The 40,448-nt window shown below is 67.3% G+C and carries 35 protein-coding genes, 1 tRNA gene, 1 pseudogene and 1 riboswitch; of the genes and pseudogenes, 16 read left to right on the plus strand and 21 right to left on the minus strand.

Features of this window, described 5'->3' with window-relative positions; genetic code table 11:
* Positions 1-12 precede the first annotated feature (12 nt).
* The 5 genes and pseudogenes from EDF58_RS24105 to EDF58_RS24125 all read left to right on the plus strand — a co-directional run bounded on the left by EDF58_RS24105 (position 13) and on the right by EDF58_RS24125 (position 2,798).
* Positions 13-89, plus strand: a tRNA-Met gene (locus tag EDF58_RS24105).
* Positions 90-252: 163 nt separating this feature from the next.
* Positions 253-572: pseudogene (locus EDF58_RS26570) on the plus strand (IS3 family transposase); the annotation flags it as partial.
* Between the two features lie 274 nt (positions 573-846).
* Positions 847-1,785 carry a magnesium transporter CorA family protein gene (locus tag EDF58_RS24115; protein ID WP_132270161.1) on the plus strand — a complete coding sequence of 313 codons (939 nt, stop codon included), beginning with the start codon at positions 847-849 and terminating at the stop codon, positions 1,783-1,785.
* Between the two features lie 361 nt (positions 1,786-2,146).
* Positions 2,147-2,557: a cupin domain-containing protein gene (locus EDF58_RS24120; protein ID WP_132270162.1), complete on the plus strand. Its 411-nt coding sequence runs from the start codon at positions 2,147-2,149 to the stop codon at positions 2,555-2,557.
* 4 nt (positions 2,558-2,561) lie between these two features.
* The gene (locus tag EDF58_RS24125) at positions 2,562-2,798 is read left to right on the plus strand and encodes a tautomerase family protein (protein WP_132270164.1); all 237 of its coding nucleotides are present in this window, start codon (positions 2,562-2,564) and stop codon (positions 2,796-2,798) included.
* 56 nt (positions 2,799-2,854) lie between these two features.
* Here the strand turns inward: EDF58_RS24125 and EDF58_RS24130 are convergent, their stop codons facing one another.
* Positions 2,855-3,601: a siderophore-interacting protein gene (locus EDF58_RS24130; RefSeq protein WP_132270166.1), complete on the minus strand. Its 747-nt coding sequence runs from the start codon at positions 3,599-3,601 to the stop codon at positions 2,855-2,857.
* On the minus strand, positions 3,601-4,296 hold the full coding sequence (locus EDF58_RS24135) for a class I SAM-dependent methyltransferase (RefSeq protein WP_132270167.1): 696 nt from the start codon (positions 4,294-4,296) through the stop codon (positions 3,601-3,603). Before EDF58_RS24135 ends, EDF58_RS24130 begins: the two co-directional genes overlap by 1 nt.
* 149 nt (positions 4,297-4,445) lie before the next feature.
* On the opposite strand from EDF58_RS24135, the gene EDF58_RS24140 reads away from it, so the two are divergent.
* Complete coding sequence (locus EDF58_RS24140) at positions 4,446-5,249, plus strand: helix-turn-helix transcriptional regulator (RefSeq protein WP_207913148.1); 804 nt, start codon at positions 4,446-4,448, stop codon at positions 5,247-5,249.
* A gap of 37 nt (positions 5,250-5,286) precedes the next feature.
* Here the strand turns inward: EDF58_RS24140 and EDF58_RS24145 are convergent, their stop codons facing one another.
* The gene (locus EDF58_RS24145; protein ID WP_132270216.1) at positions 5,287-7,275 is read right to left on the minus strand and encodes a beta-N-acetylglucosaminidase domain-containing protein; all 1,989 of its coding nucleotides are present in this window, start codon (positions 7,273-7,275) and stop codon (positions 5,287-5,289) included.
* A 421-nt stretch (positions 7,276-7,696) separates the two neighbouring features.
* Between EDF58_RS24145 and EDF58_RS24150 the strand changes: the two genes are divergently transcribed.
* Entirely contained in the window at positions 7,697-8,059 is a 363-nt protein-coding gene (locus EDF58_RS24150; protein ID WP_132270171.1) for a PRC-barrel domain-containing protein, read from the plus strand.
* 36 nt (positions 8,060-8,095) lie between these two features.
* On the opposite strand, the gene EDF58_RS24155 is transcribed toward EDF58_RS24150, so the two are convergent.
* Complete coding sequence (locus EDF58_RS24155; RefSeq protein WP_132270172.1) at positions 8,096-8,716, minus strand: TetR/AcrR family transcriptional regulator; 621 nt, start codon at positions 8,714-8,716, stop codon at positions 8,096-8,098.
* Between the two features lie 97 nt (positions 8,717-8,813).
* Complete coding sequence (locus EDF58_RS24160; protein WP_132270174.1) at positions 8,814-11,036, minus strand: TonB-dependent receptor; 2,223 nt, start codon at positions 11,034-11,036, stop codon at positions 8,814-8,816.
* 256 nt (positions 11,037-11,292) lie between these two features.
* On the opposite strand from EDF58_RS24160, the gene EDF58_RS24165 reads away from it, so the two are divergent.
* Complete coding sequence (locus tag EDF58_RS24165; RefSeq protein ID WP_132270218.1) at positions 11,293-12,237, plus strand: 3',5'-cyclic-nucleotide phosphodiesterase; 945 nt, start codon at positions 11,293-11,295, stop codon at positions 12,235-12,237.
* Here EDF58_RS24165 and EDF58_RS24170 read toward each other — a convergent pair.
* From EDF58_RS24170 to EDF58_RS24180, 3 genes are all read right to left on the minus strand, one after another.
* Positions 12,203-13,786 (minus strand): peptidase, encoded by a 1,584-nt coding sequence (locus EDF58_RS24170; protein WP_347812912.1) that lies wholly within the window; start codon positions 13,784-13,786, stop codon positions 12,203-12,205. The genes EDF58_RS24165 and EDF58_RS24170 overlap by 35 nt on opposite strands.
* Before the next feature lie 4 nt (positions 13,787-13,790).
* Positions 13,791-15,848, minus strand: coding sequence for a TonB-dependent receptor (locus EDF58_RS24175; RefSeq protein WP_132270176.1), 2,058 nt, complete (start codon positions 15,846-15,848; stop codon positions 13,791-13,793).
* A gap of 198 nt (positions 15,849-16,046) precedes the next feature.
* Positions 16,047-16,291, minus strand: a riboswitch (cobalamin riboswitch).
* A gap of 146 nt (positions 16,292-16,437) precedes the next feature.
* The gene (locus EDF58_RS24180) at positions 16,438-18,528 is read right to left on the minus strand and encodes an AsmA family protein (protein WP_132270178.1); all 2,091 of its coding nucleotides are present in this window, start codon (positions 18,526-18,528) and stop codon (positions 16,438-16,440) included.
* A gap of 230 nt (positions 18,529-18,758) precedes the next feature.
* Between EDF58_RS24180 and poxB the strand changes: the two genes are divergently transcribed.
* Positions 18,759-20,495: a ubiquinone-dependent pyruvate dehydrogenase gene (gene poxB, locus EDF58_RS24185; RefSeq protein ID WP_132270180.1), complete on the plus strand. Its 1,737-nt coding sequence runs from the start codon at positions 18,759-18,761 to the stop codon at positions 20,493-20,495.
* 49 nt (positions 20,496-20,544) lie between these two features.
* Here the strand turns inward: poxB and EDF58_RS24190 are convergent, their stop codons facing one another.
* Positions 20,545-20,952 (minus strand): hypothetical protein, encoded by a 408-nt coding sequence (locus EDF58_RS24190; RefSeq protein ID WP_132270182.1) that lies wholly within the window; start codon positions 20,950-20,952, stop codon positions 20,545-20,547.
* Positions 20,953-21,274: 322 nt separating this feature from the next.
* Here EDF58_RS24190 and EDF58_RS24195 point away from each other — a divergent pair, with 322 nt between their 5' ends.
* Positions 21,275-21,871 carry a hypothetical protein gene (locus EDF58_RS24195; RefSeq protein ID WP_132270184.1) on the plus strand — a complete coding sequence of 199 codons (597 nt, stop codon included), beginning with the start codon at positions 21,275-21,277 and terminating at the stop codon, positions 21,869-21,871.
* On the opposite strand, the gene EDF58_RS24200 is transcribed toward EDF58_RS24195, so the two are convergent.
* From EDF58_RS24200 to EDF58_RS24220, 5 genes are all read right to left on the minus strand, one after another.
* Positions 21,847-22,455 (minus strand): chemotaxis protein CheB, encoded by a 609-nt coding sequence (locus EDF58_RS24200; protein ID WP_132270186.1) that lies wholly within the window; start codon positions 22,453-22,455, stop codon positions 21,847-21,849. The genes EDF58_RS24195 and EDF58_RS24200 overlap by 25 nt on opposite strands.
* Positions 22,452-23,294, minus strand: a complete 843-nt coding sequence (locus EDF58_RS24205) for a CheR family methyltransferase (protein ID WP_132270188.1) — start codon at positions 23,292-23,294, stop codon at positions 22,452-22,454. Before EDF58_RS24205 ends, EDF58_RS24200 begins: the two co-directional genes overlap by 4 nt.
* Before the next feature lie 22 nt (positions 23,295-23,316).
* Entirely contained in the window at positions 23,317-26,841 is a 3,525-nt protein-coding gene (locus EDF58_RS24210) for a response regulator (RefSeq protein ID WP_132270190.1), read from the minus strand.
* Between the two features lie 179 nt (positions 26,842-27,020).
* On the minus strand, positions 27,021-27,554 hold the full coding sequence (locus EDF58_RS24215; protein ID WP_132270191.1) for a YceD family protein: 534 nt from the start codon (positions 27,552-27,554) through the stop codon (positions 27,021-27,023).
* On the minus strand, positions 27,551-28,066 hold the full coding sequence (locus EDF58_RS24220) for a ubiquinol-cytochrome C chaperone family protein (protein WP_132270193.1): 516 nt from the start codon (positions 28,064-28,066) through the stop codon (positions 27,551-27,553). The genes EDF58_RS24215 and EDF58_RS24220 overlap by 4 nt, the downstream gene beginning before the upstream one ends.
* Positions 28,067-28,234: 168 nt before the next feature.
* Between EDF58_RS24220 and bamE the strand changes: the two genes are divergently transcribed.
* The 6 genes from bamE to EDF58_RS24250 all read left to right on the plus strand — a co-directional run bounded on the left by bamE (position 28,235) and on the right by EDF58_RS24250 (position 32,296).
* Positions 28,235-28,732 carry an outer membrane protein assembly factor BamE gene (gene bamE / locus EDF58_RS24225; RefSeq protein ID WP_243654483.1) on the plus strand — a complete coding sequence of 166 codons (498 nt, stop codon included), beginning with the start codon at positions 28,235-28,237 and terminating at the stop codon, positions 28,730-28,732.
* Positions 28,733-28,884: 152 nt separating this feature from the next.
* Positions 28,885-29,454 carry an ATP-dependent protease subunit HslV gene (hslV, locus tag EDF58_RS24230; protein ID WP_132270196.1) on the plus strand — a complete coding sequence of 190 codons (570 nt, stop codon included), beginning with the start codon at positions 28,885-28,887 and terminating at the stop codon, positions 29,452-29,454.
* 14 nt (positions 29,455-29,468) lie between these two features.
* Positions 29,469-30,767, plus strand: coding sequence for an ATP-dependent protease ATPase subunit HslU (gene hslU, locus EDF58_RS24235; RefSeq protein WP_132270198.1), 1,299 nt, complete (start codon positions 29,469-29,471; stop codon positions 30,765-30,767).
* Between the two features lie 99 nt (positions 30,768-30,866).
* A complete protein-coding gene (locus EDF58_RS24240) occupies positions 30,867-31,265 on the plus strand; it encodes a GFA family protein (protein WP_132270200.1) in 399 nt (132 codons plus the stop codon).
* Positions 31,262-31,966, plus strand: coding sequence for a phytanoyl-CoA dioxygenase family protein (locus EDF58_RS24245; RefSeq protein ID WP_243654484.1), 705 nt, complete (start codon positions 31,262-31,264; stop codon positions 31,964-31,966). Before EDF58_RS24240 ends, EDF58_RS24245 begins: the two co-directional genes overlap by 4 nt.
* Before the next feature lie 126 nt (positions 31,967-32,092).
* Positions 32,093-32,296, plus strand: a complete 204-nt coding sequence (locus EDF58_RS24250) for a DUF1737 domain-containing protein (RefSeq protein WP_132270202.1) — start codon at positions 32,093-32,095, stop codon at positions 32,294-32,296.
* A gap of 18 nt (positions 32,297-32,314) precedes the next feature.
* On the opposite strand, the gene EDF58_RS24255 is transcribed toward EDF58_RS24250, so the two are convergent.
* The 7 genes from EDF58_RS24255 to EDF58_RS24285 form a co-directional block, all read right to left on the minus strand.
* Positions 32,315-33,364, minus strand: a complete 1,050-nt coding sequence (locus EDF58_RS24255; protein WP_165921564.1) for a glycosyltransferase 61 family protein — start codon at positions 33,362-33,364, stop codon at positions 32,315-32,317.
* A 163-nt stretch (positions 33,365-33,527) separates the two neighbouring features.
* Positions 33,528-33,713, minus strand: coding sequence for a hypothetical protein (locus tag EDF58_RS24260; protein ID WP_165921565.1), 186 nt, complete (start codon positions 33,711-33,713; stop codon positions 33,528-33,530).
* Between the two features lie 86 nt (positions 33,714-33,799).
* Positions 33,800-35,620, minus strand: coding sequence for an ABC transporter ATP-binding protein/permease (locus tag EDF58_RS24265; RefSeq protein WP_132270208.1), 1,821 nt, complete (start codon positions 35,618-35,620; stop codon positions 33,800-33,802).
* A gap of 145 nt (positions 35,621-35,765) precedes the next feature.
* A complete protein-coding gene (locus EDF58_RS24270) occupies positions 35,766-36,725 on the minus strand; it encodes an aspartyl protease family protein (RefSeq protein WP_132270209.1) in 960 nt (319 codons plus the stop codon).
* A 50-nt stretch (positions 36,726-36,775) separates the two neighbouring features.
* Positions 36,776-37,693, minus strand: coding sequence for a beta-1,6-N-acetylglucosaminyltransferase (locus EDF58_RS24275; RefSeq protein ID WP_132270211.1), 918 nt, complete (start codon positions 37,691-37,693; stop codon positions 36,776-36,778).
* Between the two features lie 12 nt (positions 37,694-37,705).
* The gene (locus EDF58_RS24280; protein WP_132270213.1) at positions 37,706-39,157 is read right to left on the minus strand and encodes an oligosaccharide flippase family protein; all 1,452 of its coding nucleotides are present in this window, start codon (positions 39,155-39,157) and stop codon (positions 37,706-37,708) included.
* Positions 39,158-39,162: 5 nt separating this feature from the next.
* Positions 39,163-40,155: a glycosyltransferase gene (locus EDF58_RS24285; protein WP_132270215.1), complete on the minus strand. Its 993-nt coding sequence runs from the start codon at positions 40,153-40,155 to the stop codon at positions 39,163-39,165.
* Positions 40,156-40,448 lie beyond the last annotated feature (293 nt).

The raw sequence follows: 40,448 nt of genomic DNA on the forward strand, positions 1-40,448 counted from the left end.
CCTCAATGGTGACGCGGGGTGGAGCAGCCCGGTAGCTCGTCAGGCTCATAACCTGAAGGTCGCAGGTTCAAATCCTGCCCCCGCAACCATGAACAACCCCCCATATCCGCACACACGACAGCCCAGCCCAGGCATGCGCGCGCCTTGGCGCCGCACACGCGCCAGCAGAACCCGAGAGGGGGAGCACGCCGCAGGGATGTTCCCTCGCGCGTAAAACTGGCTTTACGCCGACGCGCCCGGCAACCGGACCTCGTCCTTCCGAACTGCATGCTCGACGACATCATCCTGACGGACTTGTTGAGAAAAGTCTGACGACGCCAAACCGGCGCCGCGCCTTTGTCCTGATTGGCGTCGATCCCAGGACCGTCCGGCGCAAACGTCCGCCAGACCATAGCGCTATCCGGGCCACCATCCGTGAAGTCGCCGGCAAGCGGCGACGCTTGGGCTGTCGCCGGATCGGCATCATGATCGAACGCTCGGGATTGATGATGAACCACAAGAAACTTTCCCGGCTGTACCGGGAAGAAGGTCTGTCGGTCCGCCGCCGTCGCGGTGGAAAACGGGCGCGTGGCGGTGGCACGCCGGCGCATCGCGCTCACTTCATGCAGCGGCTCAACCTCTGGCCCCTGACCGAACTTATCCAATTTCGCACAGACGGCCGGGATCAGGGCTTCGTTCCGAGCGGCTTGCGCAGAGACAGGGCTGCTCCGACCCTTGCAACCTTACATCCGATTTTCACGCCTCTCCTGCACCGCTGGATCGACTTCGGAGCCGCCACATGTCACATCGCCATGGAAGAGATCCGGACGACGGGACGGTGAAATCGATATCGGGGCGGAGAGCAAAGTGCTGAGATCATTTCCTGGCAGCGAAACGGAGGCCAGCGCCGCGTGGATCGATCTGATGTCGCCCGACCAGGCCGAAAAGGCCCGGATCGAGAAACGGTACGGCATACGTATCCCCGATCTGGACACGCTTCGGGAAATCGAGACTTCGAGCCGTCTGCGCGTCGATGGCCATGTCCTGTACATGACCGCGCCCCTGATCGCCGGCACCACGACAAATCACTGGAAGCTGGCGCCCACGGGCTTCATTCTTACGCCGGACGTGCTCGTAACGGTCCACTATTCCGACCTTGCACCGTTTGACGCCGTCGCCGGCCAACTGCGGGACAGCGCGGACCTGACTCCGCCGAGCGTATTGATCACGTTGCTGGAGGACGTGGTGGACCGCGCGGCAGACCATCTCGAGCACGCTTCGGAAATTCTCTCCCGCGCTTCGCAGGCGCTGTTCTTCGAGGAGGAGGCACGACCGGGCCTTCGCAAGGAAACGCGAAAGATCCGGGAGATCATAAGGGATATGGGCCAGGCCAGCGACCGTGCCTCGCGCGTTCGCTACGCGTTCCTGAGCATCGGCCGGATGATAAGCTTCGTTCTGGACCGCTGCACGCCCAAGCTCGACGAGAACCTGCGCGAAAGATTCGAATCGATCCGCCATGACATCAATTCGCTGGACGAATTCGAGACCAGCCTGGGCGGGCGGATCCAGCTCCAGCAGGATGCCGCTACCGCCTTCATCAACATCGAACAGAACGATGTCGTGAAAGTGCTGACAGTGGCCTCGGTCGTAGGCATTCCGCCGGTGATGGTGGTCGGCGTCTACGGCATGAATTTCAAGCTCATGCCCGAACTGGACTGGCCGCTGGGATACCCCTTCGCGCTGGCGCTCTGCGTGCTGTCGACCGTCATTCCCTATCTGTGGTTCAAGTGGCGCGGTTGGATCTAGGCCTGGGAAGGGCGGCCCGGCCATTACAGCCCGGCCTGTCGGCGCATCGCGGTAGCGGTCGAGATTTTCCGAGGCCAGGCCGGGTGACGCTCCGTGTGGTCTTGTTCAACAACCGCGCGCCCCGGCGGCATCGGCGCGGTGAAGAGGCTTGGCACCGCCTGCCGCATTGCTGAGGCCTGTTCATCGGTGCGTTGCCGGAGGCGGGGCTAATGGCGGCGGCCCGGAACGCCTAGATGAGGAGCCGGCGGTTCGCACGTGCGGGCCGGCCATCAGCAACGTCGAAAAGGGCGGTCGGCATGATCGGATGGCGGCTCTCTCGGCGCCCGTTTGCACCGCTCAAGCTCAGGAAGGCACTCGCCCCATGGATATCACCCGCAAGGCAGACATGAAGACCGTCGAAGGCCCCGAGGCCTATTTCACCGGCAAGGTCACGATCACCGGCCAGTTCCAGCGCGAGGATCCCTCGCGCGTGTCCGGCGCCATCGTGCACTTCGAGCCGGGCGCGCGCACGGCCTGGCATAGCCATCCGGCCGGGCAGACGCTGATCGTGACCGAGGGCGTAGGCTGGACGCAGATCGAGGGCGGCGCCAAACTGGAATTCCATGCCGGCGACATCCTTTGGTGTCCCGCCGAGCACAAGCACTGGCACGGCGCCACGCCGCATGAGGGCATGACCCATATCGCCGTGCAGGAAGTGGTCAACGGCACCCCCGTCACCTGGATGGAGAAAGTGACTGACGAGCAGTATCTCGCGCCACTGGCGAAGGATTGAGCCGATGCCGCATGTCATCGTGAAGCTGTGGCCGAGCAAGTCAGAACAGCAGAAACAGGCCCTGTCCGACTTTATCGCGCAAGGCGTGATGGACCATCTGGGCTACGGCGAGGGAGCGATTTCCATCGGTTTCGATGAGGTCGCTGCCGATGACTGGGAAGACCAGGTCGTGAAGCCCGACATTCTCGGCAAATGGCCGAGCCTGTCGAAGCAGCCGGGCTATGTCGACCCACCTTCCTGAGCCGCGCGGCGTATCGCGAAGCCGGCGCTCATGGCCCGGCTTCGCGCCTTTCGCACTCAATCCATCCCGACTTTGCCGGGTGCCCAATAGGCTTTGGTCCTGATCCGGCCCGGCGGCACGCCATGCCGTTTCAGCGCCTGGCGCAGCCGTTGCACCGTTCCGGCCTTGCCGGTCAGGACGAAGGCATGGCCCGCGCCGGCCAGCGCGGGAAGGGCCGCCTCCATGCCGGCAAGGTGGGCATCGTCGGCCGATCGTTGGAAGATGTGCACTGCGCCTATGCTCAGATGGTCGGCCACGGCGGCGCTCTCCGTCTCGTCATCGACTTCGAAATATCCCGAGACGATCCGCCGGGGATCGTGCCGCGCCGCCGCGCAGGCCAGTCCGAGGGAGGTTTCGTCGCCAAAGAACGCGATCGGGCCGTCGAAGGGGCGCAAGTCGAGCGAGGGACGGGGGCCGAACAGGTGGCACTCGTCGCCTTCGCGGGCCTCCCGGAGCCAGTGGCTGCCCGGCGCGCTGCCATGCGCAAAACCCAGGAACTGCATTCGGCCCCTATCGGCATCCCAGTCCATCGGCGTGTAGGTGCGCGCGACGAAGGCGGAATCCATGGCGATCTGCACTTTCTGACCGGGCGCCCATCGCGCGGACCGAAGCGCGGGACCTTCCAGCGAGACGAGGCGAAAGCGCTCGCCCAGCGGCGTATTGGCGGCGATGGCGGCGCGCTTCAGGAGCAGCCCGATCAGGGCCTTGCCGATGCGGCCCGGCTTCCGTTCGGTCGCCGCGGGATCGCTGTGGGCCTCGACCATCAGGCAATCCTCACGGTGAATTCGTTGCCGCGCCCCTCGCCGATCGGCAGCGGCTGCGAGAGATAGCCGTTCGCCGGATCGTGGATATAGGCCTGGTAGGCAGGATCGAAGGCATTCTCGCCAATGACCGCGGCCCCCGTTCGCAAGCGGGGTTCGATCAGCTTTAGAACCGGCAGGTACAGCGACATGGCGCCATCGATGAGGGCCAGGTCGATCTCGCCGCCCGTGTCGCGCAGCGTTTGCAAGGCGTCGCCTTCCCGGATCTCGACGAGGTCGTCCAGACCGGCTTCGGCCAGATGGTCACGGGCTTTCGCGACTTTGCCGGGCTCTAGTTCGGTGCCGATGACGATCCCGCCGCCATTGTCGCGCAGGCCGGCCGCGAGATAGAGGGTGGAAATGCCCATCGAGGTCCCGAATTCCACGATGCGCCGCGCTCCGGTCGCGCGGACGAGGGCATAGAGGAAGCGGCCGAATTCCGGCGATATCGCCAGGAAGTTCCCGGCATAGCTCTGGTAGATGGCCGGATAGTTCTGCCGTTCCGCGGCCAGGTGCTCCCTGACGACCTCCTCGATCGTGGCGCCCGGGGCGTTCAGCTTGGCCATCATCATCGCAAGGTGTTCGCGATCCGATGCCTCGGCGGTCTCATGCAGTCGTTCGAGAAGCGCGGCCACGCGCGGGCTGTCCAGAGTGTTCACGGCTGTTCCTTCAGGGATGGGCGAGGACGAAGGCGCCTCGACGGTGCCTGCCGTCCGGGATAAGGACGCAGCCGGGTGGCGTCATTACGAAGGCTTGCCATGTTGTTATTCAATACCGCCAATGCGGCGTTGCAGCCGGGATCATGCCTGTGCCGGTTCTGAATCCCGCCGATGTCACGGAGTGGGTCGAGCCCGATGACGTCCCCCGGCCGATCGTGGCCTTCGGTGCGGCGATGACGGACGAGGAGGACTTCGAACTCGATCCTCACCGGCATCGGAAAGGTCAGATCCTGCTGGTCCTGCGGGGGGCGATCAGTTGCGAGGTCGAGGGCGGTCTCTGGATCGTGCCTCCGCGCAGCGCGATCTGGATTCCCGGCGGCGCTTTGCATTCCTTCCGGATCACGGGCGCGCTGGAGGGATATTGCGCCTTCGTCGATCCCGCCCTGAGCGGTGCGCTGCCCAAGTCGAGCTGCGCCGTGGCGGTGACGCCGCTGCTGCGCGAACTGCTCGCGCGCGCTGCCCATCTCAGTTATCTCTACGAAGAGGGCGGTGCCAATTCCCGGCTCGTTTCGGTCATCCTCGACGAACTCGCCGCGGCGCGCGTGGAGGATCTCCACCTGCCGATGCCCAGCGACAGCCGCCTGCGCCGGATCATGGATGCGATGATCGCCGCGCCTTCGGATCGCGGCTCCGTTGCGAGCTGGGCAAAGTGCGCCGGGCTCAGCGAGCGGACCATGCTGCGCATCGTCCATCGCGAAACCGGCATGAGCTTCGGGCAGTGGCGCAGGCAGTTGGGTGTCGTCCTGGCGATCAAATGGCTGGCCGGCGGCGCCACCATCCAGCAGGTCGCCGCCGACCTGGGCTACGAGAGCGTGCCGAGCTTCGTGACCATGTTCCGCAAGACGCTGGGGACTTCGCCCGCCCGGTACATGGCCGAGCGCCATGCCGGGTGAGCCTGCAAATCGAGTGGGGGGAAAGTCTTAATGCCCTTTACGGGGCGACGGGCCGTTCTGCCGACATACCGCTGTCCTGCTTCCCGGACGCGATGAGGGTCGGCGCATCGGCGATGAACCGGTCCAGGACGCCGTCGGCCAGCTTGACCGGGCCGCCGAACCGGGTTGCGCCGGGAATGGTCTGGATCGCAGCGGCTTCGGTGGCAAGGCGCTGGGCGCCGGCGAAGTAACGGGAGGCCGCCTCGCTGCCCCGATCCGCCGCGTCGAGGCCGGCAGCGGTCAGCTGAAGCGCGCGGCCCCAGAGGACCATGGCATCCAGCCAGGGGCGGGATTGTTCGGCGAAGCCGGGATCGACGGTGCCCGAGCGGATGATGTCGGGCGCGCCGGCGATCTCATCGGCCCGGCGCCCCAGCTCCGCGATGGCGAGGCGGCGCGCGGCACCGTCACCCTGCGCGATGGCGTCGCGCGTCCGGTCGAGCGCGGCTTTCAGGGCCGGCGCCTGCTCCTGCCAGGGCTGACTGCCGAACGTCGGCGCCATGTGCTGGGTGTCGAAGAACAGCATGAGCGCGGCCGCGGCCTGCGCGTCGCCGCCGGCCAGTTCGCGGGCAGCGGCGCGCCAGGTGCGATCGGCGTCGTAGTCCTTGTCGTTCCACCCGAAGGCGGCAACGCCGGTCACGGCGACGCGGCTGGGCGCCTCCTGGTTCATCGGGTTCGACAGGATGCCGGTCAGTTCCTCGGACAGCCCGGCCTCGCGGCGGGCATAAGGGGCCAGCAGCAGGCGTCCGGTCGTGGTGGCGTAGTCGTTCACGGGGTAGTTGTCCCAGAGCAGCGTCTTGCGGCCGAAGGCCTTGGTCGCGGCGCGGGCATCCGGGATCGAGATGGCGGGAGGCACCACATCCGTGCCGGTCCACTGCACCACGACCCGGGGATCGAGATGCTTGCGCAGGGCGGCCTTGTACGGGCTTTCCTTCGCATCGTAATATTCGGTGGGCACCATGATCAGCGGGCGCGATGCCTTGTCCTTCCGCAGGAGGTCCGCCTGCACCGCGTTGAGCAGGGCCGCCTGGGCGACACCGGCCGCTTCCGCCCCCGAAGGCCCGAAGGCAGCCGCGTCCCGGTCGCAATTCCACTTGGTGTATTCGATATCGTCGAGCGCCACGTAGAAACTGTGGACGCCGATCGTGCGCAGGGCATCGAGCTTTCGCTCCATCGCCTCGCGGTCCGCCGGATCGGAGAAGCAGACCGACGGTCCGGGGGAGATCGCGTAGACGAAGTCCACATGGTTTCGCCGCGCCGTCGCGGCCAGCTTGCCCAGCGCGGCCAGGGTCTCGGCCGGGTAGGGCTCTCGCCAGCGGTCGCGCGCAAAGGGATCGTCCTTGGGGCTGTAGACGTAAGTGTTCGCTTTTACGCTGGCGAGAAAATCGAGATGCCTGGTTCTGTCCGCCATGGTCCAGGGCGCGCCGTAGAACCCCTCGATCGTGCCGCGGATGGGCATTGCCGGATGGTCCTGGATGACGAGCGCGGGCAGGACGGGCTGTGCGGCGATCTGGCGAAAGGTCTGCACGGCGTGGAACAGTCCGTCGCCATCGCGGCCGGCCAGCGCGATCAGGCCGCCGCTGCCGATCGGGCGGCTGGCGATCGTATAGCCTTCGGCATGCGTGTCGAGCGAGGCACCGGTGCGCGCCAAGGCATCGCGGACGAGGGCGTTCTCCCCCGTTCCGAGCACGATATAGGGTTGCTGGAAAACCGAAGGGAGCTTGCGCGCCGTGGTGATGGTCTCCACGCCGGCGGCCGATAGAACCTTGCGAAGCAGCACGACGGTCTCGGGATCGACCCCGGGCGCTGTCACCAGGACGACCGAAGTGCCCAGGGTCAGGGCGCCGCCCGCCAGCTTGATCGAGGTCGGGGCCGGGATCACGACAGGCAAGGTCACCGTGCCGGCCAGGGCGGGGCTCGCCGAAAGGGCCAGTCCCGCAGCCATCAGGATCATGGACGAGCGTGCGACCGCGCTGCCGTTACCTTGCATCAACCCCATTCTCCCCGGTATCATAGTGGTATTATCGGAGATGGCTAATCGCTTTGGCGGTTGGCCGCAACCCATTAAGACCGCGCAAGGTGAGGCGCGTGATGCGATAACGCCAACCTAGGTCCAATCCGAGGGCGACCCGCGTTGCACCCCGGCGATCCCGTCGCTCCGGGGGCATCGGACCCGTTCCGCTCATCGCTGGCCTCTCCGCAGGCCATCTCACGCGCAGGTGGAGGAGGGAAGCGACGGAACGGCTGGGTGTACCGCGCGTTCAGAACGGACTTCCCGCATTCGAGGAACGCTTCATGGCTCAGGGACATCAGCGCCGCGCAGCCCGCGATGGGAGCCTGAAGCGGGTTCGCGGCCGGACTGTGCCGACCGGCCCGACCGCACGCACTCGCGGCGAAACAAGGAGACATTCATGACCGAAATCCCCGCAGTCACGCCTATGCTTGTCGAGGCGGACACCACCGGGCTCAAGGTGCGTTCGCGCGATGGCGACAACCTGGGGCACATCAAGGCCTTCATGGTGGACAAGCGTTCGGGTCAATCGACTTACGCGGTGCTCAGCCTGGGCGGGTTCCTGGGGTTCAACAAGAGCTTCTACCCGGTGCCCTTCAGCGTCCTGGCCTATGACGCCACGGACGACGAATACATCGTGACGATCGACCGGCGGGTGCTGGAAGGCGGGCCGAGCTGGGCCAACAACGCGCCGGAGTTCAACCAGGCCTATGCCGACCGCGTGTCGAGCTATTACGGGACCGCGCCGGGGCCGATCGCTTAGGCGGCGCTCCGGTTCGGCTGGGCAAGTTTGGCCCGATCACGCCGCCGGCAGCACCGTTCCATCGCTGGAGCGGGCTGCCGCCAGGCTTTCGCGCACGCGGGCCAGGGCGAGAGCGGCGGGTTCCTGCTCGCCCATCAGCGCGAAGGAGCCGTTGAGGTCGAACATGCAGTGGCCGTGGACGGTGGCCACGAGCGAGCGGGCAAGGCGCGGGGCGTCGGTCTGGCAGGCAGGCGGCAGCACGGCGCGCACTTCGTCCACCACCATTTCGGTCAGGCCGCCGCGCAGAACGTCCTGTTCGGGCGGGATCGTGACGTCGGGCGGAAGATGATGGTCGTAGATCGCCAACCAGGCATTGCGATTGGCGCGGGCGAAGCCGAAGTAGCCTTCCACCAGCACGCGGATGCGATCCTCTGCGCCATTGGCCAGGGCCTGCCGGATGTAGTCCGTCCAGAGCACGAAGGTCCGCGTGTTGATGGCGATCAGCAGCTGATCGTACGTGCCGAAGACGTTGTAGAGCGTGCCGATCGAATAGCCGATCCGCTTGGCCACTTCCCTTGCGGAAAAGCGCGCGAAGCCGACTTCCGCGAGGTGCTTGTGCCCCTCCACGATCAGCATCTGTTCCAGTTCCTTGCGGCTATGGTCCGACCGTCTGCCCATGCGCGGCAATGTAACAAATGCCGTTAAAATGAACAGCGTTGAATATGCCTTCGGCCGTGCGATCCGGCGGCCCTCCGCAGAGGGCCGCCGGGTATCGTCAGAAGCGGAAGTTGACGCCGGCGCCCAGGACGCGGGGGTCGTTCACGAAGGCGGTCAGGTTGTTGAAATCGATCGCGCCGATCACGTTCGACTCGTTGGTGATGTTCCGCCCGAACACGAAGACGTCCACCGCGTCGGAGGGCGAACGCCAGCCGATGCGCGCACCGCCTTCGAAGTTCGTGCCGACGTGGAATTCGGTGGCGTCGTAAAGGAACAGGTTGAAGTCCTTCTGCGCCACCCAGTCGGTCTGGGCGTAGAGCTTGCTGCCGCTCGCCAGCTCGTAAGTGTACGAGGCGTTGAAGTTGAACAGCCAGCGCGGCGCCTGCGGGAAGGGATTGCCGTTGATCGAGGCGCGGCGCGTGGTGCCGACGTTGACGATGGGATCGCGCACGGTGCAGGCCGCACCGCAGAAGGCGACCAGCAGGTCCGGGTCGTCGATCTTGGTGAAGTTGTAGGAAACGCCGCCGTTGAACTGAAGGCCGCGAACCGGGTTGGCGGTGGCTTCGAATTCGACGCCCCGGCCCTTGCCGCGCTTGGCGTTGATGAGCTGGTTGAAGTTGCCCTGGCCGCCGATGGCGGTGAACTGCGGGTCCTTCAGGTCGTAGATATAGCCGGTCAGATCCACGCGGAAGCGGTTGTCGGGCGTGGCCGCCTTGATGCCGGCTTCATAAGACGTGATCGTTTCCGAATCCGCCGTCGTCAGGATGTTCGAGGTGGCGATGCGGCCCTGGATCGAAGGACCGCGATAGCCGTGGGCGATGCGGCCGAACAGGCTGACCTGCGGGCTGACTTTATAGAGCGCGCTGACGTCCCAGCTCGGCTGCTTGTCGCCCACATGGCGCGAATCCGCGAAAGGCGCGCCCAGGGTGCGGGCGGCGTCGAGGTCGCGCTGGTCGCGGGTCCAGCGGGCGCCGCCGGTCAGGCGCAGGCTGTCGGTCACGTCGTAATGGACCTGGCCGAAGACCGACCAGCTGTCGCTCTTCTGGCGCAGTTCGGAGATCACCGTGGGATTAATGCCGCCGGTGCCGTTCCACGAGGCCGAGATCAGCTCGAACTTCTCGCGCCAGTAGAACGCGCCGACCTGCCAGCCGAAGCGGGTATCGCCATTGCTGGCGAGGCGGACTTCGTAAGTCTGCTGGTCGAGGTCGCTGGAGAGCGTGCCGGTTTCCGAATTGAAGGGAATGAAGCCGCTGCCCGCCGTGGTGCCGAGCACGCCGCCGTCGATGTCGCCGCGGCCCGAGCTGCTGCCCTGATAGGCCGAGACGATGGCGGTCAGCGTCGCGCCGCCAAGGTCGTAGTCGACATGCAGCGCCTCGGAGGTGGTGTCCTGCGCCTGCGGGTTGTTGCGGCCGCCGTCGTAATAGACGGTGTCGCGGTCGTAGCGGTCGTTGAGCTTGTTCGAGCCAGTGGTCAGCACGTTGGCGCGGTTGAGCGTGCCGGTGCCGCGATAGGAACGGGCCTGGAGCGTCAGCAGCACCGAAAGGCGGTCGTCCGGCTTCCACAGGGCGTGGATGCGGCCGGCGATGTCGTCGAAGCCGCCAAGGTCCTTGCCGGGCTTGGTGAAGGAGGCGTCATAGGCGTTGTTCACCCAGTCCTCGCGGTGGTTGGCAAGGCCGGCGACGCGCAGCGACAGGGTGCTCGAAACCGGGATGGTCGCGCCCACTTCGGCGCGGATCGTGCCGAGTTCGCCCACGGTGAACTGCGCCTGGCCTTCGGCATGGTCGCCGGGGCGGCGGGTGTCCATCTTGACGACGCCGGCCGGGGTGTTGCGGCCGAACAGCGTGCCTTGCGGGCCCTTGAGCACTTCCACGCTGTCGAGGTCGAAGATCGGGAAGCCCTTGAGGTAGACGTTCTCCAGCACCACGTCGTCGAGCACGACCGAGACCGGCTGGGAGGCGTTGAAGTCGAAGTCCACGTTGCCGAGGCCGCGAATGTAGAGGCGCGGGGCGTAGCGGCCATTCGAGCTTTCGACGTAGAGGCTGGGCGTGCGGCCGGCCAGCGAGAGAATGTCGCCGCCGCCTTCGGCAATGGCGCTGATCTTGTCTCCGGAGAGGACCGAGACAGCGATCGGCACGTCGCGGATGTTTTCGGGGCGGCGCTGGGCGGTGACGACGATGTCGGCGGAAGCGTCGAGGCTGTCCGGCGCGGTCTGGGCCAGAGCAGGCGTCGCGCCGGCCAGAAGTGCCGGCACGCTGGCCAGCCAGTAAGTCTTCGTCTTCATCGTTGCACCCCTTGCGCGCGGCCGGTAGCTGACGAGCCGCCGCGCCCGCGAGACCTTGTGGTCTGGCGGACAGGGGGTCGCACCGGCGTTCTTCCTTGAAGCGCGGCCCTTAGCCCCCGATTGTGACATTTCCGATAAATTTCTTCCGTGCATCCACAAGAAATCGTAACCCGGTCATATGTTTATTGAAATTATGACATTTTTGCGACGGTACGGCTCCGCGGCGGCCGCCGGTCTGTCCCTCTCGGCACTCACGATGGCTGCAGGCGCGTCTGCCGATGCCGGCGCCGATTCCCGTGCCTTCGATGTCGTGCCGCTCGGCGTGGCGGGCGGCGTGGTCGAAGGTTCGACGACCGCCTGGTACATCGCCCGGAAGGGGCAGGAGCAGGGGCTCGCCTGCGATGCCGGCACGCTGGTTCCGGGCATCCGCGTGGCCATCGCCAAGGGCGGATTTCCGGCCGGCACCCGCGCCGGGGAGGTGCTGCATCGCAGGATCGGCGCCTATCTCGTCACCCATCCGCATCTCGACCATGTCGCCGGCCTGGTGATGGTTTCGCCTGACGACAGCGCGAAGCCGATCCTGGCCCTGCCGGAAGTGAATGCAGCGCTGGCGGCTGATTACTTCAACTGGAGCGCGTGGCCCAACATGGGCGACCGCGGGCGGCCACCCTTGCTGGCGCGCTATCATTACCAGGATCTCGATCCCGTCGCGGCGCCCGTGCCGGTCGCGGCGACGGGCCTGACCGTCACGGCATTTCCGCTTTCGCACGGCGGCGCCCTGTCCACTGCCTTCCTCATCCGCGCAGGGGAGCAGGCGCTGCTCTGCATGGGGGACACCGGCCCCGATGCCGTCGAGCATTCGACCCGGCTCGACGCGCTCTGGCAGGCCGTGGCGCCGCTGGTACGCGCCGGGCATCTGCGCGCGATCATCGTCGAGACGTCCTATCCCGACCCGCGCAAGGACGCCGAACTGTTCGGCCACCTCACCCCGCGCTGGCTGCACCGCGAACTGGCGCGGCTGGCGCAGCTGTCGGGCGGGACGGGGGCGATGAAGGGGCTGCCCGTGGTGATCGGCCATATCAAGCCCTCGGTCGACGGGGACCCCGCGATCGCTTCGACCATCACCCGCCAGCTGGCCGAGGGTGACGGCCCGCCCGTCCGCTACGTCATCGCCGAACAGGGCGCCGCGCTGGCGTTCTGAGCCCCATCCTGAAGAGGCGGCGCACGTCGCGGCGGACCTTGTTCCAGGCCATCCATGTGCCGGTGCCGCAGACGAACGTGACGGCGGCCAGCAGCGGCAGGACCACCAGGTCCCACCACGGGCGCCGGCGCAGCAGCGGCAGGTCCAGCCGGTGCAGGCCGTCCTGCAGCCAGCGGAACCCGCGCCCGTTACGGTCGACAGCGCGCAGGAGCCGGCCGCTCACCGGATCGATGTAGAGGCGCGTCGCCTCGGCATCGGCCAGAACGGCGCGCCAGACCGGAAGCGGCGCGGGGGAACGGCGGCCATAGTAGTAGGCGTCCTCTTCCTCCAGGAGTTCGAGCGAGGCGAGCGAGGGCCTGCCCGACAGCGCGGCGCGCAGCGCGTCCTCGCCGAAGAGAGCGGGCTTTCCGGCAGCGTCGAAGCGCTGCGATGAAACTTCGCCGTCCGATATGGGCAGGCTCGATACCAGCAGGAAAGTGCGCCCGCCGAGCGGTGCGGTCTCCACCCGGCGCGCGCCGCGCGGCAGGTCGCCGAGCGCGGAAAGCGCCTGGCGCACATCGCGCCAGTGCATCGGCCCGGCCAGCCGCCCGGCCTCGGCAGGGCCGGCCGAGGAATCGAGGAAGCCCCAGGGGTTCATCGAAAACAGGCCGCTCGCGACCCAGCTCAGGGTCAGCAGGCCGAAGAACAGCCCGAAGACGTGGTGCCACCACCACAGGCCCTTGTAGGGCGAGCCGAGAGTCCCGTCCCGCTTGCGCCGCAGCCGCGCGATACCGGCCCAGATGCCGGTGCCGGTGAGGAAGCAGCCGGAGAGCGAGGTCCAGACCACGACCTGGTTCCACAGCGCGCCGTCCTGCCGCAGGATCGTGGGGTAGAGCCAGTGCGGCACGGCGCCCAGCCAGCCCCAGAAGCGCTGGAAGCGGGTGGTCTCCTGCACCACCTCGCCCGAACGGCCGGAGATGTAGATCACGGTCCCGGCGGGATCGGCATAGTCGGCGCGGTAGAGCGGGGCGCTCCGCCGGTAGGTCTGCACCGTCCACTGGTCGATGCCGGTTTCGGACAGAGCGGGCGCTGCGCCGCCGATCGCATGGCCGCGGGCGTAGTCCGCCGCGATCCTGGCGAGGTCGGCGCGCCCGGGCGGGGCCAGCTTCCGCCCTGTGGCCAGGTCGATGGTTTCGGGCATGGTCCGCATCTGCGCGATGGGGCGGTCGCCGGTGGCCGCGGAAACGATCCGCAGGACCGGGCGGCCGGCCATCATCTCGACGCGCGCGGAGGCGATCGGCAGGTCTGGCGCAAGGCCTGCCTCTTCCCACGTGGGATCGTTCCAGACCGGACCGGGCGGCAGTTGCAGCGGCGCCAGGCCCTGCAACTGCGCTGCCGGCTCCAGCCTCGGATAGTCCACGTAGATCATCACGAAGCCCGACAGGCACCAGAGGGTCATCAGCAGCCCGACGAAGACGCCGAGCCAGCGATGAAGGACGAGGATGGGGCGCGGCAGCAAGCTGCGGGGCAGCAGGCTACCGGGCGCCTTGGAAGGCTGGAGCGCGGCCACGGCGTCAGAAACTCAGGCCATATTGCATCCGCAGCGTGCGCGGCACGCCCCGGTTGAAATAGAGGAAGCGGCTGTTGCTGCCATCGAGCACGCCCTGGTCGGTCGCGGCCGAAAGGTAGCCGCGCGTGGCATATTGCCGGTCGAGCAGGTTCTCGATATTGACGCCGAAGCGGTTCCGCCGCGCCGCCCTATCGACGTAAAGATAGGCGCCGACATCGAGCAGGGCGTAGTTGCCGTAGTTCCGCCGCCCCGCGCCGGATGCGGTCGACCAGACATCGCCGATCCAGCTGGCGTTGAGGCTCGCGCCGAAGGGCTTGTCTTCGGGCGCATAGGACAAGGCGGCCTTGGCATATTGCTTGGGGTTGCGGTCCAGCTGCGTCGATGCGCCCTTTTCGCGCACGCGGGCATATGTGTAGCTGGCCGAGATGCCCCAGCCGCCCGGCCAGCGCGCGTCGAGTTCCAGCTCCGCGCCTTGCGAGCGGACCTTGCCGTCGAGGTTGGCGTAAGTGCCGCCGGGGAAGGCGGGATCGTCGTAGACGCTGTCGATCATGTCCGTGATGCGGCGGTCGAAATAGGTCGCCTTCCAGCCCAGCGAGGCCGCGCCCAGCGGCAGGATGCCGCCTGCCGAGAGGTTGAGCGAAAGGCTCTGCTCGGCCCTGAGGTTCGGATTGCCCACCTCGCAGCAAGGGTCGTTGCCGTAGAGCTGCGAGGCGTCGGGAAGCACGAAGGCGGTGCCGCCATTGGCTTCCAGATAGAGCGCCTCGGCAAAGTCGTAGCGGCCCGAGACGTTCCAGATCGTCTTGCGCGCGCCGTCCGTGCGATTGTAGCGCAGGCCCGCCGCCAGGCGGCCCTTCGACGAGATCTCGTCGGTGGTGCGAAGCTGCAGGATCCCGGCGTGGACCTGCTCGCTGGTCGGCGCGATCAGCAGCACGTCGTCCCGGCCGCTGAAGTTCTGGAAGTCGTAGCCCAGCAGGTATTCCAGGCCGGGGTGCAGATGCAGCTTCATCACCGCGCTGCCGCCCCAGTCGCGGTAGCCCCAGAAGGTGCCGGCCGGGTAGATCACCTGGGGCTGATGGCCGGGCAGCGAATTGCGGATCTGGATGTAGGCGGTCTTCCAGTCGTGGAAATAGCCTTTCAGGAAGAACTGCACACTGTCGCTGCCGGTGTAGTCGAGCCGCAGGCTGGCCACTTCCTCGTTCCGGTCGTTGCGGCTCTCGCGAATGCGGGTGGGGGCAAGGTTGTCGAGCTTCGCCTCGGTATGCTGGTACTGCGCGTTGAGCGCGAGATCCGGCGCCAGCGCGTACTGGTACTTGAGCCCGGCCGACCACAAGTCGTAGCCGAGGTGCCGGTCGGTGAGGCTGGGCTGATAGGCGCTGTAGGGCAGGTAGCCTTCCGAGCGATTGTGCGAGGCATAGGCCACGAAGCGGTGGTCGCCCAGGGCGCCGCGCGCATAGCCGTCCAGGGTCGTGCCGCCCCAGCTGTCGACCGAGGCATTGACCTGGCCGCCCGGATCGTCGGAAAAGCTGCGCGTCACCACGTTGATCACTCCGGCCGAGGCCTGGGTGCCGTAGAACAGGCTCTCTCCGCCGCGCAGGACCTCGATCCGCTCGATCATGCTGGCGGGCAGCGTGTCGTTGGGCGAGGTGCTGCCATAAAGGCGGTTGTTGAGGCGGATGCCGTCCATCGTCCAGAGCACGTCCTGCGTGCGCGAACCCTGCAGCGAGACGTCGACGTAAGTGAACGGGCCATTGCGGCCGCGCACGTAGAGGCCGGGTACCTGGTCGAGCGCCTTGGTCACGTCCACCGCGCCGCTGTTGCGGATCTGCCGTTCATCGACGGTGACGACGTCGTTGCCGTAGCGGGAGAGTTCCTGCGGCAGCGTCTCTTCCAGGCTCTGCCCGGTGACGACGATCGAAGGGCCATCCGCCTCTGCGGCATCGGCCTCCAGGCCCCCGAACTTCCGGCCCTCGACCTTCCCGCCATCCGCGGCCCGGGCCTGCGCGGCGCAGGCGAGAGTCAGCGCCGCGGCAAGCGCCGCGTGCGAAACGGTTGCGATCTTCATTTCATTCCCCTGCCGGGCGCCAAGCGAGCTTTTGGCAAGGGTCTGCCACTCGCGAACCCAGGCCCGCGAACGACCGGCGCGTCGACCGGCCGGGCGCCCGGATTCGGGACGACCGCTCAGCGCACCGTGCGGCCCTTGCCGCTGGTTCGTCGCTCAGACGGAAAAATCACCGTGCCCCGGCCATCCCCTGGACCAAAGCAAGAGCGACCGTACGCTGGCAGGTCTCCTGGCTCACGGGTCATCGCTCGATGCACGGCCTTCCCAGGCCTCGCAGGATTTAGCGTCCGGCCCAGTGGCTGCGGCAGGGGGCATTGCCCCGCCGCGTGATGTGCATCGCGCTCACCGCTTACAGTTGCAGGGACAGCCTCGGATTCAAGAGAAAGCCTCTCTCACCGTGTTCCCTATTAAGCCTCTTTCGAGGCACCAGCGCGATCATTGCCCGCCCTCCTTGCGGAAATGGCGGACGCGATGAGCTAGCCGGGGCGTGCGCCCTGTGCAAGCGGGATGTGTTCGCGTGGGCGAAGCCGGCCAGAGCGCGCCTGTTCCGGTTCAGGTCCGTTCCGGCCGGAGCTGTCGCGGCGGAGGAAACTCAGTCGTTCTTGTCGGGACGGCCGGAGCCGACGTCGTCGCGCGGCTTGCCCTTGGCGGTGCGCTGGGACTGCGCATTGGCGCCCGACAGCACCGGGCCGCAGGCGGCGGACTTGGCATCGCCCACGTCCACGAAGGCAAGCAGGCCCGCCACCGGCGTCGCCGCCACGGCCAGTCCAAGACCCACTCCGGCGCGGCCGAGCAATTGCGGGCTGATCACCTGGAGGGAGGGCTTGGCGAAGCGGCCGCCGATGCCGACAGGCGACTGCCCGGAAAACAGGCTGAACTTCTTGCCGTCCGCGCGGAAGCCCATATCGAGCGCCTCGGTGTCGAAGCTGAAGCCGCCGCGCCCGGTGATGACGTTCTTCGACGTGTCGATCAGGATCGGGTCGGCCGCCGCCGTGCCGCCTCGCACCGTGAAGGCCACCAGGCCGCAGTTGAGCTGGACGGGCTTCTTCAGCTTGCCCTCGAACATCTTGGAGGCGAACGTGCCAAGGTCCAGCTCGGCCAGCTGCACGTTGCGCGTCCAGAACGTGCCGCGGGGCATGATGAAGGCGATCCGGCCCGATGCCGAAGCGAGCGAATCGTGGATCGTGTCGCCGCGGCCTTCCAGCTTGATGCGGCCGCCGATCGTGCCGGTCGTGCCTGATTCCACCACGCCGTAGCCGGCCAGCAGACGGCCCATCGGCGTGGACTTGAGGCGAATGTCGTAGCTTACAGCCGAGGGGCGCTGACGCGTGTCGAACACCAGATCCGAGGCGACATCGCCGCGCGCCATCGAGAACGTCAGCGGCGACAGGGCCAGTCGTCCCCGGTCGAGCGAGAGCTTCAGGGCGATGTTCTGCACCGGCACATTGCGCGAGCGGACCACGCCGACCTTCCAGTCAAGCCCGGCGTCGAAGCGCTGCATCGTCTCCACGGGCAGGGCGGCGTCCGGCAGGACGCGCTGGGCGCCCGCGCCGGTGGCGGCGGCTGCGGCCACGGCGCCTTTCGATGCCACGATGTCCGGGTTGTAGCCGATGAACGGCGCGGCATCGACGATGTCCAGCCGCCTGGTCGCCAGCACGGCATCCAGCCGCAGCCGCTCGGCATTGGTCACCGTCAGCTTGCCCGAAAGGTCGGACTGGCCGAAGGTGCCGGTCATGCCGGTGAAGCGATAGGTCTCCCCGTCCTTCACCAGCTGCGCTTTCAGTGCGTAGCGGCGGGTCTGCGGAATGGCGACGTCGATGATGCCCAGCAGTTCGGACAAGTCGCGCCCGCGGGCGCGGACCTTGAGCGGCACGTCCTCGAAATCGGCGATGGAAGGCAGGGTGCCCGAGACGTCGACCTGGTTGTTCGCCGCCCAGGCCGTGAGTTCCAGGGCGTTGCTGCCGCGGTTGACGGTGGCGTCAGGAGAGAGCAGCCGGGCGCTCACGCGGAACGGGGTGCTGCGCAAGGTGCCGTCGCCGCGCAGCGAGACTGCCTTGCCGATCCTGGCATCGGTGGAAGTGACGGGATCGACCACGAGATTGGCAAGCAGCGGCATCTGCGGGTCGAGATAGCGGACGCGGGTGTCCGATATGGTGGCGCGGTCGATCCGGGGGAACTCGAAGGGCTTGCCCCCGCCGCCGCTGCCGAAAGTCCAGCTGTTGCGGCCATGGGCCTTGTCCCATTCGAGGTCCACGGCGCCGCCCTGCAGGTCCAGCGTGTGAACGTGACGACGGCCGAACAGCAATGAAAGCGGGGCGATCCGCGCCTCGATATGGCGGGCGGCGAACATCTGCGGGCGGCCCGCCCATTCCGGGTTGGAGACGCTCAGGCCGTCAGCCAGGAACTTGATGCGCAGCGGTGCGAAGTAGAGCTGGAAGTCTCCGCCCACCCGCACCTGCCGCCCGGCGGCCGAGCTGGCAATGCGTTCGAAGGGGTGCTTCAGGAACCGGCCCTTGGTGATGAAGAGGACCAGCCAGGCCGCGAAGACCAGCGCGACGATCGCGATCAGCACATTGCGTAGGATGCGCAGCAGACGGGCGCGATCCGGCCGCTTGCCCGGGGGGCGATGCCCCGTCTCTTCCCGTGCATGGTCCTGCACATCGATCTGCGCCGCTGCATCCATGTGGGCCTAAGCGCCGACGGGCCGTTTGGTTTCCCGGCAAGGCGCAAGTCCCGCACGTCCGGGCGAAAAATCCCCGAAAGAGCCCAATCGGGCGGCGCTGAGGGGACGGCACGTCATACCTTGGCATGGTTGCGCAGGCGCCGAAAACTGTCAGCTTCGTGGCACCCTTCGCCGGGAGAGGGGTTTGAACCCTTCGGTGCCCCATTCGATGTCCCGAGACGAGGTGAAACATGGCCAGGAACGTTGCCGAACAATTCATTGCCACGCTGGAAGCCGCCGGTGTCAAACGAGTCTACGGCGTGGTCGGTGACAGCCTCAACGGGCTGACCGATGCCATCCGCGCCCATGGCCGGATCGAATGGATCCATGTTCGCCACGAGGAAGTGGCCGCCTTCGCCGCCGGCGCCGAGGCTCACCTGACCGGCAGCATCGCGGTCTGCGCGGGAAGCTGCGGGCCGGGCAACCTGCACCTCGTCAATGGCCTGTTCGACTGCCACCGCTCCCGCGTGCCGGTGCTGGCCATCGCCGCCCAGATTCCTTCGCCCGAGATCGGTTCGGGCTATTTCCAGGAAACCCATCCGCAGGAGCTGTTCCGCGAGTGCAGCCATTACTGCGAGCTGGTTTCCGATCCTTCGCAGATGCCGCGCAGCCTGGAAATCGCGATCCGCACCGCCATCGGCGAGCGGGGCGTCTCCGTCCTGGTCATCCCCGGAGACGTGGCGCTGAAGCCCGCCGCCAACGAGGCCTGGCCCAAGCCGCTGGGCCTGCTGCCCAAGCCGCCGGTGGTCGTGCCCGAAGAGGCGCAGCTCGATGCCCTGGCGGCCATGCTGGAGCCGGACAAGCGCGTGACCCTGCTCTGCGGCTCGGGCTGCGAAGGCGCGCACGACGAACTCCTGGCCCTGGCGGAAAAGCTCAAAGCGCCGATCGTCCACGCGCTGAAGGGCAAGGAGCACGTCGAGTACGACAATCCCTACGACGTGGGCATGACCGGGCTGATCGGCTTTTCCTCGGGCTACTACGCGATGATGGATACCGACATCCTGTTGATGCTGGGCACGGACTTTCCCTATCGCCAGTTCTACCCCACCGGCTCCGATGTGCGGACCCTGCAGGTCGACATCCGGCCCGGCCAGCTCGGCCGCCGGGCCTCTCTGGACCTGGGCGTGGTGGGAGACGTGGGCGCGACGATCCGCGCGCTGCTGCCGCGCCTGCCGGACAAGCCGGACCGCAAGCACCTGGACAAGGCGGTCGAGCACTATCGCCGTACTCGCAAGGACCTGGACGGGCTGGCCGAAGGCAAGCCGGGCAAGACGCCGATCCATCCGCAGCAAGTGGCCAAGGCGCTCAGCGACCTGGCGTCCGAGGATGCCGTCTTCACCTTCGATGTCGGCCTGCCCACGGTATGGGCGGCGCGCTACTTGCGGATGAACGGGAAGCGGCGGCTGATCGGCTCGCTCTGGCATGGCTCCATGGCCAATGCCATGCCGATGGCGCTGGGCGCGCAATGTGCCTTTCCTGGTCGGCAGGTGATCTCGCTATCGGGAGACGGTGGGTTCGCCATGCTGATGGGAGACCTGCTGACGCTGCGCCAATACCGCCTTCCCGCCAAGATCGTGGTCTTCAACAACGGCACGCTGGGCTTCGTGGAAGTGGAGCAGAAGTCCACCGGCTTCCTGCCTTTCGGCACCGAACTCGACAATCCGAACTTCGCGGCCATGGCCGAGGCGATCGGCATCAAGGGAATCCGGCTGGAAGACCCGGCCGACGTCGAATCCGGCCTGGCCGAGGCGCTGGCCCATGACGGTCCGGTGCTGGTCGATGCCGTGGTCGCCCGGACCGAGCTGCCGATCCCGCCCAAGATCAATGCCGAGATGGCCAAGGGCTTCACGCTCTACATGCTGCGGGCGGTGATGAGCGGGCGCGGCGACGAGCTGGTCGATCTGGCGCGCACCAACCTCTGGCATTGAGTGGGCGTCGCTGCGGCCGGCGCGGGAACGCCGGCCGCCCGGCGCGCCATCAATAGACGCAGATCTTGCGGCTGGCACCCTGGACCCAGCAGGCGGGATCGCGCGGGCTGCGCGTGAAAGCGCCTTGCGGCACCATCCGCGCGCCGTTGTCGTAATCCACCGTGATGCGGTTCGGCGCCGTCTTGTCCGCGTAGTAGGCCCGGCCTTCCACGTCGATGGCGAAGCTGCCGTCGCCGTTGCGGGGGTAGAAAGTGCAGACCTTGCGCGGATCGCCGTCCAGCACGCATTGCGCCGGGCGGCCTTTGCTGATGGTGCCGCCGTCATAGTCCGCCACCGGCTTCAGCGGGCTGCCGACATGGAGTTCGTTGCCGTGGCGGTCCTTCACTTGCGCGCCCGCGGGTGCCGAAAGGGCGGCGGCCAGGGAGAATGTCAGGGCCGGAAGGCGAAGCGCGCGCATGATGATTCTTTCAGGTTTCAGGGGCAAGTTTCAGGGGCGAAATTCAGGGGCCGGATACAGAAGGTTGACCTTCGCTGATCGCATCCCGGCAGGGCCGCGGGCAAGGGGTGAACGGGAAATGTCATGATCGGTGCGTGCCGGAGGGGCGCCGCTGTTTGCGCGGCGTTCGGCGCGCCCTGGCGAAACCGTGCTTGGCCTGGTTGCCAAGCTCCTCTAAGGGGCCGGGCCAGTGGCCGCCCGGGGACCGGGATCGGCCCTGTGTGGCAGGTTTCGGACAGGCCCCGGGCACGACCAGCAGGAATTTTCGGATGACGGTTTTCAGATGATAGGCGCAAAAGACCTGATCCAGCTCGGCACGCTGGTGGCCGCGCAGCACGGCTGGGCCGCGGCCAAGGCGTTCAAGGCTTACGAGATGCCGGATGGCGACAAGGCCCGGCTGGCCGCCTGCGCGGTGGAGATCCTGAAAGTCTTTCCAAAGGCCGCGAGCGAGGATCGCGCGGCTTCTGCCTGGCTGAGCGCGGCGCTGGCGGTACAGCTCGAACGGCACCTTTCGGCGCCCGTGCAGGTGGTGGCCGGGGTGCTCTCGGTGGATGGAACGCCGGTTCACGGCCGCCGCGAGCCGGTGGACGGCCCCGCCGTGTTCGGCGCCGAGGACCTGCACTGGAGCGGGCACGTCTGGGTCATGGTCGGGCCTTACGTGGCCGACATCGCCATCTTCCGCGAGGCTGCTTCCGCCAGCTGCCCGGCCGAACTGGCGCGCCACGTCCATTCGGTGTTCGGACCGGACAAGGGCCTCTACGTCGATCACTGGCGGCGCACCAGGCGCTCGGGCCTGGGCTACGAGCCGCAATATGTCCTGAGCAGCGAGGAAGTGACGCGGCTGATGGGCGGCGCTTACCGGCTGATTTCGCCGGCCTGAGACGGATCGCCGGCGGCCAGCAGGCGGCGCACCAGCCCGTCCAGGGTCAGCCGCTCGGCGCGCGGCGTCAGGGCCAGGGCGGCCTCGGGCATGACCGGATAGGCGGCCTGTGCGGGGTCCTGCACGATGGCCATGCCTCCGGCCGCGGCCACGGCGGCCAGGCCCTCGGCGCCGTCATGGTTGGCGCCGGTGAGCACGGCGCCGATCAGCCCCGGGCCATAGGCATCGGCGGCGCTTTCGAAGAGCACGTCGATCGAGGGGCGGGAAAACTGCACCGGCCCCTCCACCGAAAGCGAGATCGTGCGATCCGCCTCCACCAGCATGTGATAGTCCGGCGGGGCGAAGAGGATCGTGCCCGGCGCGGCCGGTTCCTTGTCGTCGGGCTCGCGCACGTCGAGCGGGCAGCGGGCCGCGAAGAGCGAGGCCAGCACGTTGCGACGCTGGGGCGGGACATGGACGACGACCAGCACCGGCAGCGGATAGCCGCGCGGAAGCTGCGGCAGCACATGCAACAGCGCTTCCACCGCGCCGGCCGAAGCCCCGATGACCACCGCACGCGGCGCGCTCGGGGCGCTTTCGGTCATGGATCGCGCCTCTGGTAGATCTTCTCCTCGCGCACGAAAGCGCTGAAGGCACCGGCATATTGCGAGAAGCGCAGGCTTTCCCGCGCGCCCAGCCCCAGGAAGCCCTTGCGTGCCAGCGATTCCCGGAACAGCCCCACCGCGCGGTCCTGCAATTCCCGGTCGAAATAGATCATGACATTGCGGCAGGAGATCAGGTGCATTTCTGCAAAGACGGCATCGGTGACCAGGCTGTGGTCGGAAAAGACCACGCGGTCGCGCAGGCTCTTGTCGAAGACGGCGCGGCCATAGGCGGTGGAATAATAGTCGGAGAGCGAGGACTTTCCGCCCGAAAGCTGGTGGTTCTCGGTAAAGGCCCGGATCCGGTCGAGCGGGTAGATGCCGCGCGCGGCGGCGTCCAGCGCTTCCTGGCTGATGTCGGTGGCGTAGAACAGCGTCCGGTCCTCCAGCCCTTCCTCGCGGAACAGGATGACGAAGGAATAGAGCTCCTCGCCGGTGCTGGACCCCGCGATCCAGACTTTCAGCGAGGGGTAGGTGCGCAGATGCGGCACGACTTTCTCGCGAATGGCGCGGAAATAGGCGGGATCGCGGAACAGTTCGCTGACCTGCACGGTCAGGAAGCCGAGCAGGCGCGTGACGATGGCGGGATCGCGCAGCATCCGGTCCTGCAGCGCCGAGAAGGTCGGCAGGCCGAGCTGGTCGCGGGCCTGCCGCAAGCGCCGTTTCAGCGAGGCCTGGGCGTAGCCCCGAAAATCGTAGTGGTAACGGCTGTAGAGGGCCTCCAGCAGCAGGCGGATCTCGATATCCTCGATCTTCTCCTCCTGGATCCTGTCGTTCTCCATCACGATCGTCCCGCGCCTTGCTTCATCGCGGCATCCAGACCCGGACCAGCGAGAGCAGCTTGTCCACGTCCAGCGGCTTGGACATGTAGTCGTTGGCGCCGGCCTCGATGCAGCGTTCCTGGTCGTCCGGCATGGCCTTGGCGGTCAGCGTGATGATCGGCAGCTTGGCCCAGCGCGGGTCCTGGCGGATTTCGCGCGTGGCGGTGAGCCCGTCCTTCACCGGCATCATCACGTCCATCAGCACCAGGTCGATGCGGCGGCCGTCATCGCCGGAGGAGCGGTCGAGCGCGTCGATCGCCTCCTGCCCGTTGCGCGCGATCTCCACCACCGCGCCTTGCGGTTCGAGGATGTTGGTGAGCGAGTAGACGTTGCGCACGTCGTCCTCCACCACCAGGATGCGCCGCCCTTCGAGGATCGCGTCGCGGTTGCGGGCCTGCTGGATCATGCTCTGCTGCTCGGGCGGCATTTCGGTGACGACCTGGTGCAGGAACAGCGACACTTCGTCGAGCAGGCGTTCGGGCGAGCGGGCGCCCTTGATGATGATCGAATCCGAATAGCGGCGCAGGCGTTGCTCGTCGTCCGGCGTCAGGTCGTGGCCGGTATAGACGATCACCGGGGGGAAGGCATAGGCGCCCTCGCGGCTGAGGGTTTCCAGCAGGGTGAATCCGCTGGCATCGGGCAGGGCGAGGTCCAGCACCATGCAATCGAATGTCTGGCTGGCCAGCAGCTCCAGGCATTCGGCGGCAGTGGCGGCGGCCACGGTTTCGACATCGCCGGAAGTCAGCAGCCGCGCCACGGCGTCACGCTGGACGGGGTCGTCCTCGACGATGAGCACCCGGCGCGTGGAGGAATCGAGCTTGGCGGCCAGGGCCTGGAGCACGGCCGAAAGATCCTCGCGCTTCACCGGCTTCACCAGATAGCCGATGGCGCCCAGCGACAGGGCGGTCTGCGTATGGTCGGAACCCGACACGACGTGGACCGGGATATGGCGCGTCTCGACATCGCGCTTCAGGCGGTCGAGCAGGGCGAGGCCGGACTGGTCGGGCAGGCCGATGTCCAGCACGACGGCATGGGGACGGAAGCTGCGCGCCAGTTGCAGCGCCTCTTCGGCGGTGCCGGAAACGAGGCACTGGAAGCCCATTTCCCGCGCCATGTCGCGCACGATGCCCGCGAAGGAGGAATCGTCCTCGACCACCAGCAGGACGCGCTGGGCCATGGCGGCCGTGTCGCGGTCGTCCTCGACCGGGCGCGGCAGGACGGCCGCGGCCGGTGCGCGCCCGGCAGGAGGCGCGGGCGGGGCCGGCTGGGGGGACGCCGCGAACTGGGACGCGGTGAATTGCGGCATGCCGGAAGGGGCGGGCGCGAAGACCGAAGGCAGCGCCGGTGCAAGGGCACTCGCGCTGCCCGGCCCGGCCTGCGCCGGGTCATGGGCGAGCGGCATGCGCAAGGTGAAGCGGCTGCCCTTTCCGGCCACGCTCGCCAGCGAGATCGCGCCGCCCAGCAGGCGGGCCAGCTCGCGTGAGATCGAAAGGCCAAGGCCGGTGCCGCCGTACTTGCGGTTCACCGTGCCGTCCGCCTGCCGGAACGCCTCGAAAATGGCGCGTTGCTGGTCCTCGGGAATGCCGATGCCGGTGTCGGTGACCGCCAGCAGCAGGGCATCGTCGCCGTCCGGCGCGATCTCCAGTCGCACGCTGCCCGCCTCGGTGAACTTGAAGGCGTTGGACAGCAGGTTCTTGAGGATCTGCTCCAGGCGCTGGCGGTCGGTATCGAGCGTGGCGGGGCAATCCGGGGCGATGCGGATCTCGAAGTCCAGCCCACGCGTCTGCGCCACCGGCTGGAAGACCTGCCGCATGTCGCTGGCGAGCCGGTCCAGCAGCACTGTCTCGGGCCGGATCTGCAAATGCCCGGCCTCGATCTTCGAAAGGTCGAGAATGTCGTTGATCAGCGCCAGCAGGTCGTTGCCGGACGCTTCGATGGTTCGGGCATATTGCACCTGCTCGCCCGAGAGGTTGGCGCGCGGATTGTCGCCCAGCAGCTTGGAGAGGATCAGCAGCGAATTGAGCGGCGTGCGCAATTCGTGGCTCATGTTGGCCAGGAAGTCGGACTTGTAGCGGCTGGCCTGCTCCAGCTCCTGGGCCTTCAGTTCGACCACGGCATTCGAGCGGGCCAGATCGTCGCGCTGGTGCTCCAGTTGCTGGGCCTGTTCCTCCAGCTGCGAGTTGGTCTGCTCCAGCTCGACCTGCTGGTGCTCCAGCCGCACTTGCGATTCGCGCAGGGCGCGGCCCTGTTCTTCCAGCTCTTCGTTGGAGACGCGCAGTTCCTCGCTCTGGACCTGGAGTTCCTCGGCATGGTGCTGCAAGTCGGCGCGGTAGCGGGCCGAGCGCAGCGCGACGCCCGCCGCGTTGGAAATCTCGCGCAGGAACGCCAGGACCTGGTCGTCCACCGGCTGGAGGAAGCCCAGCTCGATCACGCCGTGGACGGTTTCGTCGGCCACGACCGGGGCGATCAGCAGATGGCGCGGCTTGTCGCTGCCGAAAGTGGAGCCGATGGTGAGGTAGCTGTCGGGAATGTCGGCCAGGAGCACCGGCTCGCCATCCGCCGCGACTTGCCCCAGCAGGCCCTGCCGCAGCGAGAAGCGCTCGACGATGCCCGCATCCGCGGGCACGCCGTAAGCCGCGACCCGGCGGAAGTGATGGCCGTCCCCGGAAAACACCGCGCCTGCCTGCGCGCCCACGAAGCGGACCAGGAAGGCCAGGATGCTCTCGCCCAGTTGCTCCACCGGCTGGTCGCCCAGCACGGCGGAGGCCAGGCCGACCTGGCCGGATTGCAGCCACTCGCGCTGCCCCGCGGCAATCGCCGCGCGGCGGATCAGGAAGCCGATCACCAGGGTCAGGACGATGCCCAGGAGGCAGGAGGCCACGCCGCTCGCCCAGGCCGACTTGTAGGCCTGCTCCATTTCCGTGAGCCGCTCCTGCCGCAGCCGCGCCTCTTCCAGCTGCATCTGCGCGAGCTGGCTGCGGACCGCGTCCATCTCCACTTTGCCGCGATCCGAGGCGACCAGCAGCAGCGCGGCTTCGAGGCCGCCGTTCCTGCGCGCCTCGATGGTCTCCTTCAGTTCGGCCAGCTTGGCATCGATGTGGCGGCGCAGCGGCTGGAGGCGGCTTTGCTGATCGGGATTGTCGCGGGTGAGCGCGGTGATCGTCTCAAGCTGCCCGCCGACATCGGCCAGGGCGCTGCGGTATGGGTCGAGATAGCTCTCCCGCCCGGTCAGCAGGTATCCGCGCTGCCCGGTCTCGGCATCCTGCACCGCTGAAAGCAAGCCGTTCAGCGACACGATCACTTCGTGCGAATGGACGATCCTGGCGGCATCGTCGCGCAGCACGCGCACATTGAGGTAGGCCACCGTCCCGCTGGCCAGGAAGAACAGGATCGCGATCGCGAGGCCGAACGTCGTCTTGGGATCGAGACCGGGGCGCGACCGGGTGCGCAGGGAAGAACTGCCGAGAATCTGCTGGGCAGGATCGGTCTGCGGGAATGGTGAATGCATGGGCCTGCCAGGAAAGGAGAGCGGAACCTCCCGCTTGCGGGGAAATACGCCAGCGATCAAGGCGTTCCGTCACCGGAAGGAAATCCTGAGCGCAATCTCCGCGCTCCCACGGCGGCAGGTGGCCGCATTTCGGGCGAAAACCTTCGGATTCTCCCCGGCCGGGCGTCACCCGGCGCCAGTCACTCCTTCAGGCCAAGGCCCTTCAGCGCCGCGAAGGGGCCGCTGTCTTCGGGCGTGCCGATTCCGGCGGCCTTGCGCGCGGCATCGGCTTCCGGCCCGGTCAGGAACGGATCGATGGCCAGCGCAAGGCTCTGCGCCACCGCTTCGCCGAGGTCGATATGGCTGCCGGTATATTCGACTTCGTCGCAATCGTCCGAATCGAGTTCGATTTCCTCGTCCGGCGTATGATCGCCGGCCTGGGGAACGAAGCGGAAGTAGACCGGCTCGTCCAGCGATACGGCGATATCCTCGGCCGAAACGGCGCAGGCCTGGATGTAGTCCGCCTTGATCCGGCCGCGCCCTTCGACCTTGCGGTCGCGGCGTTCCAGTTCGATGTCGGCGGCGAGCCGGTTGATCCGCACGAGACCGAAACGCACCGCCAGCGCGGCACGCTCGGCCGCGTCGGCTTCGACGCGGTGGGCGGCTTTGACTTCGGCCTGGCGGATGTCGAGGCTGCGGGAGAATTCGGGCTTGAAGGCAGGGGTGTCGGTCATCGCGCAATGCTCGCGTTCATGAGGTCGGGATCGGAAACGGCGTCGAGCTGGAGCGCCAGCGCCTTCACATGGGCGGCAAGGGCCAGGCGGTCGGCGCCCTCGATCAGCGTTACGTTGCGGCCGAGGACTTCGGCCAGCGCTGCGCCGCCTTGCGGCAGCGCTTCACGAAGCGCGCCGATGCGGCCGCCGAGCACGCTCATCAGCTTGCCCATGCGCTTGCCCACCACCAGGTCGCCCACGCCGGACTGGCGCAGCTGGCCGTCCATGTCGTCCACGAACAGCTCGGTCAGATGGACCGAGGGGGTGATGAGCGCGCTGTCCCGTTCCATCCGCAGCATGACGAGCGCCAGCACCAGCGTGACCGCATCGAAGCGGCCGGCCACGGTATCGGCCACGCCGAACTGCGCATACCAAGGCTTTTCGCGGGCGATTTCCACCACCCGGTGCCAGAGCGGACGGACTTCTGCGCGAGGGTCGGAACTCTTGCCGACGAGACGGGAAAGCAAGGACACGGACAGTCTGACCTTTCGTTCATCGGCAATTCAATCGACCTGCCCCAACGCCCATTGCGTGACGGGCTGGCGGGCTCTAAGGCTCGGTGCCGTTATCTGGCCGATATATGGGCCCTGCGCCGGGTGGCAATGCCCGAACCAGGCCTCGGCCCCGAATGGAGTGGGAAAATGCGCAGTTACGGTCACATGGCTAAGGCGGCAGGCATCGCGCTGGCGCTGGCTGCGCTGACGGCAGGATGCACGTCGGTCCGCGACCATCGCGGTTACCTGATCGACCAGACGCTGCTCGATTCGGTGCAGCCCGGCATCGACAACCGCCTCTCGGTGGAAAAGACGCTCGGCCGCCCGACGTTCGTCAGCCAGTTCGGCGAGAAGGACTATTACTACATCTCGCAGACGGTGAAGACCCCGCCGTTCCGCCGTCCGCAGACCTCGGAGCAGACCGTGCTGCGCGTGCGCTTCGATCCGGCCGGCAATGTCGTCGGCGTCGACAAGCGCGGCATGGAGCAGGTGGCCCGCATCAACCCGAACGGCGACACCACGCCGACCCTCGGCCGTCACCGCGGGTTGCTGGAAGACCTGTTCGGCAACATCGGCGCCGTTGGCGCTGGGGGCATGGGCGGTGCCGGCACCCAGCCCACGGGCCCCGGACCGAACGGCAGCTGATTCCAGACGGAGAGAGGGCGGTCACGAGATCGCCTGCAAAACGTCCGTGAGACCGCCTATCGGTTTCGCGGACGTTTTTTGTTGTTTCGGGCGCGCGGGTGGTTGCGCCTTACCCGCTTGAACCCTGAGAATGCCGACATATATCCCGCGGCATGGATAATAGCGGGGCTAGCCACGGCCTGATCCAGTGGCACGGTACGACGATCATCGGTGTGAAGAAGGGCGACAAGACCGTCATCGCCGGTGACGGTCAGGTTTCCATGGGCAACACGGTGATGAAGCCCAATGCGCGCAAGGTGCGCCGCATCGGCGACGGCAAGGTGATCGCGGGCTTCGCCGGCGCCACGGCTGACGCCTTCACCCTGTTCGAACGGCTGGAGCGCAAGCTGGAGCAGCACCGCGGCCAGCTCATGCGCGCGGCCGTCGAACTCGCCAAGGATTGGCGTACGGACAAGTACTTGCGCAATCTCGAAGCGCTGATGATCGTGGCCGATGCCGATACCCTGCTGGTGCTCACCGGCAATGGTGACGTGCTGGAGCCCGAAGGCGGCCCCGAAAGCCAGATCACCGCGATCGGCTCCGGCGGCAACTACGCCCTTGCCGCTGCGCGCGCCATCGACAGCTACGAGGACGACGCCGAGAAGATCGCGCGCCGCGCCATGGCCGTCGCCGCCGACATCTGCGTCTTCACCAACGACCGCGTGACGGTCGAGACCATCTGAGCTTCCAGGACACCATGAAAGACAACCTGACCCCAAAGGCCATCGTCCGCGCGCTCGACGCGCATATCATCGGCCAGAGCGAGGCGAAGAAGGCCGTAGCCGTGGCGCTGCGCAACCGCTGGCGCCGGCAGAAGCTCTCGCTCGACTTGCGCGACGAGGTGACGCCGAAGAACATTCTCATGATCGGCCCGACGGGCTGCGGCAAGACCGAGATCAGCCGCCGCCTGGCCAAGCTGGCCGATGCGCCTTTCGTGAAAGTGGAAGCGACCAAGTTCACCGAAGTCGGCTATGTCGGCCGCGACGTGGAACAGATCGCCCGCGATCTCGTGGAAGAGGCCATTCGCCTCGAAAAGGACCGCCGCCGCGATTCGGTGCGTGAGGCTGCCTCCAAGGCCGCGATGGAGCGCCTGCTCAATGCCCTGGTCGGCGAGGGCGCATCCGAGGCCACCCGCGCCTCGTTCCACCAGCGCATCACCGAAAACGCCATGAACGAGACCGAAGTCGAGATCGAAGTCGAGGACACGCCCTCGGCGCCGATGGAGATCCCGGGCATGGGCGGCTCGGTCGGCATGATCAACCTCTCGGACATCATGGGCAAGTTCGGCGGCCAGAAGCTGACGCGCCGAAAGATGAAAGTGCCCGACGCCTGGGACAAGCTGGTCGACGAAGAGTCGGAAAAGCGCATGGACCAGGACGATGTCGCCCGCACGGCGCTCGCCAATGCCGAGACCAACGGCATCGTCTTCCTCGACGAGATCGACAAGATCGCCGTTTCCGACGTGCGCGGCGGCTCGGTGAGCCGCGAAGGCGTGCAGCGTGACCTGCTGCCGCTGATCGAAGGCACCACCGTCGCCACCAAGTACGGCCCGATGAAGACCGACCATGTCCTCTTCATCGCCAGCGGCGCCTTCCACGTCGCCAAGCCGAGCGACATGCTGCCCGAACTCCAGGGACGCCTGCCGATCCGCGTGGAGCTGAAGGCGCTGACCGAGGAAGACTTCGTGCGCATCCTTTCGGAAACCCGCGCGAACCTCGTGGCGCAGTACAAGGCGCTGCTCGAAACCGAGGAAGTGACGGTGGAGATCACCACTGACGCTGTGCAGGAAGTGGCCCGCATCGCCGCGCTGGTGAACGAGACCGTGGAGAACATCGGTGCCCGCCGCTTGCAGACGGTGATGGAAAAGCTCCTGGAGGAACTCAGCTTCGAGGCCGAGGACCGCAAGGGCGAAACCGTGGTCATCGACCGGACTTACGTTCGCGAGAAGCTGGAAGGCCTGGCCGGAAACGCCGACCTTTCGAAGTACATTCTCTGATCGGATCGTCGTCCCGGGCCCGGCCCGGGACGACTTCAGTTGTTCCTTGAATGTTCCGCCGAATCGATTAGCCTCCCCCGCATCAGAGGGAGATTCGCGATGAAGTTGGAAGGTGGATGCCAGTGCGGTGACGTGCGCTATGTCGTGGACGGAGAGCCGGAACACGTCGCGCTCTGCCACTGCGCCGATTGCCGCAAGTCCTCCGGCGCGCCGGTCGTGGCCTGGGCGGCCTTCAAGACGCCGGATTTCGCGCTGACAGCCGGAAACCCGTCGGTCTACAACTCCAGCGGCAGCGCCATGCGCCACTTCTGCCCCCGCTGCGGCACGGGCATTTCCTATACGAACGAAGCCTATCTTCCCGGTCTCGTCGACATCCAGGTCGCCACGCTCGACGATCCCGACGCTCTCCCGCCCCAGGCCCATATCCAGGTGGCCGAACGCGTGGGCTGGATGCAGCATATGGGCGAATTGCCGGAGTTCGAGCGCTATCCGGGGTGATCGAACCGGACCTGGCCGCACCGAGGGCAGCTGACCTGGCGCTCGATCTGGCGCGGGATGGGGCCTGTCTCTGTCCTGGCGGCGCGCTTCCGATCCTGAAGGACTTGCAGGACGTGCTGGCAAAGTGGCCGGATGGCCGCGCGGGAAGCCGCATCGCCGGGGATCCCGAACTGGCCGAGATACTGTCTCCCGGAGGGCCGATCGGCGCCATCGTCGCCCGGCACCGAAGCCGGCCCGGGAAGCCGGTAAGGGCCGTGCTGTTCGACAAGAACGACCGGGCGGACTGGTCGCTCGGCTGGCATCAGGACCGGACCATCGCCCTGCGCAGCCGCGCCGAGGCGCCGGGGTTCGGGCCATGGACGGTGAAGCAGGGGATCGACCATGTGGAACCGCCCTTCGCGGTGATCGAAGCCATGATGACCTTGCGGATTCACCTTGATCCGGTGGACGAGGACAATGCGTCCCTGCTGGTGGCGCTGGGCTCTCACCGGCTCGGCCGCATTGCGGTCGACAGGATCGGGGCCGTCGTGGACGAAGCGCCGATCCATGCCTGCCTGGCCGAGCCGGGCGACGTCTGGCTCTATCGCACGCCGATCCTCCACGCGTCCCATGCGGCGCGGCCGGGGCGGCGCAGGCGCGTGCTCCAGGTCGATTACGCGGCTGGGGACTTGCCAGCGGGGCTGGAGTGGTTAGGCATCTGATTCGCTGGAGCAGTTTCCGATCCGACCGACCGGCCGGACTGCTCCAGCGGCGTGGTTTGCCGCGTTTTCCGGGCCAGCGGGTGAATCCTCCCGGTAGAAACGCTCTAGCGAGAGAGAGATGCCAGGATGTACCAGACCCCCGAGGACCGCCCGATCTACCGCCTGCTCACCGGAGCTGACGACCGCGCCTTCTGCGAGCGTGTGTCCGAAGCATTGGCGCAGGGATGGCGGCTCTATGGCTCGCCGTCGCTGTCGTGGGATACCGCCGAAAACTGCATGAAGGCGGCCCAGGCCGTGGTCTGGCACGAGGCCGACGTCGTCAAGGACTGAGCTCAGGCCGAGGCGTTCTCAGGCGCCCATGGCGATGGGGTGAGCCGGCGCGGCCTTGCCGGCTTCCCGGCCGCCTGCGCCAGGAGTGCTTTCATCCAGCGCCTCCTCAAGCTGGGCCAGATCGACATGGAACGGGCTTTGCTTGTGCCGGTAGATTTCGGCCCAGCCCTGATACTGGACATTCTCGTCGAAGCTCGGGATCAGCTGGACATAGCGGTCCACCTTGTGCCCGATCCCGATGGGAAAGTGATCGTGATAGACGCTGGGCGGCATGATCTCGATCACCCGGGAGGTGCGGGCTTTCAGCGCCAGATAGGCCAGCGCCGCCCCGTGGATGGCGACGACGTCGTCGGCCTCCTGCATCAGCGCGATCTGGTCCGGGATCGCGTGATCTTCCATGTAGACCACGGTGAAGCCCCGAGCCTCGAGCATGGCGTCCAGCTGCGCCGCATTGAGGGGCGACCTTGGGCCGCGGCGGGAAATGAACAGCTTGCGGCGGCCGGATGGCGCGGCGCCGTGGTCGGTGTAGACTTCGCCGGTATAGCTGTAGAGCGGCGCGTCGAAATGCGCCTCGATCCCGAACTGCGACAGCCCGCGCGCCAGCCGGAAGCTGAGTTTCTCGCCCGACACCGGCCGATAGGTGCAGAGCGGATCGATCCCGAATTGCAGGAGCAGATCGCGAAACGCCGGCTGTAGCGGGCGGAACACGAACGCGGCGTCCCCCACCGCGCGCCGGGCGGAAAGGCACAGCGGGACGATGTCCATCAACAGGTGCGAGACGTTGTTGGGCTCTATGTGGCGGGTATCGAGGAACAGGCCCGCGTCGATCGGCTTGCTCCACCGGCCGATCGCGCGCTTGGCCAGCGCGCGGGGACCGAAGCCGGCGAGATCGGCGGATCGTTTCGAGCAGGTCCGTTCCGACAGCAGGGTCAGCGCGCGGAAGTCCATCGGCCGGCCCACTTCCAGCGTCAGGCGCCGCTCGCCGGCGAAGAGCCGCACTTCAACCGGCTCGCGCCGGGGCACCGGCTGGACGAAGTGCCTGACAAACGGGTCGGTGGTGGCGAGCATCTTTTCCCTGCCGATCGAATCCGCGCCGGATGCCGGCCGGTGGCGGGCATTTTTCCGGATCTCGCGGTGAGGGGCAATCCGAAGGTCGGCCCGGGGCTTTTCGGGGAGGAAAACGAGGGATGCCTGCGCCTTCAGGACGCGGGGTAGGCAGAGGGGGGCGGGGTCAGTCCTGTCGGTGCGCCTGATCGCGAATGGCGCCATCGGGGAGCGTGACTTGTACCTTCTCGGCGGAGACGGCCGCCACCGGGCGAACCGGCGCGGGCTCCTCCTGCGCGAGAACCGGGCCGGCGATCACGGCCGCAGGGATCAGGGGAGCCAGGGCCGCCATGTGCAGGAGGACGGCGGACATCGGTGGGATCTTCACGCGGGCAGGCTCCGGAGGATTGGACCCTTGCGCAACCCGCGAGGGCGGGCAAGGTTCCTGCCCGCCCTGCGCTATTCCGCCGCCTCGATCATCGCTTCGGCTTCCGCCGCCTGACGGGCCCACATCTCGGCATAGAGACCGTCCTGCCGCAGCAGTTCGGCATGGGTGCCGCTTTCGGACAGGCGGCCGTCGTTGAGCACCAGGATCCGGTCCGAGTCCGAGATCGTCGACAGGCGGTGCGCGATCGAGAGGCTCGTGCGGTTTTCCGAGACGCGGTGCAGCGTGGCCAGGATGTCCTGCTCGGTGCGGGTGTCGAGCGCGGATGTCGCCTCGTCCAGCAGCAGGATCGGCGGGTTCTTCACCAGCGTGCGGGCAATGGCGACGCGCTGCTTCTCGCCGCCCGAGAGCTTGAGGCCGCGCTCGCCCACTTCCGTGGCGAAGCCTTGCGGGAGGCGGTCGATCAGGCCCATCAGCGCCGCGCCGCGCGCGGCCGATTCGATGTCCGCCTGAACCGCGTCGTCGCGGCCGTAGCCGATGTTGTAGCCGATGGTGTCGTTGAACAGCACCGAATCCTGCGGGACGATGCCGATGGCGGCGCGCAGCGATTCCTGCGTGATGCCGGCGATGTCCTGGCCGTCGATGAGAATGCGGCCTTCCTGCGGATCGTAGAAACGGAACAGCAGCCGCGCGAGCGTGGACTTGCCCGCGCCGGAGGGACCGACGACGGCGAAGTTCTGGCCCGCCGGAACTTCGAACGTCAGGCCCTTGAGGATGCGGCGGTCGGGCTCGTAGCCGAAGACCACGTTGTCGAACACGATCGACGGCCGCTGGATCACCAGCGCCGGGGCGCCGGGCTTGTCCGAGACTTCCTGCGGTTCGTCGAGCAGGCGGAACATCTCCGCCATGTCGATCAGGCCCTGCCGGATCGTGCGATAGACCATGCCCAGCATGTCGAGCGGGCGGAACAGCTGCGTCAGGTAAGTCTGCACGAAGACGAGCTGGCCGGCGGTATATTGCCCCTTGTACCAGCCCCACACGGTATAGCCGAGCGCGCCGGCCATCAGCAGGTTCACCACCACGCCTTGCGCGATATTGAGCAGTCCCAGCGAATTCTCGCTCTTCACTGCCGCCACGGCATAGGCCCGCGTCGCCTGCGCATAGCGTTCCTGCTCGCGATGCTCGGCGGAGAAATACTTCACCGTCTCGTAGTTGAGCAGCGAGTCCACCGCCCGCGCCAGCGCCTGCCCGTCCAGCCGGTTCATCTGTTCGCGCAGCTTGGTGCGCCATTCGGTGATCGTGCGCGTCACCCAGATATAGGCGGCGATGGCCAGGGCCGTCGCGATCACGAGGCCGGGGCCGAAATTGATGTAGAAGATCACGGCCACGACCACGAGTTGCAGGATCGTGGGCGCGATGTTGAACAGCATGAAGTAGAGCATCGTGTCGATGCTCTTGGTGCCGCGCTCGATGGTCTTGGTCACTTCGCCGGTGCGGCGCGCCAGGTGGAAGCGCAGCGAAAGGCGGTGGAGCTGGCCGAACACGTTCTCCGCCAGTTCGCGCGTCGCGTCCTGGCCGACGCGCTCGAACACGATGTTGCGGAAGTTGTCGAAGGCGGTCTGGATCAGGCGGCCCGCCGCGTAGCCCAGCACCATGAGCATCGCCAGTTGCACCAGCCTGGGGCCGGTGGCGCCCATGAGGTCTACCGCCCATTTCATCAGGTAGGGCAGCGCCAGCTGCGTCGCGGTGGACAGCAGGATGAACACGCAGGCCCAGACGATCCGCCAGCGCAGCGCCGGATTTCCGACGGGCCAGAGATAAGGCATGAAGCGCAGCAGGGTGCGCCAGCCATCGTGGCGGGCGCGCGAATCGGTGACGGCGGTGTCTGGCGGCATCGGCGCTATTTAGGGTGCCGGCGCCAATAGACAATCGCGGGGACGTGACAGGGGCGCGCGACGGGCGGGCGCGAGACACTAAGCACCGGGCCAATCTGCGGCCGCGGGCAGGGCGTAACCCCCGCTCCGGGCATAAGCCAGCCGCTCAGGACCCCTTGGGCATGTCGAACAGGATGCGCCGGGTGGAGAAGTCGATGGCGATCCGCTTGAACACCCGCAGTTCGCGCATGCCCAGGAAGATGGCGGGTCGCTTGCGCAAGTTCAGCTCCTTGAAGGCCGGCGCATCGGCGAAGGCGATCAGCACGTTGGAGATGTTCACGTCGTCTATCTGCAGCTTGCGGGCGAGGCCGAGGCCCGCGGGAAGCTCGTGGCCCGTCACGGAGAGCAGGGTGGTCTGGCCGGTGGACCTGTCGCGGATGGCGCGTTGCAGGGCGAGGTTGCCGATGGTGGAACTGGCACCGGTGTCGATCACCACATCGGCGCGGATACCGTCGATCAGGGCGTTGGTCATGATCAGACGCCCCGCCTTCTTGCGGGCGCGCACGATGATCTCGTAGCCGCTGCTGCCGCCCAGGCTCTGCGCATCGCCGATGGCGATGGTATTCTTCGTGAAGTCGAGCACGACCCGCTGGTCCTGCAGGCTGTCAGTGCCGACGATCCCGTCCGCGCCGATGTGCTGGCGTTCGAGCAGGGGTACGGTGAGGCCCGAATAGGATTTCAGCCCGATGTCGAGCGAGTCGAGCCGGGCGGTGGCGACGCTGCTCATGCCGCCCATGCTGATGACCCGCACGATCGGCCCCGGCACCAGTCCCAGCTTTCCCGCCAGCGCGGACGACACCACCGTGGTCTGCGAGCCGGTGTCGATGAGGAAGTTGTAGGGGCCGCGGCCCTCCACGCCCACCGAGACGGTCATGCGGTCGTCGTCGTCGGCCTGGCCCTGGATCGGCGCATCCATATCATTGTCGAAATGCTGCGGGCCAGGCTGTTTCGGGACCGGTTGCGGCAGTTGGACCGCGATCGGCTGGGACGGCGGGGGGAGAGGCTGTGCGCCCAGGATCGCCACTTCGGCGAAGATGAGCGTCAGCCCGAGGGCTGCTCCTGGCATCGTTCTCTCCTGCGCACCGCTATTTTGCGGATGTCGCAGGGTCGATCATATCACTCGGGCCGGGGCGACACCAATGTTTCCGCATGGCCGCCGTCCCGTTCCGGCGCATGCGGCAGTGCAGGGGAATCGAGGAAGAACGGGTCGTGCGCCGCCGAAACCTTGCGCATGAACCAGGCATCGCTCGCGGCCACTTCCGCGAGGTCCCTCGCGCCGAGCAGGCGCGGGCTGGACGAACCTTGCGGGAAGCGGACGAAGCGCTGGTTGGCGGCGATCCGGTCGGGAAAGAAATGCGCGACCAGCGTGGGCACGACATGTTCGTCGCTGCAAAGCGTGCCCTTCAGGCGGCCGCTCCGCAGCAGCGGCGGAAGCTCGCGGGCCAGCATGTCGAGCGCATCGGCGGGAAGCGACCACCACTGCGAGCCATAGGCCCAGGTCCCGAAGGGCTGCGCGCGTTCGCGTCCCAGCTTGCCGCGCGTGCGGTCCAGCCAGCGCGCCAGGCGGCGAAGCTCCCAGGTGGCGGCATAGGCGAGCCGGTCCCGCGCGGGGTCGAGCCGCAGCCAGCGGGTGTCGAAACGATAAGTCTGCATGCGCTCGGCCATGTGGCCGGGCCGCAGTTCGACATGGCAGAGGTTCGCCCCCAGCGCGCGCGCCATGTCCGCGCGGGCGGCCACCGGCCAGTCGGTGCCGCTGAGCAGATGGGCGCGTTCGCAGCCGAGGCGGGTCGCCTCTCGTACCAGCTTCGCGGTGGCGGCCACCTGGCTCCAGTGGCCCCAGCGCACGGCGACCGGGTCCGCCACCAGATGCACGCGTCCGGCGGGACCGGGCAGGCGCTTGCGCAAGGCGTGCCAGAGCGCCGAGCGGCGGTCGGCGTGGATCACCGCGAAATCCTCGGCGCTTGCGGCCAGCAGCGTCTCGATCAGGCGTTCGAGCTGCTCCGGCGCATCGTGGGCGAGCAGCAGGTAGGCCATTCTCACGGCCGGTCAGCCCGCCCGGCGCGACAGGATCGGACGGGACAGCGCCTCGGCCATCATGCGCACTTCCTTCCAGGCCGGATGGCGCGTCGCCGCAAGGGCCGCCAGCCAGGCGAGAACGCCGGTGGCGCTGAGCACCAGCAGGGCGAGCAGGCCCAGCTCCATGCCTTGCCAGCGCGCGATCATCAGCGGCACGCCCGCGGCCAGCGCGCAGATGCCGCTGCGGACGTAGACGTTCATCAAGGCCCCGAAGCGGAAGCCGATCAGCCGGCCGAGATAGACCGCGTAGATCGCCCACCAGACGAAGCCGTAGATCACGCGGCTCATGCCTGCGGCGTCGAGGCTGATGAAGCAGCCCGCGGTCAGGATCACCACGGCGGCCGACGTGTCGAGCAGGTTGACCCAGACGAGCTTTCGGATCTGGCCCAGCAGCAGGGGCACGTCCATTTGCAGCGGGACGGCAACGAAGAAGATCTCCCCCAGTGCGGTCCAGCGCAGCAGCGGGGCGGAGCCGATCCAGTTGGGGCCATAGAGCAGCATGACCAGCGGCTCGGCCGCCAGGGCCAGGCCGATCATCGCCGCCCAGTTGAGCGCGGTATAGCAGGCTACCAGGTGGAGATAGGGCTCGGCGAGCGGCTCGCCCGCATCGCGCTTGCGGGCGAAGGCGGAGTAGAACACGCTGCCGATGGCGCCGGTCACCAAAGTGGTGAGCTGGCCGGCCAGGGCGCTGGCGCGGCTGAACAGGCCGGTCGCGGCGATCCCGAGCAGGCGGCCGACAATCAGGTCCTGCGAACGCTGGCCGATGGCGGCGCTGGCGCTCAGGACGAAGGACATCGAGCTGAACCCGAGCATGGGGCGCACCGATCCGGTGTCCTTCGGCAGGCGGGGACGGACGGGGCGATGGAGGTTGGCGATGGCCGCGCGCGCCATGGCGGTGGCCAGCACACCCCAGGCCAGCGAGGAGGCCCCGAAGCCGCAGGCGGCAAGGGCGATGGCGGTGCCGTTGCCGGCCAGTGCGCTGCCGGCGTTGACCTGGAAGAGCGTGCGGAAATTCATCTCGCGCACCAGCAAGGCTGCCGGAACGGTGGCGTAAGGCGTGATCAGGTAGGATGCCGCGATCAGCCAGAGCAGCGGCGCGATGGCCGGCTGGGCGTAGAAGTGCGCCACGATCGGCGCGGCCACGGCCACCACCACGGCCACCGTCCAGCCGATCGTCACGGCTACGGCCGCGTAATGGGGCAGGGCCGCGGGGCTCATTTCCGGCTGGCCCGAGATGAAGCGGGTGATGCCCAGGTCCTGGAAGATCGAGACCAGCATGGCCGCGGCCAGCGCGATGGAGAACAGCCCGACATCGGCCGGCAGCAGGAACAGGCGCGAGATGACGATGCTCGCGACGAACTGGATGGTGAACGTCGCGTATTGGGCGGCAAGGGACCAGAGCGCGGCGCGGCGGACCGACATCGCGCTCAGTTCCGCGCCAGCGCGGCGGCAAGGCGCGCGGCGCGCAGGGGCTCGCCGAAGCGAAGAAGCCGGGCGACCGTACGCCACAGTCCATCGCGGCGTCCGCCCTCGCGCACATGGTCGAGGAGGATCTCGAAGCCGTCGTCCCGCATTGCGGCAGGCGACCAGCGCAGGCTCAGGGCCACACGCTCGCGCGCGGCCTGCGATACGCCGCTCCGCCCGAACAGCGCGTCGAGTTCGTCGATGGCGGGCAGGCGGGAGAGATGCTCGGTCGGATCCGGGTGTCCGTCCCGGCGTTCTTCCCAGGCCAGGCGCGCGATCACGGCCCCGATCTGCTGCTCGGTGGAATGGCGCGCGGATACCTGGTCGGGATAGCGGCGATAGCGCAGCAGGCGTTCGGGAATGTTGCCCATCCGGGTCACGCTGGAAAGCCTGAGCCAGAGGTCCAGGTCCTCGCAGTGGCGGAACGCGGCGTGATAGCCGCCGACGGAGAGCACCACGTCGCGGCGATACATCACTGCGGGATGGCAGATGAGCTGTTCGCCCTGCTCGATTGCCGCCAGCATTTCCTCGTGGACGAGCGGATGGTCTGCCCCGCTGCGCACCAGCGCTTCGCCGTGCTCGCCGATGTCCTCGCTCCAGCTTCCGACGACGCCGTAGTCCGGATGGTCGGTCAGGAAGGCGACTTGGCGAGCGAAACGCTCCGGGCGGCAGATGTCGTCGGCATCCATGCGGGCCACGAGCGGCGCCTGGGCCATGCCGAGCAATTGGTTGAGACTGGCGATCAGGCCGCGGTTTTCACGGATCACCGGCCGAACGCGCGAATCGGCCTCGGCATATCGCCGGATGATCGCCGCCGAACCGTCGGTCGATCCGTCGTCCAGGATCAGCAGCTCGAAATCGGCAAAGCTCTGGCCAAGCACGCTCTCTATGGCGAGCGGCAGGAATCGCTCGCCATTGTAGACGCTCATGGCAACGCTGATCGCCGGTTTCGGCATGGACGCTTCGGAACTCCCTCTGGACGCGGCAAATGGCTCGGCTGCTGCCTTATGCGAGGCTGGTAAAGAAAGCGTGAGGTGATTGTCCAAGGTCCCCCGCAGGGACAGGGAAATGGCCAGGGGTTGTTGTCCCGCGATCCACCCCCATATTTGCCCGTGAAGAGGTCGAACCCACGGGAAACCGCGGTAATTTCAGAAATGTCGTTTTTTTGAAATTAGTGTTTGACCGAATCACGGGGTGCTTTTAGAGGGCCTCTCACCGCAGCGGACCACACGGTCTTGCAGCGGTCGCC

It is taken from the genome of Novosphingobium sp. PhB57 (assembly GCF_004342985.1).
Classification (GTDB): Bacteria; Pseudomonadota; Alphaproteobacteria; order Sphingomonadales; family Sphingomonadaceae; genus Novosphingobium.

What these genes read in the sequence shown, in the direction of transcription:
- EDF58_RS24250 (WP_132270202.1), top strand. Translation starts at nt 32,093, where the DNA reads ATGTACCAGACCCCCGAGGACCGCCCGATCTACCGCCTGCTCACCGGA.
- EDF58_RS24120 (WP_132270162.1), top strand. Translation starts at nt 2,147, where the DNA reads ATGGATATCACCCGCAAGGCAGACATGAAGACCGTCGAAGGCCCCGAG.
- EDF58_RS24215 (WP_132270191.1), bottom strand. Translation starts at nt 27,554, where the DNA reads ATGACCGACACCCCTGCCTTCAAGCCCGAATTCTCCCGCAGCCTCGAC.
- bamE (WP_243654483.1), top strand. Translation starts at nt 28,235, where the DNA reads ATGCGCAGTTACGGTCACATGGCTAAGGCGGCAGGCATCGCGCTGGCG.
- EDF58_RS24160 (WP_132270174.1), bottom strand. Translation starts at nt 11,036, where the DNA reads ATGAAGACGAAGACTTACTGGCTGGCCAGCGTGCCGGCACTTCTGGCC.
- EDF58_RS24200 (WP_132270186.1), bottom strand. Translation starts at nt 22,455, where the DNA reads ATGACCGAAAGCGCCCCGAGCGCGCCGCGTGCGGTGGTCATCGGGGCT.
- EDF58_RS24130 (WP_132270166.1), bottom strand. Translation starts at nt 3,601, where the DNA reads ATGGTCGAGGCCCACAGCGATCCCGCGGCGACCGAACGGAAGCCGGGC.
- hslV (WP_132270196.1), top strand. Translation starts at nt 28,885, where the DNA reads ATGGATAATAGCGGGGCTAGCCACGGCCTGATCCAGTGGCACGGTACG.
- EDF58_RS24190 (WP_132270182.1), bottom strand. Translation starts at nt 20,952, where the DNA reads ATGCGCGCGCTTCGCCTTCCGGCCCTGACATTCTCCCTGGCCGCCGCC.
- hslU (WP_132270198.1), top strand. Translation starts at nt 29,469, where the DNA reads ATGAAAGACAACCTGACCCCAAAGGCCATCGTCCGCGCGCTCGACGCG.
- EDF58_RS24265 (WP_132270208.1), bottom strand. Translation starts at nt 35,620, where the DNA reads ATGCCGCCAGACACCGCCGTCACCGATTCGCGCGCCCGCCACGATGGC.
- EDF58_RS24145 (WP_132270216.1), bottom strand. Translation starts at nt 7,275, where the DNA reads ATGCAAGGTAACGGCAGCGCGGTCGCACGCTCGTCCATGATCCTGATG.
- EDF58_RS24165 (WP_132270218.1), top strand. Translation starts at nt 11,293, where the DNA reads ATGGCTGCAGGCGCGTCTGCCGATGCCGGCGCCGATTCCCGTGCCTTC.
- EDF58_RS24275 (WP_132270211.1), bottom strand. Translation starts at nt 37,693, where the DNA reads ATGGCCTACCTGCTGCTCGCCCACGATGCGCCGGAGCAGCTCGAACGC.
- EDF58_RS24255 (WP_165921564.1), bottom strand. Translation starts at nt 33,364, where the DNA reads ATGCTCGCCACCACCGACCCGTTTGTCAGGCACTTCGTCCAGCCGGTG.
- EDF58_RS24175 (WP_132270176.1), bottom strand. Translation starts at nt 15,848, where the DNA reads ATGAAGATCGCAACCGTTTCGCACGCGGCGCTTGCCGCGGCGCTGACT.
- EDF58_RS24280 (WP_132270213.1), bottom strand. Translation starts at nt 39,157, where the DNA reads ATGTCGGTCCGCCGCGCCGCGCTCTGGTCCCTTGCCGCCCAATACGCG.
- EDF58_RS24260 (WP_165921565.1), bottom strand. Translation starts at nt 33,713, where the DNA reads ATGTCCGCCGTCCTCCTGCACATGGCGGCCCTGGCTCCCCTGATCCCT.
- EDF58_RS24285 (WP_132270215.1), bottom strand. Translation starts at nt 40,155, where the DNA reads ATGCCGAAACCGGCGATCAGCGTTGCCATGAGCGTCTACAATGGCGAG.
- poxB (WP_132270180.1), top strand. Translation starts at nt 18,759, where the DNA reads ATGGCCAGGAACGTTGCCGAACAATTCATTGCCACGCTGGAAGCCGCC.
- EDF58_RS24180 (WP_132270178.1), bottom strand. Translation starts at nt 18,528, where the DNA reads ATGGATGCAGCGGCGCAGATCGATGTGCAGGACCATGCACGGGAAGAG.
- EDF58_RS24240 (WP_132270200.1), top strand. Translation starts at nt 30,867, where the DNA reads ATGAAGTTGGAAGGTGGATGCCAGTGCGGTGACGTGCGCTATGTCGTG.
- EDF58_RS24205 (WP_132270188.1), bottom strand. Translation starts at nt 23,294, where the DNA reads ATGGAGAACGACAGGATCCAGGAGGAGAAGATCGAGGATATCGAGATC.
- EDF58_RS24155 (WP_132270172.1), bottom strand. Translation starts at nt 8,716, where the DNA reads ATGGGCAGACGGTCGGACCATAGCCGCAAGGAACTGGAACAGATGCTG.
- EDF58_RS24150 (WP_132270171.1), top strand. Translation starts at nt 7,697, where the DNA reads ATGACCGAAATCCCCGCAGTCACGCCTATGCTTGTCGAGGCGGACACC.
- EDF58_RS24270 (WP_132270209.1), bottom strand. Translation starts at nt 36,725, where the DNA reads ATGCCAGGAGCAGCCCTCGGGCTGACGCTCATCTTCGCCGAAGTGGCG.
- EDF58_RS24210 (WP_132270190.1), bottom strand. Translation starts at nt 26,841, where the DNA reads ATGCATTCACCATTCCCGCAGACCGATCCTGCCCAGCAGATTCTCGGC.
- EDF58_RS24125 (WP_132270164.1), top strand. Translation starts at nt 2,562, where the DNA reads ATGCCGCATGTCATCGTGAAGCTGTGGCCGAGCAAGTCAGAACAGCAG.
- EDF58_RS24195 (WP_132270184.1), top strand. Translation starts at nt 21,275, where the DNA reads ATGATAGGCGCAAAAGACCTGATCCAGCTCGGCACGCTGGTGGCCGCG.